This is a genomic window from Streptomyces sp. 2323.1, assembly GCF_900221035.1.
Lineage (GTDB): Bacteria > Actinomycetota > Actinomycetes > Streptomycetales > Streptomycetaceae > Streptomyces > Streptomyces sioyaensis.
This window is the reverse complement of the sequence record NZ_LT907981.1, coordinates 517,991-575,661: the sequence shown is the minus strand read 5'-3', so window position 1 is coordinate 575,661 and position 57,671 is coordinate 517,991. Positions and strand designations below refer to the sequence as shown.

Here is a 57,671-nt window from a genome sequence, read left to right as displayed (position 1 = left end):
CGGTGAGCGCCTCGCGCAGGGCGCCGGGGCGCGGCACCGGACCGGGCGCGGCCACCACGAACGCGGCCAGCCGGGCGTCGTCGGGCGAGGGGTGGTGCACGGTGACGGCCGCGTCCGCCACCTCGGGGCGCTCCCGCAGGGCGTGTTCGATCTCGCCCGGCTCGATCCGGAAGCCGCGGACCTTCACCTGGTCGTCGGTGCGCCCGTGGAAGTCGAGGGTGCCGTCCGGCCGCAGCGAGACGAGGTCGCCGGTGCGGTAGCAACGTCCCCACTCGGGCAGGTCGCGGAAGCGCTCGGCGGTCAGTTCCGGCTGCCCGGTGTAGCCCTGGGCCAGCCGGCTGCCGCCGATCCACAGCTCCCCGCGGGCACCGTCCGCGACCGGCCGCCCGGCCTCGTCGAGCACATGCACCCTCGCCCCGGCGATCGGCCGGCCGATGGGAATCTGGCCGTGGCAGTCGGCGTCGGTGACGCGGTGCGCCGTGGTGAACGTCGCCGCCTCCGTCGGGCCGTAGCCGTTGACCAGTTCCAGCCAGGGGAAGGCCCGCAGCACCTCGCCGGCGTGGTGCGCGGACAGCGCCTCGCCGCCCACGATCACCGACCGCAGCAGCGAGAAGATCCGGGAGCGCCGGCCGGCCAGCTGGTGGAACAGCGCGGTGGTGAAGAACGCAACGGTGACGCCATGGCGCTCCACGTGCCGCGCCAGGTCCTCCAGCGACGGCCGTTCGGTGGTGCACACCACCACGGCGGCGCCGTTGGCCAGCGCGCCCCACACCTCGAAGGTCGAGGCGTCGAAGGTCATCGGCGAGTGGAAGAGCACCCGGTCGCGGGCGGTGAGGGTGAGGTACGCCGGATCCAGGACCAGCTCGGCGATCGCGCGGTGCGGAACGGCCACGCCCTTGGGGCGGCCGGTGGAGCCCGAGGTGAACATGGTGAACGCCGTGGCGTCCGGGCCGAGTTCGGCCGCAGCGAGGGCGTCGCCGCCGAGCAGCGGTTCACCGGGCAGCACCAGGGTGGCACCGGCGGGCGCCGCGGACTCCAGGAGCTTGCGGTCACCGACGGTCAGGGTGGCACCCGCGTCGGCGGTCAGCGCCTCCGAACGGGCCCGCGGATGGGCCGGATCGAGCGGAACGCACCCGGCGCCCGCCCACCACAGCGCGAGCTGGGCGACCACGGTGCGGGCGGAGCGGGGCAGCAGCAGCGCCACGGTGTCACCGGGGCGCACGCCGTGCTCGTGCAGATGGGCGGCGAGCGCCCGGGCCGACGCGACCAGCTGCGCATAGGTCAGCGTGGTGTCGCCGTCCGCCACGGCCAGGGCGTGCGGGGTCCGTTCGGCGTGCCAGGCCACCAGGGCCGCCAGTCCGGCCGCGGGCGCGGGCCGGCCGGCCGCCGGGACGTGCCCGGTGCGGTCACCGGACGGGGTGCGCTCGTGCGGCAGGGTGCCTTCGGTGAGCACGGGGCCCTCCTTCGGGGCGTCGGGGGAGTACGGGGTGCGGGCGGTCATCTCAGGCTCCCGCCGCCTGCTGCCGGGCGCGGCGCTCGTCGATGAGCCGTGCCACGGCACGCAGGTCCGGCTGGCGGAGCAGCTCGGGGGCGCGCAGCCGTACCCCGCTCTCCTTCTGGATGACGGTCAGCAGCCGGGCGGCGATGATCGACGTGCCGCCGGCCTCGGTGAAGTTGTCCGTCAGCGAGGTCTCGGGGCGGGCCAGCAGATCGCGCACGGCGGTCAGCAGAAGCTGTTCGCCGGGGGTGGCGCCGGCGTCCGGTGCGGCGGCGGTGGTGCCGGCGTCCGGGCGGGCGTCGGCGTCGGCCGCCGCCTGCCGGGTCAGCTTGGCGCGGTCCACCTTGCCGTTGGCGTCCAGCGGGAAGGCGTCCACGATCCGTACGTCCGAGGGCACGGCCTGTTCGGGCAGCCAGGTCCGCAGGGCGGGCAGCAGGGACTCCGCCGTGGGGGCGGCACCGGCGGCCGGCCGGACGTACGCCACCAGCCGGGTGCGGCCGTCGGCGGTACGCGGCGCGGTGACGACGGCGCTCAGCACCGCCGGGTCCTGCTCGAACGCGGCCGCCACCTCCGCCGGTTCGATCCGGACCCCGCTGATCTTGACCTGGTCGTCCAGCCGGCCGAGGAACTCCAGCTGACCGCCGTCGACCATGCGCACCCGGTCCCCGGTGCGGTACAGCCGCTCCACTCCCGGCAGACCGAGGCTCTCGGGCACCGCGGTGAAGCGGCGCGCGGTCAGTTCGGGATCCAGATAGCCCAGTGCCAGACCGCTGCCGCCGATGCGGAGTTCGCCCTCCGTGCCCTGCGGGACCGGCCGGCCGTCGGCGTCGGTGACGACCACGGTCACGCCCGGGAGGGGGCGCCCGATCGGCGGCGCGGAATCCGTGCCCGCCCCGGGGTCGGTGCCCTGCATGGAGTACACGGTCGAGGCCACGGTGGCCTCGGCCGGCCCGTAGGCATTGTGGACGGTGGCGGTCACGTCCGCGCCGGGCCGGCGGTGCATCCGGTCCCCGCCCACCATCAGATGACGCAGTTTCAGGTCCGCGGGCCAGGGCAGCTCCAGCAGCGGCTCGGCCATCGGGGTGGCCGCGACACCCACCGTCACCCCGGCCTCGCGCCACCAGTCGGCCAGCACCGCCGGGTCCCAGCGGACCTCGTCCGGCGCGGGGACCAGCGCCGCCCCGGAGGTCAGCCCGGCCCACAGCTCCATCAGATGCGGGTCGAAGGCGACGCCGATCAGCAGGGACTGCCGGTCACCCGGGGCGAGACCGGTCGTGGTGCGGTACCAGTCCAGCATCCTGCCCAGCGCCGGCTCGCCGACCGCCACCGCCTTGGGACGGCCGGTGGAGCCGGAGGTCAGCACGGCGTAGAACGCCTCGGGGGGCGCGGAACGGGCCGGCCCGGCGGGCGGCGCGAAGGCCGCCACGACCCGGGCGGCCGCATTGGCGCCCGCATCGGGCAGCGCCAGGTCCCGCAGCTCGGCCGCCCGGTGCCGGGGCGGCAGGAAGGCGGGGTCGCCGATCAGGCAGACGACGTTCAGGTCGTCGGTGACGGCGGCGGTACGGCGCTCACCGGGGCGGGGGCCGAGCGGCAGATACACCGCACCGAGCCGGGCGAGCGCGACGGCGGTCACCACGAGGGCGGCCGAACGGTCGAGGCAGACGCCGACCAGGTCCCCGGGCCGTACCCGGTCGCGCAGCGCGGCCGCGACCTCATCGGCGGCGGCGCCGATCTGCCCGTACGTCCAGTGGTGCGGCCCGTCGACCACGGCGGGCGCCTGCGGGGTGCGCCGGGCCCACTCCTCGAAGCGGGCGAGCACCCCGATGTCGGCGCCGGTGGCGGGCGCGGCGCCGCGGGCGATGCTGAGCGGCCGGCCGTCCGGGGTGTGCGGGGCGGTGGCCGGGGCGGTCATCGGCTGGGTCATCGGGACTCCGTCACGGGGGTCGAAGCGGCGGAAGCGGGGACGGCGGCGGTGCCGACGGCGCGCAGCGCACGGGCCTGGTCGGCCAGCACCGGGTTCTGGAAGAGCAGCCGCAGCGGCGGACGCTTGCCCAGCCGCGGTTCGAGCCAGGCGGCCAGCTCCGCGGCGAGCAGCGAATGGCCGCCGGACCGGAAGAAGTCCGAGGACTCGTCGAAGCGGTGGTGGCCCAGCGCCGCGGACCAGCCCTCGGCCAGCAGTGCCGTCAACGGATCGGACGGCACCTGCGGTTGGCCGCGATCGCTCGCCACGGCGGGCGCGGCCGGCTCCAGCGCGGCGGCCCGGCGGGTGAGCGCGGTGCGGTCCGGTTTGCCGCCCGCCAGCCTCGGCATGGTGTCCAGCACGGCCCAGCGGCCCGGGACCAGGGCGCTCGGCAGCCGGCTGCTCAGCTCCGTGTGCAGCGCCTGCTCGTCCCACGGGGCACGTTCGTCGGCGCTCTCCAGGAAGCCGACCAGCCGGGGCCCGCCCGCGGCCTCGCGGTCCAGCACGACGGCGCAGGACCGGCCGCCGAGCACGGCCGAGGCGGCCGCCTCGACCTCTTCCAGCTCGATGCGGTAGCCCCGCAGCTTGATCTGGTGGTCGCGGCGGCCCAGGAAGTACAGCAGCCCGTCGCGGCCGCGGTAGCCGAGGTCGCCGGTGAGGTAGACCCGCTCGCCGCCGAGGGCCTCGACGGGGACGAACCGTGCGGCGGTGGCCTCGGGGTTGCCGACGTACCCCTCGGCCAACCCGGCGCCGGCGATGGCCAGTTCACCGACCGCGCCGTCGGGCAGCGGCCGGTGGTGGGCGTCCAGGACATGGATCCGCTCGCCGGGCAGTTCGGTGCCCAGCGGGATCTCCGCCCCGTCGGCGAGGCCCTCCCGGGTGATCTCGTGGACGGTGGAGCTGATGGCTGCTTCCGTGACGCCGTAGACGTTGAGCACGGTGCTGTCGGTGTCCGCCAGGAACGCGCGCAGCACATCCGCCGGGAGCCGTTCCCCGCCGAGCACCAGCAGCCGCGGCGCCCAGTGGCCGTCGCGGAGGGCGGGGCGCAGCTCCTCGCGGGTGGCGAGGAAGTAACTGGTCGGCAGGTTGGCCACGGTGACCCGGGCGGCGACCAGGAGGGCGGCCAGCTCGGCGCCGGTCGGCACCTCACGGTCGGGGGTGACCAGGCACGCCCCGGCGTACAGCGACGGCAGCACCTCTTCGAGGGCCACGTCGAACGACGGCTGGGCGAAGAGCAGCACCCGGTCGCCCGGCGCCAGCCCGAACCGCCCGGCCGCTCCGGTCAGATGGTTCTCCAGCGCCGCCCGGCCCACGGCCACGGGCTTGGGTATGCCGGTCGATCCGGAGGTGTGGATGATGTACGCGGCCCCGGGCACCACCTCCGCCGCATGGGCAGCAGGCAGCACCTCGGCGTCGACCGTGGCCGTCGGCAGACCGTCCGGCACCGTGACGGGAGCCTGGGCCGAGGTCAGGACCAGCGCCGGAGCCAGCCGGCTCAGCAGCAGCTCCAGCCGGGCCGGCGGGTCGGACGGCGACAGCGGGCAGTACACCGCCCGGGTCCGCAGACAGGCCAGCAGCGTCACGACGGAGTCGGCACCGCGCGGCAGCACCGCGGCCACCGGCTGACCGGCGGTCACTCCGGCCGCCCGCATCCGCTCCGCGAGCGAGGTCACCCGCTCGTCGAGATCGCCGTAGGTGAGCCGGCGGGCGCCGGTCAACAGCGCGGGCAGGGACGGGTCATGGGCGGTGGCGGGGTCCAGCGGGTCGTGCGCCGACGGCTGCGGCGCGGGTGCCGGAAGGGCCGGCGGTACGGGCGGCAGCGCCAGGTCCGCGAGGGCCGTGCCGGGCGCGTCGAGATACGCCCGCAGCAGCTCCAGGAACCGTCCGGCGAGCAGCTTCGCCACGTCCTCGCCGAACATGTCGGCGTCGTAGTCCCACACCAGCGTCATCCCCGGCGCACCGTGCCGGGGACCGACGCCGCGCCGGTCGTCCGGCAGCAGCACCACGTCCAAGTCGAACCGGGTGGTGCCGGTGTTGAAGCCCTCGAACAGGGTGATGTCCAGGCCGGGGACCTCGATCTCCGGGAGCTCGGCGTCGTGTGCGCTGAACATGACGCTGAACAGGGGGTTGTCGGCGCCCGAGGTGTGCAGGCCGAGGGCGCGGGTCAGCTCCTGGATCGGCACCTCCTGGTGCGGCAGCGCACGGAAGAGGGTGTCGGTCACCTCGTCCATGGACTCCTCGGCCGGGGCGGCCGGGTCCAGCCGGAGCGGGAGCGGGATGGTGTTGACGAACATGCCCACCGCGTCCTCGAAACCGCGCGGGCGGTTGCCGACCGCGGTGCCCACCACCATCTGGGCCCGGCCGCTGTGCCGGCGCAGCAGCTCGGCGAAGAGCCCGAGGAGCGTGGCGAACGGCGTCAGACCACGGTCCCGGGCGTGCGCCCGCAGCCGCTCGGCCAGATCCGCACCGATCGACTGCCGCAGCTGCCCGCCGTGGTGGCGGCGCCGGGAGCCGGGCCGGGTCAGACCGGGCAGCGGCATGTCATAGGACAGCTCGCGCAGTTCACCGGTCCAGAACTCCAGCCCGTCGCGCCGCTCCGCGCTCACCTCGTCGGTGGACCGGGCACGGACGTGGTCGGCGTACGAGGACGCGGGCGGCAGCTGTACCGGCTCGCCCAGGACGTGGCCCCGGTAGACGGTGAACACGTCCCGCAGCAGGATCGCGAACGAGTGCCCGTCGTGGATCAGATGGTGTTCGACGTGGATGAGCCGGTGCCGGTCGTCCCCCAGCCGGACCAGCGTCCAGCGCAGCAGCGGCGCCTCGTACGTGTCGAGCGGGGTCTCCGCCTCGGTGCGCAGCAGCTCCTGGAAGGCGGTCTCCGGGTCCGCCGCCCCGCTCAGGTCCACCGTGCGCAGCCGCGGGGCACAGCTCTCGGCGACCCGCTGACCGGGCATCGCCCCGGCGACGGCGACGAGTTCCAGCCGCAGCCCGGCGTGCCGGTCGAGTGTGGCGGCGAGACCGCGGCGCAGCGCGTCGACGTCGAGCGTGCCCCACAGATCGAGGGCGGCGGTGAAGTTGTAGGCGCGGCTGCCCGGTTGCACCTGTTCGTGCAGCCAGACGATCTCCTGCGAGGAGGAGAGCGGAAGCATGGGCGATCCCTGAGGTTGTCGGGTCGGTGTTCTCCGGCCGGGGCTCGGTCGGGCCCGGCCTGTGTGCGCGGACCGGGCCGCGGGTTGCGCGGCGGGTCCGGCGGAGTGGTGTGACGTAGAAGGGGGCGGTGCCCCGGGGCGGATCAGCCGGCCGTCGGGGCCGGGCTCCGCAGTGCATCGGCGAGTGCCGCGAAGGCCTGCTCGGCGGTGGGATCGGGGAGGATCGCCCGGTCCCACACCATGCGCAGCTGCAGCTCGGCTCCCTGGGTGACGGAGACCGCGAACGGACCGCGTACCGCCCTGCCGTCGATATGGATCTCACGGCCCGTCACCCCGGCCAGGCACAGCGGGGGATGGCGCCGGGCGTCGTCCACGGTGAGCAGGCCGTCGAGCCGGCCGCTCCAGCCGGAGCCGGCCGCCCGGGCGGCGTGCACCACGGCGTCGAAAGGGGTGGCTGCCTGGTCCAGGTCGTCCCACCAGGCATCGGCCGTCGTGCCCGCGTCGGGCTGCTGCCCGGTCGCGGTGGGGAAGACCACGGTGTTCAGGAAGCAGCCCAGCACCGGCGCGGCACCGGGCGGGCGGCCGCCCCACGGGTAGCCGACCGGCACCACATGGCCGCTTCCGTACAGTGCCGTCGCGGCCGCCCGGCAGGCGTCGAGCAGTGCGGGGAACGGCACCCCGTCGGCGGATGCGGGCAGCCGCACGGTGGCCGAGCCGCTCGGCAGCGTGCCGGCGGGCAGCGGCGCCGACTGCGGCGCCGGGGACTGTTCGCGCACCGCGCGCAGCCGTTCGCCCCAGTACGTCATCGCCTCCGGCGAGCCCGCGCGCTCCTCCGCGGCGAGCTGAAGCAGGACGGCGTCCCGGTAGGCGGTCAGTTCGGCCGCGGCCTCGGCGGGCGAGGGTCCCTCGGCACCGGTGCCCTGGTCGTAGGCGGCGCCGAGTTCTCCGGCCAGCCGGGCCAACGACTGCCCGTCGCACGCGAGATGGTCCAGGACGACGGCGAGCACCTCCTCGGTGCCTTCCGGGCCGTCCGGCACCAGGAACAGCCGCAGCGGTGCGCCCTGTGCGCTCCACCCTTCAAGGGCGCGCCGCAGCACGGTGGCCGCGTCCTCGCCGGGCGCACACGCGAGCTGGACCACGGGGATCTGCGGCTGCTCCAGTCGCAGCGCGGGGGTGCCGCGCACCACGGTGGGCAGCGACCGCAGCACGGGGTGCAGGGCGGCGAGACGGTTCGCGGCCGCCGCGAGGCGCTCCGGGTCGACCGTGCCGCGCGGGAAGGCGAAGAACATCGGCACGAGATCCGGCCGCCCGGCGGGGTCCATGGCACGCACCAGCGCAAAGCGACGCTGGGCACCTGTGACGGGCAGCAGGACCGGAGCCCCCTGCCCGGTGTCGAGTCGCCGGAAGCGGGCCAGATACTGGCTCGTGATGCTGGGCACCGTGATCCTCTGTGTCGTGGCGGACGCGCATCGCCGGAGCGCGATGCGGGTGGAACGGCCGTGCAAGGGGGGAGGGGGAGAGAGCGAGCCGGCGTCGGCGGTCAGCCGAGCGAGGCGGCTTCGGGCGCGTCCGCGGAGCCGGGACGGGCGGTGTCCTCGTCCGGGCCGGTGGCGGGCAGGTCCCGCATCCGGCGCAGCGGGGACAGCAGCAGCGGCAGCGGGACGGCCAGGAAGCCGGCCGCGCACCACGCCAGCGCCGTACGGGCGCCGAAGGCATCGGCCAGCGCACCGCCGGCCAGGGCCCCGAGCGGCAGGGTGCCCCACATCAAGAACCGCAGAGTGGCGTTCATCCGGCCGAGCAGCCGGGGCGGGCACAGGGCCTGACGGAAGCTCACCTGCGCGACGTTGTAGACCACGGCGCCGAAGAAGACCACGCCGGAGCCGATCGCGAAGAGCACGGCTCCCGCACCCCGCCCGGACAGCGGCCAGAGCACCGCGAACGGGCCGGTGACCAGCGCGGACAGCCAGATGAGCCGGGCCTGGCCGAGCCGGGCGGCGAGCCGGCCCGCGCACAGCGCGCCGGCCAGCCCGCCCAGTGCGGAGGCGGACAGCACCAGGCCGACCACCCCGGGCGCCAGCCCGAGCACCCGGACCAGGAAGACGGACTGGGTGGCCATCAGCGTCGCGGTGAAGAAGTTTCCCAGCCCGGTGGTGAACGCGATCACCCGCAGCAGGCGGTGCCCGAAGACGAACCGCAGTCCCTCGCCGATGTCCTTGCGCAGCGAGGCACCCGGTGCGGGCCGGGGGCGGTCCTCGGGCTGCCGGATGGCCCACAGGAACAGCGCGGAGAGTGCATAGCCGGCCGCGTCGGCGGCGATGGCCAGGGCGGCCCCGAGCAGCTGGACGAGACCGCCGCCGAGCCCGGGGCCCGCCACCTGTGCCGTGGAACGGATCGTCTCCAGCGCCCCGTTGCCCGAGACCAGTTGGTCCTTGGGCAGCAGCTGGGGCAGGTAGCTCTGGTGGGCCACGTCGAAGAACACCGTGGCCACGCCGGTGACCAGCGCGACGAGGTAGAGCTGCGCCATCGTCAGCACACCGGCGACACCGGCCAGCGGGATGCTGGCCATCGCCACGGCGCGCACCACATCGGCCCGGATCATCAGCGGCAGCTTGCGCATCCGGTCGACCCACGCTCCTGCCGGCAGCCCGACCAGCAGGAATGCGGCGGTCTCGGCGGCCGTGAGCAACCCCACCTGGAAGGCGGGGGCGTTGAGCTGCAGCACCGCGACGAGCGGCAGGGCGACCAGGGTGACCTGGGCGCCGAGCTGTCCGGCCGCGGCGCCGGCGAGCAGAAGACGGAAGTCGCGGATGCGCAGCGGACCGCTGGCCGCGGGTCGGGGTATGGCGGACATGCGAAGGACCATGGCTGAACGGTCGATCAGCGGTCAAAACCCGATGCACACTTTCGGTCGCTTTTCTTCACGAATTCCCTACCAAGACAGAAAATTCTTCATCAGATCCTGGCGTCGACCGGATGGCCTTTCTGAGTCGCACCCATCGTGAGGTGCGATCTTGCCGCGTACGCCGGGCGCATCGGAGGGGTCGCATACAGAGAGTGACCTGTCGAAATCAGACCGAAAACAGTCGCCGATGTCCGCTTATTGACCGAAGCAGTCGGTTCACCCGCTATGGCGTCCGACGTGGCAACCGCCTGATGTGAGGGCCCGGGGCAGGCGGCTCGGGCCGGACCGAGCCGCGCCGCGACGGGGTCGCGCGGGTCAGGCCGGCCCGAGCTCCGCCTGTACGGCGCCGCGCACCAGCTCATGGGTGCGCTCCAGCGTGGTGGTGCCGCTCAGCCAGCGCTCGCTCAACCCCTCGACCAGCGCGGAGAGCCGCTCGGCCGCCGCTTGCGGGTCGGCCCCCGGGGCGGCCGTACCGGCGGCCTGGGCCCGGCGGATCAGATCGGCGAGGTCGTCGGTCCACTCGCGGGTCGCGTCGGCCAGCAACTCCCGCAGATCCGGGTCGAAGACGGCGGTCGCCCGCAGCTCACCCCAGGCCGCGCTGTTCTCCCTGACCTGGGGGACGTCCTGGAACTCCAGCAGCAGCATCTCGGTCAGCTGGGACAGCGGGGCGTCGGAGGCGTCCAGGGCGGCGTCGGTGTAGCGGACCGCACGCCGGTTGATGAACTCCAGCGTGCGCCGCAGCAGTCCGGCGCGGCCCTTGAAGTGGTAGTAGATCAGCGCGGTCGAGACGCCGGCCTCCGCGGAAACCTCCTCGACGCGCAGCCCGCGCACACCGCGCCGGGCGATCAGCCGGGCGGCGGCTTCGAGGATCTGGGTGGGGCGGTCCGGCATCGAAGGCTCCCGGGTGCGAGAAATCCACTGTGGCTCGGGTCCGATCATGCCTTACGCTGGATTTGACTAAAATTTCAGTCAGGAGGCTCATCGTGCAGATATCACGACGTCAGACCCTGCAAACGGCGGCCGCCGCCGCGCTCGGCGGGGCACTGACCGCCTGCGGCAGCAAGGACGGCGCCCGGTCGGCGCCCCGCACGGACCACGCGGTCACCGCGGCCGCGCGGACGGCCGGCCGCCGGCGGCTGCCCGAGGAGACCCATCCGCACGCCGCGACGTACATGGCCTGGCCCACCCGGCAGATCTGGGGGCCGGCCGCGGCCGGTGTCCGCGACGACATCGCCCGTATCGCACGGGCCATCGCCGAGTTCGAGCCGGTGACCCTGCTGGCCAACGAGCGAGACGTGCAGGCGGCCCGGCGGGCGTGCGGGTTCGGGGTGGAGGTGCTCCCGACTCCGGTGGACGACCTGTGGATGCGCGACAGCGGACCGGTCTTCGTCCTCGGACCCGACGGCGTCGCCGGCGTCGACCTCAACTTCAACGGCTGGGGGAACAAGCAGGAGCACGGCCGGGACCGGCACGTCTCCCGCGCGCTCCTCGGCCACGAGGGCATCACCAGGATCAAGGCGTCGATCACCGCCGAAGGCGGAGCGCTGGAGACCGACGGCCGGGGCACCCTGCTGGCGACCGAGAGTTCCCTGGTCAACGGCAACCGCAACCGCGGCAGGTCGCGCGCGGACATCGAGCGGGCGCTCAAGGACCTGTTCGGCGTCACCAGGGTGATCTGGGTGAAGGGCGTCAAGGGCAAGGACATCACCGACTACCACATCGACGCGCTGGCCCGGTTCGCCGCACCGGGCGTCGTCGTCATGAGCACACCGGCCGCCGGTGCCCCGCGGACCGCCTTCACCGCCGCCTACGAACAGGCCCGCACGGTCATCGAGGGGTCCGTCGACGCCCGGGGGAGGCGGCTGGAGGTCGTCGAGCTGCCCGAGCCCTTGCACATCGGCCGCCACGGAGACGGGTTCCTGGCCTGCTATGTGAACTACTACGTGGCCAACGGGGCCGTCATCATGCCCTGTTACGGCGACAAGAAGGCCGACAGCAGGGCTGCGGCCACCGTCCGGGACCTCTACCCGGGGCGGAAGGTCGTCCAACTGCCGCTCGACCACCTCGGCGAGGGCGGCGGCGGAATCCACTGCGCCACCCAGCAACGCCCCGAGGCCGGCTGAAGCCACCGCGCGGGCCCCCGCGGCCCGTATGCAGTTCTCGGATCGGGTACCCCGGTCAGCTGTGCCGGTCCGGGGCGGCCCGGTCGGTCCGCCACCCCCACGCGGTGAGCATCCCGGGGGAGAGGGCGGCGCCCTCGGGCGAGGCCAGCTCGTGCCGGGCCCGCTCGATCTGTGCCTCGTCCACCCGCCCCGTCGCCAGCATGGCGTCCCGTGTCCGGTCCCAGGTGTCGGCCCAGAAGCGGCTGAGGGGACTGCCCGGCACCAGCGGGGGAGCGTGCAGCTCTGCGCCGACCCGGAACAGCCCCTCCTCCTTCAGGAGGTAGGGGTAGTCCGGCACCCAGGAGATGTCCGTGCCGATGGTCTCCCGGAGCGCCTGCCACATCGCGCGCATGACCGTCGTGTACGGAGTGGCCGGCGCGCCGGCGCTCGTCAGGTCCACGGCGTCGCTCAGCACCAGCACACCATCGGGCGCGACCAGGGAGGCCAGCGTGGCGACCATGCGGCGCCAGCAGCGCAGATGCATCAGCACGAACCGCGCATGGACCAGCTGGAAGCGGCCGGGATCGAAGTCCGGCGCGGTGATGTCGGCGGTCAGTGCCGACAGCCCCGGTGTGTCCCCGGCGGCGAGGAACCGGGTGTCGCGGTCCACCGCGAGGACCGTCTCGACGCCGGCCGACTCCAGCAGCCACCGGGCGAGGGTGCCGGTACCCGCGCCGACGTCCAGGCAGTGCCAGCCGGGGCCGGCCCCCAGCGCCGTCAACCGGGCGGCGCTCACCTCGTCATAGGCGAGCGCCCCCAGATCGATGCGGCCGGCCTCGCCGGTCGCCTCCGGGCGGAACAGGCCCTCGCCGTACCGCCCGGACTCCGTACCCGGCACGTCCCCAGTATGACGGTGCCGGTCAGGGGTTTCCTGCTGTGGTGACCAGCTCCGGCGCCGGCTCCGCGTCCGGCGGGTTGCGCCGCCGTCCCGGGGCGCGCCGCAGGATCAGCTGGAGGACGACCATCACCACGCCGGTCACCAGCGCGCTGTGCCACAGCAGCGCATCCAGCCGGCCCGCCGAGAGGTACGCTCCCGCGGCCACCGCCGCCAGCGCACACACCGCCCGGTCCACGATGCTCTCCACCGACAGCAGCGTGGCCCGCGGTGCACCCGCCGGGATCGCGTCGTTCACCAGCTTGCGCTGGAGCGGATACGCGAAGCCGGTGACCGCGGCGAACACACACAGCAGCGCGATCACGGTCCAGGGCCCGCCGAGGGTGCTGCCGGCGAGCGCCGCCGCCATCGCGAGGCTGAGCAGCGACACCCAGGCCACCGGCGACAGCCGCGAACCCAGCCACTGCGGACGGGCCGAGGCCACCGCCTCCGCGACGGTCATCGCGGCCAGCACCCCACCGTGCGAGCCCTCCGGGATGCCGTGGTCCAGCAGTATCGGCTGGAAGAGATTGACCTGGCAGATACGGGAGAGCGTGAAGACGGCGACGCCTTGCAGCATGAGCAGGCCGAGCCACGGGGTGGCCCACACACAGCGCAGCGCCTTGGTGGCATCGCGCAGGAAGGCGAGCCCGTCGCGCGGTGTCCCCTTGGCGCGCGCCCGGCCGCCCGTACGCGCCGTGGCCTGCCGCGGCAGTACCACGGCGCAGACCAGCGACCCCGCCGCGCTCGCCGCACTGAGGACGTACGGCGCGGGATGCGCCAGGGCCATCAGCGGACCGACCAGCGGCCAGCACAGCACCTTCGCCGCCAGCCCCAGGGCCCGCGCCTGCCCCTCGGCCTTCAGGTAGTGCTCCCCGGCGCCCTCGGCCGCCAGGCCGTCGTACAGATAGGCGCTGGCGGCGCCGGAGGTCAGCGAGCGGCCGGCCGCGATCGCCAGGAAGTGCACCAGGAATCCGGTGTAGCTGGGGGAGAGGACCGGGGCCAGGTTCGCCGCCGTCATCACGACCGCACCGGCCCGCAGACAGTTGCGGGCACCGATACGGTCGGCCACCATCCCGGTCGGGATCTCGAAGAGGCAGAACGCGACGTAGTAGATGCTCTGGATGCCGAAGATCTGCCCGTCGTTCAGGCCCGCCTCGCGCTGGTAGGCGTAGAAGACCGGCATCCACCACAACAGGTTGAACAGCAGTTGGAAGCCGTTGTTGAGCCCGATGATCCGGCGGGCCCGCGGGGTCAGGGACGGACGGCCGGCCCGCGGCCCACGGGCACCGCGCAGACCGGCGAAGTAGCCGGTCACAGGGCGTAGGGGCGGATCTGGACCAGGCGGAAGTCCCCCTGATCGGTCATCAGCCACTCGATGTCCAGCGGATGGTCCACATCGGCGTCGCTGAAGTGGGACTGGAGCAGCCGTCCGGCCAGGGCCAGCTGGGCCAGCCGGTCCCGGGTGCCGTCGGGCAGGTCCCGGCCGGTCGAGCCCAGCGCGACGGTACGGCCGCCGCCCTCGACCGTGTTGTACAGGTACTGCAGCGGCAGCGTCGTGCCGTCGACGACCGTCTCCGGTGAGCCGGGGGAGCAGTTGAGGTAGACGTTGCGGAAGTCCTCGCGCCGGGTCGGGTTGCAGGTCACCAGGACACCGCCGAGGTCCGCCGGCACGTACTGCTGGATGATCACGCCCATATAGGTGTCGTCGAGGGAGATGCCCGCCTGGTGGCGCAGCCGCACACTGCGCGGCGACAGCAGCGAGGCCCACACCTGCCGTACCGCGTCGAGGAGTTCCTCCGCCCCGTGGACGGTGGTGATCGAGTCGTAGACCCCGGCCGCGGAGAACCCGGGCAGGTCCTCCGCGTTGGAGGACGAGCGGATCACCAGCCGGCTGCCGGCGGCGGGACCGTCGGGCAGCGCCAGGGTGATCTGCCGGGTCACGTCCTCGGGCATGGGGGTGTTGCGGATGAGGTGCTGCAGATGCAGGCAGAGCGAGTCCAGTACGTCGACGGCGTCGAGTTCGAGGGCCATCTTGAGCTTGCCGAGGCCCTGTTGCACGGCCGGCGAGGACGTCAGAAAGCGGTGCTGGAGGGCGAAGGGGAGGGCGATCCCCTGAGGTGCCGCGATCACCTGGCTCACGAAGTCGGCCGCCGCCGCCCGCAGTTCACCGTCAACGGTCGCCCCGGGGACGCCGAGGCGGGCCGCGAGGTGGCCGTAGAGGTGGGCGCGCGGCGGCCGCGGCTGCCCGTAGAAGGCGGTGAGGTCGGCGCTGCGACTGTCGAGGACGTGATGGAGCTCGCCGAGGTTGGCGGCCTTGGTGCCGTACCGGTCGTGGTCGGCGCGGCGCAGCCGGTGCAGGGCCAGCGCGGGGACGTCCTCCAGGAGCGGCGGTTCCATCCGGATGCGCTGCTGGTGCCAGGTCGGGGCGTCCAGGGCCGGGGCGTGCGCCAGCGGGACCAGGCTGATCTCGTCGTCCTGCACCCGGTAGCGGATCCAGGCGCCGTCCAGACCGTCCTTCTCGACGAGGCGGTCCAGGTCGCGGACGATCGCGTTGGGGATGCCCCAGCCGGAGGCCAGCACATTGGTGTGCGACAGCGGGGTACCGGGCGCGGTGTTGAGGAAGCCCGCCACCCGCGGGACGTCGTCCGGCAGACAGGGCATGGCCACGATGTCGGACCAGCCGAGGTCGCCGACCACGGCCGCGTACTCCTCCGGGGTCCGGAAGTACCGCAGCCGGCCGACGGCCTCGCCGGGGTTGAGCGGCGTGCGGGTGCGGTTGCCGAAGAGCTCGTGCCCCAGGATCCGGGGCACCCGTACGTCGCTGATCGCGGCGAGTTCGTGCTCCTGCCCGTGGTTCGCCGGCTTCAGCAGCAGCGGCAGCCGGCCGTCGACCCGGTGGCGGACGAAGGTGTAGAACTCCTCCAGCAGCAGGCCGTTCATGGTGTCGGCCTCGGTCGTCTCCAGCACGAGGAACGGCCGCTCCCGGCCCTCGGCGTCCTCGTCGGTGTGCAGGGAGAGCACGCCCAGCAGGAACCGTCGCTCGGGATCCATGTAGACCGAGGCGTTGAACGCGTCCAGCCCGGAGTCCAGGTCCGCCAGGTCCATCCCGAGCACCCGGGTGGCGATGTAGTTGACGTGGAAGGGGTGGACGGCGGTGTCGAGCAGATGCCAGGTGTTCTCCGTACGGTCCACCACGACCTTGAGGTAGGGGTGGCCGGCCAGGACGCCGGAGAGGGTGCGGAACAGCGGCAGCGAGAGGTTCTCACCGATGACGGTGCGGTCGGTGACGGGCCCCGGGGCGCCCGAGGGCAGGAGAGTGGTGGTCACGACTGCGCCTCCATGATGCCGTCCGTGGGCAGGACCTTCGGCAGGGCGTCCACCAGGGTTCGGAAGTCGTGGAGCACGGTCTCCGGGTCGGTGGCGGACAGCAGACACAGCGCCGCCATCGTGTTGGCACCCGCGGCCGGGTCGTACACCGGCACCGGGGCCCCGTCCGGCAGCGAGTTCTCGGCGACCACGGACAGATGACTGCCGACGCTGAGCGGCACGGCGTCCCGCACCGTCGGGAAGTCCCAGACCCGCTGGTCCGGCCAGGCCTCACCGGCACCGTCGACGGCCAGGACCACCAGCGAGCCGGCCGCGCCGCGCGCCTCCTGCGGGGTGCGGACCTCGGCGGGCCAGGAAACGGGACGCCCCAGGAGGTGGTCGGTGAGCATCCCGATGAGGTCCAGGCCGAAGACCTCCTCGATCTGCGGCACGGTCATCGCCCCGCCGAACCGGGCCGCGGTCTCGATCACCCACATCTGCCCGTCCGCTCCGAGCTTGATCTCGGTGTGCGTACCGCAGGTGTGCAGCCCCAGCGCGTCGACGGCCTCGCGGGCCAGGTCCACGATGCGCCGCTGGGCGTCGTCCGGCAGCGCCGCGGGGGTGATCCCGGCGCGCTCGGTGAACGGCTCCACGGTCGGCATCCGCCCGCTGAGACAGACCGGGCGGAAGTCGCCGTCCACGACGACGCCTTCGACGCTGACGTAGTCGCCCCAGCCCTCCTGGTCGAACCAGTCCGCCGCGGTGCCCGGCACGATCTCCTCGACGAGGAAGTCCGCCCCGGCACCGGCGACATGGAGCTCGGCATACCCCAACTGCGCCGATTCGGCCATCACTTCCCGTGCCCGCTCCCAGGCCGCGGGCACCTCGTCGGGCGCCCGCAGGGTGCGGTGCGCGGTCGAACCGGCGCTCCAGGCGGCCTTCAGCAGCAGCGGGAAGCGCAGCGCGCCGGCCGCGTCCTGCAGATCCCGCTCCGTGGCGACGGGCCGGAACCGGGGCTGGGATATGCCCCGCTCCTCCCAGGTGCGCCGCATCATCCGCTTGTCGCGGGCCAGGGCACAGGAGGTGCCCGCCCCGGCGAGGCCGAGCTTCTCGCAGGCCTCGGCGACCGCGACGACCGCGTACTCGGAGAACGTGACGACCGCATCCGCGCCGACGGCCTGGGCCCGGGAGACGATCAGGGACACCAGATCGCGCCGCTCCGCTTCGGAGGGGCTCAGCAACGAGTCGCACAGCCGGTCCACCGACGCGGCCATGGTGGGCGGGAGCGCGCTGAGCGCCAGCAGGTGCACTGCCGACCGTGCGGCGACCCGTGACAGGGCATACCCCAAGGGCGGTCCACCCTTGGCATATACGAACAGCACCTTGCTCACTGGAATCCGACTCCTCTTCATCTGCATACGGGCAGGAACCATCGGCGACTGAAGGCGCCCGGACCACGTCGTCCGCACACCGCCTCCAAGCGAAGCAGCCGTGCGGGACCTGCTTCCCCGGATCGGGCCACAACCGCTCAGGCAAACGCCAGAGTTGCGGATATGGTCGGTTCGCCGTGAAGGTTTCGTGATGCCGTAGGGCGGCCCATGTGGCACACCGTTGCCCGGCCACCGCGAGATCGGCCGAGAACCAGGCATGCCACACAACGCTGAGGGATACGCATGGCGATGACGCGCCGTGCGAATCCGTTGAACTCTTCCTTGCAGAGGGGCCCGTCGTGGACGAGACCAGTCTGAAGTCGCTGCTCGAAAACCTGCCGGTGTCCTGGTGGGAAGCCGACCGCGAATTACGGGTGATCGACAGCGGCGGTGGGGCCTTCGATGACACCAGCACGGCCCAGCGCTTTCTCGACACCGTGCGCAAAGAGCACCCCGAGCCCGCCGCACCCCCTGGAACAAGCCATTGGCAGGCCCAGTTCGACGGCCGCCTCTTCGATGTGAACTGGCCCCTCGGCGTGCCCCGGCAGGGCCGCTCCCGCGGGCTGGCCGTGGAGGTCGGTCCGCGTACGGCCGACCCCCGCCGCTACGATGCCTTCGCCGACCTCGCGCCCGCTGCGGCCTTCATCCGGGACGCGAACGGGCGCTACCTCTGGACCAACCACGCCTACGCCCATGTGTACGGCACCACCCCGGAACACATCATCGGCAGGTCCGTCACCGACGTCGACGGCCCCGACGACGCAGCGCAGGTCCTCGCCCTGGACCGGGAGGTGCTCGCCCGCGGCAAACCCGTGCGGCACACCCTCACTTACCACCGCTTCGACGGCGGCAGCGGGCAGGCGGCGGGCCACCGCTTCCCCGTCCTGGAAGGCGGCCAGACCTGTGTCGCCGGCATCTACATCGACATCAGCGACTACACCCGGGCCCTGCACCAGCGCCGCGAGGCCGAGGAGAGCCTGCATGCGCTGCGCGACCACAGCGGACTGCCCTGCGCCCTGATATCGGCGGGCGGACGCATCCGGCAGGCCAGCGCGGCGGCCGCCGAACTGCTGCAGACCCGGCTCTCGGACCTCGTCGGCCGCCGGGCGCACACGGTGCTGGCGCCCGCCCCGGAATTAACCGGGCTGCGGCGCAGCTGGCACGACCTGATCGCGCGCCGCAGCCGGCGGATCCAGACCTCCGCCCTGTTCGTGGACGCCCGCGGCCGTCAGCGTCGCGCCCGGCTGCACCTCACGTCGGTGGGCTGGAGCGCGGACCGGGCCAGAAACGTCTGGGCGGTCGTCACCCACCAGGGCATCGCGCACGAGGCCCGCCCTCCGCTGACGGCCACTCAGGTACGCCTGCTGTCCCTGCTGGCCGCCGGCCACAGCAACGCGGAGATCGCCACCTTCCTGCACCTCTCCCGGCAGACCGTCGACTACCACCTCAGCCGGCTGCGGGACCTGCTGGACGCCCCGACCCGACCCGCTCTCGTCGCGCGCGCCTATGTCCTGGGCATCCTCGCCCCGCAGACCTGGCCACCCCGCTCGGCGACGGCCTGCCATCCGCACAGCGTCACCTGACGGGCGCACCGGGCGGCCGGAGGCGGTCTCCCGGACCCGCGCGGACAGCCGCGCGACGTGTTGGGCCACCCGGCTGATTGTGGGCGGCGGGCGTTTTGTTCCCGCGGGTTGAACGACGTTCCCAGGCGCCGACGGCAGCACGATACGTCTGGCACCGGACGGACGCGGAGGCGAGGAGCGACGTGAGAAGAATCGTGCAGGCAGGAACCATCGTCGGGGCATGCGGGCTGATGTTGTTCGGTGGCGGGGCGGCGCACGCCGCGACCATCCCGGGCGACTCACTGCTCTCGGCCCTGGCGGACGCCGATCTCGGCACCGTCACCGGCACGGTCAACGGGGTGGTCTGCAACAACCGCCTCGGCCAGATCCACTTCAGGTCGCCGGTGCTCGCCTCGCCCCACGCCTGTGTCAACGGGCCCGTAAACAGCGGCAACAGCCTGCACAGCGGCAACTTCATCAACCACGGGAACCCGAACAACAGCGGCAATCTCTCCAACACCAACGGGAACACCAACAGCGCCGACTCCGTCACCGGCGCCGCGACGGGCAGCAACAACAACGTGCAGCGGGTCATCGGAGGCCTCGGCGGTCTCTTCCACCACTGACCCGGATACGGCGCCGGCGGACCGTACCGTCCGGAGCGGCCGCACGCGCGCCCGGCGGACACCGCCGGGCGCGCATCGTTGCGACACCTGCCCCCACGAGCCCCGGAAGAACCGGAGCCCGTGGGGGCTCAGCGTGCGGTCACAGCTTCTGCTCTCCGTCGCTGCCGAGGTGCTGCTGGTTGTTGCCGCTCTTCGTCGCGGTACCGGTCGTACCGCCCGTGTCCGAGTTGGTGTTCGCGTTGGTGTTGGTGGGGCTGCCGCTGTTGCTGACCGTGCCGTAGACATGCACGTTCTGCGCCTTTCTGGGGTTCCCGCTCAGCACCGGCCCGTTGATACAGAATCTGGCCCGGTGGCCGCAGTGGAACTTGGCGTCGAAGCGGGCGACGGTGTTGCTGTTGGAGACCCCGTCTCCGCCGGACCCGGCCCAGGCCGGGGCCCCGCCGGCGGCCAGGAGCAGACCGCAGGCTCCTGCAATCACGGTGTGGACGCGTGCCGTGTTCTTCACTGTGTGCTCCTGCACCTCATGGTTGGTACCCGGGGATCTTGCTATCCCGGATGCCCCGAACCACCAGGGCCGAGCAACCTCTGCCACCGGTATTCACCCTGTCCGATGAGAATATTCACCGTGACGGCCCTTCGGGCCTGCCCGGGGACCGGAAGGGCCGGGGACCGGCGTCACCACAGCGCCGGCCCCCGGCCCCGCCCCCTCCCCGGGTACCTCCAACTGACCTGCCACCGACAAAATCTGACGATTCGTCGGATCAGCTGGAGGAGCTATGCGCGACCGGCGACCGCCGCCGCGAGGGCGAGGATCCGGCGGGCGTCCTCGACATGCAGGTTCTCGATCAGCCGGCCGTCGACGGTGACCACCCCGCGTCCCTCGCGGGTGGCCTCCTCGAACGCGTCGATGATCCGCTGCGCGCGGGTGACCTGCTCCGGCGACGGGGCGAACACCTCGTTGCACGGTGCGACCTGCGACGGGTGGATGAGCGTCTTCCCGTCGAAACCGAACTGCCGCCCCTGCACACACTCGGCCTCGAAGCCCTCGGCGTCCTTCACATCGTTGTAGACGCCGTCCAGGATCACCTTGCCGCTCTCCCGCGCCGCCAGCAGCGCCAGCGACAGCCCGGTCAGCAGCGGAGCCCGGCCGGGGACGTGCTCGGCGTGCAGCTCCTTGGCCAGGTCGTTGGTGCCCATCACCAGGACGGTGAGCCGCTCGCTCGCGGCGGCCACCGCACGGGCGTCCAGCATCGCGCGCGGCGTCTCGACCATGGCCCAGATGGCCGTACGGTCCGGAGCACCGGCGGCCTCCAGGGCACGCTCGACGGCGCGCACGGTATCGGCGGACTCCACCTTGGGCACGACCACCGCGTCCGGACCGGCCTCGGCGGCGGCCCGCAGATCGTCGTCGTGCCAGGCGGTGCCCGGTGCGTTGACCCGGATCGTCAGCTCGCGGAAGCCGTACTCCCCCGAGGCCGCGGCGGCCGCCACCCGCTTGCGGGCCTCGGCCTTCGCATCGGGGGCGACGGCGTCCTCCAGGTCGAGGATGAGCGCATCGGCGGGGAGGGACTTGGCCTTCTCCAGGGCGCGTTCATTGGCACCGGGCATGTAGAGCACGGAGCGGCGCGGTCGCAGGATCGCGTCGGACATCGGTATTACTCCTCGTTCTGCCGGGACTCGGCCGCCGCGTAGGCGTCACGCAGTTCGGGGTCGCGGGCCGCGAGGGCCTCCGCGAGCTCGACGACCACCTGGCACTGCTTGTACGTCGCGTCGTCCTGCATCTTGCCGTCGATCATCACCGCGCCGGTGCCGTCGCCCATGGCCTCGATGACCTTGCGGGCCCAGGCGACATCGGCGGGCGCGGGCGAGAAGACCTTCTTGGCGATGCCGATCTGCACCGGGTGCAGGCTCCAGGCGCCGACACAGCCGAGCAGGAAGGCGTTGCGGAACTGGTCCTCGCAGGCCGTGGTGTCCTTGATGTCACCGAACGGCCCGTAGTACGGCAGGATGCCGTGCGCCGCACAGGCGTCGACCATGCGCGCCAGGGTGTAGTGCCACAGGTCCTGCTGGAAGGTGGCCCGCGGGGCGGCGCCGTCCGCGCCGTGCGGGTCCTCGCGGACCAGATAGCCGGGGTGTCCGCCGCCGACCCGGGTGGTCTTCATCCGGCGGCTGGCGGCCAGGTCGGCGGGGCCGAGCGAAATGCCCTGCATCCGGGGGCTGGCGCCGGCGATCTCCTCGACATTGGCGACGCCGGTCGCGGTCTCCAGAATGGCGTGCACCAGGATCGGCCGCCGGACCTGTGCCTTCGCCTCCAGCTGGGCGAGCAGCCGGTCGACGTAGTGGATGTCCTCGGCGCCCTCCACCTTCGGCACCATGATGACGTCCAGCTTGTCGCCGATCTCGGTGACCAGCGTCAGCAGGTCGTCCAGCGCCCACGGCGAGTCCAGGCTGTTGATCCGGGTCCACAGCTGGGTGTCGCCGAAGTCGGTGGCCTTGGCGATCTTCACCAGGCCCGACCTGGCCGCTTCCTTGCGGTCGGCGGCGACCGCGTCCTCCAGGTTGCCCAGCAGTACGTCCACGGCGGGCGCGATGGCCGGCACCTTCGCGGCCATCTTCTCGTTGCCCGGGTCGAAGAAGTGGATCATCCGGGACGGCCGGAACGGTACCTCGCGTACCGGTGTCGGCGCCCCGACGGCCAGCGGGCGGAAGAAATCCTTCGGAGAGCGCATGCAGTCTCCCTGGTCGGCTCACAGGACGGGGCCGCCACCGGGTGCCCGGCGGCGCCATTCGGGCCTCACTCTAGGCCCGCACGGCGCCTACGCTACTGGCCAGTACGTGTGCCGTTGATCACCGTCGGCAATCGGGGCGCCGGGCGCGCCGGGGCCGATTCGGGGCGTTCCGGGGCGGGTCGGGCGCGGGCTCCTCGCGCGTCGGACCCCGCCCGCCCCGGAACGCTCAGGGCCCCACGCAGTCGACGAAGCGCACCCGGTCGCCCGAGCCGGCGATGAAGTCCTGCGGGGAGTGATTGCGCAAGCGGCACATGTCGTAGCGCGCCCGGGGACCCGCTCCGCCGGTGCCGTCCGGCTCGTAGGAGTGCCGCCCGGACAGCTGGCACGAGTCGTAGCGCACCAGCGGGCCCTGCCCGCCGATGCGGTAGCGATGGGGGCGGCTGTCCTGGGCGAACGGCTTGAAGGCGTTCGCGGTGTCGTCACAGTCGTTGAAGTGCACCGTTCCGCTGTCCCAGGCGCAGTCGATCACGACGGTGTCCGGGGTGCGTACCTCGAAGCGGATGTCCTCGGCGTGGAAGCGCTGGACGGAGTCGTGGTGCGGGCCGCGCGGGAAGCGGAAGAACGTGCTGGTGCGTCCGTAGTCGGGGGAGTGCTCCGGGCGGCTGCCGGTGACGATGTAGGAGCCGCCCCGGCAGGTGATGGAGCCGCCGTAGGGGAACTCCAGGAAGTTGCCCCAGGAGTACTCGACCTTCATGTCGTTGAACCAGTAGTTGAGGAACTGGTCCTGCTGCTTGCGGCTCAGCGAGTTCTGCGACAGCCCGGAGTACAGGAACGCCTTGCGGTACGCGCCGCCCACCCGGCAGGCGTCCCAGCGCATCTCCGAGTTGGTGTTGCTGCCGTCGAGCGCGACCCCGTAGGTCCACTCGCCGGTCCACTCGCACTCGGTGAAGCGGTAGTCCTGCGCCTGACCGGTCGAGTACGAGTAGAAGAACGAGGCGCCGGGGGTGCCGCAGGCGAAGCCGAGCTGCTCGAACATCACATTGGCCCAGCTGTCCTCGTTGCGGCACAGATAGGCGTCCTCGGCCCGTTGCGGCGCGAAGATCAGCTGGGTCATGCGCTTGCCGGCCCCGCGGAACCGTAATCCGTTCGCCTTGAGCTTTCCCCGCTGGGCGTTGAGCAGCGCGTTGGGCGCACGGATGAGGTAGGTGCCGGCCGGTATGTCGATCACCGTCCGGCCGATGTGGTCCCACACCCGGCCGGCCGCGTAGGAGTACGCACGGGCGAACGCCCGGCTGTCGTCGGTGCGTCCGTCACCCTTGGCCCCGCAGTCCGCCACCACATCGACGACGTCCCCGCCCTTCGGCTTGTGGCCGGTGACCACGGGAGGCTTGGCGTCGTCGGAGCTCTGCCGGCCGGCAGGCGACGCCGCATCGCACCCGGAGAGGGCGCCGGCCAATGCGGCGGCCGTGCCCGCCAGCAGTGTCCGGCGGGTGGCGCCACCGGTTGACGGAGAGGTCCTGCCTGCCATGATGTTGCTCCTTCGGGGGTCCATTCATCAGGTGGGGATATGAGCCAGTTCGGTTATGCGATCAGACAGCTGTCGGCGGCCCAGAAATCCGCGAAGGGGGTGTCCCTGTACTCGCGCTATGTGAACCGGCCGGCCGGCCGGATACTGGCCGCCGCGGGCTTCAGTATGAAACTGACGCCGAATCAAGTCACCATGATCAGCGGGGTTTTCACCTTCGCCGGCGTGGTCATGATTGCGGTGCTGCGTCCCTCGCCCGCCGCGGCCCTCGGCATTTTCGCGGCGTTGGTCATCGGATTCGCGCTCGATTCGGCCGATGGGCAGCTCGCCCGGCTGACCGGAACCGGAAGTGCCGCGGGGGAGTGGCTGGACCATGTGGTCGACTGCGCGAAGATGCTGGCCCTCCACATGGCCGTACTCCTCTCGTTCTACCGTTACTTCGGATTCTCCGACCCTCGGTATCTGTTCCTCCCCATCGCGTTCCAGTTCACCGCGGTGATGGTCTTCTTCGGCGGCATTCTCACCGAACAGCTCAAGCGCGCCGAACGGCTCAGGATCCCGGCGGACGGACCGGCGCCCGCGGCGCCCGCCTCCACGCTGCGGTCCGTCGCCCTGCTGCCGGTCGACTACGGCGTCTTCTGCGCGGTCTTCCTGCTGTTCGGCAGCCGGGAGGTGTTCGTGGCGCTGTACTGCGCGCTGCTCGCCGCCCATGTGCTCTTCATGGTGGCGTTCCTGGTCAAGTGGTACCGCGAATTGTCCGCCCCCGGCCGCTGACGGGCGGGGACGGACGATCCACGGGACGGACGATCCCTCGGGCGGCCGGCCTGATGCGCCGGCCCGGACGATGTGCCGGGCCGACGCGTCAGCTCACGCCGAATCCGCGAGCCCGTCAAGCACCTTGCGCAACAAGGAACTCGACGTGTGCACGGTGTAGGGGAAATAGATCACATCGACCCCGACCGTCGCGAAGTCCCGTTCGAGCTTGTCGCCCTTGGCCGTGCCCCGCCAGTCGTCGCCCTTGAAAATGACGTCGAACCGCACCTGCTGCCAGGTCTCCAATTTGTCCGGCACCGTCTCGACGAACGCCGCGTCCACGAACCGGACACTGCGAACGATCTCCAGCCGCTCGGTGAGCGGAATAACCGGTGCCTTTCCCTTGGCCTGGGCCGCCATTTCGTCCGAGACCACACCGGCCACCAGATAGTCGCACTGGCTTTTGGCGTGCCGGAGAATGTTCAGGTGCCCGACGTGGAAAAGGTCGTAGACCCCGGGCGCATAACCTACTCGGTGTGTCATTTACCCCCCACTCGGCAGACGGTCAGTTCCTGGCCGTCACATAGACCGGGCCGTTGCGTCCCGAGACATTGGTGCCGTCGGTGACCTCGATCGAATAACGGTGCTGGGACCCCGGATCCACGGTGTCCGTGTAGCTCATCTCGGGCCGGTTCCAGTACCGCGAATCCTGGCTGACCGAGGTCAGATACACACCGTCACGGTAGATCTTGTAGGTCAGGACGCCGTTGTCCCGGTCCCACGAGGCCTTCCACTTCAGCGTGATCTGCCCCCGGGACCCGCTCGCGCCGCTGAGCAGCGGCACCTGCGGCGCCCCCGTGTCCGGGCCGGCCGCGAACCGGGTCAGGCCCTGCTGCGGGGCGTCGTTGACGGTGGTGAACTCGCCGCCCGCCCACAGGATGCCGTCCGCCATGGTCATCGTCCGCGGGCCGATCTGCTCGCCGATCCCGTCGTTGGTGTCCGGGAACCACGGCAGGATCGTCTTGTCCGAGATCGACTGCGCCAGGAAGTGCTGGCGGTTGTTGATGTCGGTGAATCCGCCCGGGGTGTTGGAGCAGTCGTGCGCATGCGAGCCGCTGTAGAGGACGCCCTTGTACGGCAGCACGGTCTGGGTGGCACCCAGGCAGGTGTCCTTCCAGATCTGCGCGCCGTCCGACAGCCGGCCGGCGATCCGGCCGTCGAAGACCCCGCCGCCGGTGCCCTCGGCACCCACATAGAAGTTGGTGCCGTCGTTGGCGAGCGCCTTGACCGCCGAGCGGTTGGGGATCCAGCCGGTGAAGGGGTCGACGACCCTGCCGGTGGTGGCATCGAGCCCGGCCAGCGCGTGCACGCCGAACAGGCTGCCGTTCACCGAGGTGAACCGGCCACCGATGATGACCTTGTTGAGCTTGGGCACGACCGTGAGGGCGTTGACCGCCGGCGTCGGGTCGTTGGAGACCGACGAACCGCGGATCGTCGCCTTGAACGGCAGCAGCGTGCCGTTCGGCCGCAGCGCGGCGACCCGCTCGCGGGTCTGCCCCTGGACCGTGCCGAACCCGCCGCCGATGTACACCGAGTCGGGAGTCACGTCGATGGCGCGTACGGTCGAGCTGACCGTCGGTTTCCAGTCCGCACCGATGGAGCAGTCGGCCGTGTTGAGGGTGGCCGTGTTGGACCGGCCCACCCCACCGGCCTTCCCGAACGAGCCCCCGATGTAGATCATCGAGCCGTCGGGCGAGGCCTTCATGGCCCGGACCGTGCCCGTCCCGCCGGTGAACGCCGGGGCGCACGGCAGCGGGTCACCCGTCTTGGCGTCGAACGCCGCGAAGTTGGTACGGGCGAGATCATGGGTTCCGGGGACGGCGCCCGGTGGCCGAATGTGGCTGAAGGTGCCGCCCACGTAGACGATCCCCTTGGCATAGGCCATGGACCACACGATGCCGTCGGTCTGCCAGGTGCTCAGCGGATCGGCGGTCAAGGTGGTCTCGCCGGTGGCCTGAGCGGGCCCGGCGGCAAGCGCGGCCGACGCGGTGCCCAGCACCGCGGCGGCGAGCAAGAGATGGGCTGATTTGTTTCTTGGGCGCACAGGTCCCCCCTGGAAGCATGGCGCGATTGGAATTGTCAGGATAGGGAGCGGGAACCAGACGCGTTCTGTGCGGAAATGGTCCCAGTGTTCATCGCGAGTTTTCCGAACCGCGCTTGCGTAGCGCGCCGAAGAACTCTCCTACCCCCAGCGGCAAACGATAGCGCCAGACGGCCGCGCCGAAAGCCCCAATGGCTAAAACAATTCCCAAGAGGGCACCGGGAACGCGGTCCCCGCAAAACGTCCGCAGGGCGAACACCGGAAGCGCCATCGCCACGACGGTGATCACCGCGGCGCACACATACCCCCGGTCGACGGTGCGAAAGCCCAGCCGGTAGCGGGCCAGCAGCGCCGAGGCACCGTTGTCCACCACGATCGCCAGCCCCCAGGAAACCGCCGCCCCCAGCACCCCGTACCGCGGCACCAGCCATACCCCGCTGCCCAGTTGGACCACGAACGCGGCGCCGGCGACCACCAGATTCCAGACACTTCGTCCGGCCATCAGGATGACCGTCTGCGCATTGCCGACACCCACGTTGACCAGGCAGGCCACCGCCAGCGCCAGCAGTCCCGGCGCGCCGCCGGCGAAGCCCGGCCCGAACAGCGACAGCACGGTCCCCGGGAACGCCGCCAGGATCACGAACACCGGCCAGGAAAAGAGCGCGATCCAGCGGGTCGACAACCGGTGCAGCCGATGCGCCCCGTCCTCGTCGCCGCCCGCGAGCAGCCGGCTGATCTGGGGCGCCACCGCCAGCCGGATCGCCAGCTGGAGCAGCGTGCCGGCGGTGATCAGACGCCCGATCGCCGTATAGATGCCGGCCTCGGTGCCGGTGCCCAGCACCGACAGCAGGATCACGCCGATCCACACCGCAGTGATGTCGAAGACCGAGGACACCGCCCGTGGCCCGGCGAAGGACCAGAACTCCCGCGTCTGTGGAGGTGGTTGGCCGGTGCCAGGATGCGTACGGCGGGAACGGCGCAGCGACACCCAGGCCGCCACCGCACCCAGCACCCCGGGCGCGAGCCAGGCCACGGACAGCCCCGCCACGCTCGGTGCGAGCAGGACCAGCGGCACCGCGAGCAGGACCCGCAGCGCCGGTTTGCCGATCTGCTCCACGCCCACGAACGGCACCACCGAGCCGTACCCCCGGGTGGCCCCGAGCAGCACCAGCGCCACCGTCGTCACCGGCAGGAAGACCGCGAACAGCCGCAGCAGCGCGGCGGCTTGACCCGGATCCAGATCGGGCAGCAGCCAGCCGGCCAGGCCGGGGGAGCACAGCAGCACCGCCGCCCCCGCGCTGCTGGCCAGCAGCGTCGGCCAGACCGCAGTCCGCAACAGGGCCGGCACGCCGGCGCCCCCGCTGAGTTCCAGGTCCCGCGAGACGAAGCGGACCAGCGCCGTATCGGCCCCCAGCTTCAGCGCGTTGCTGAGGATGGTGAAGGCGGCGACACCCGTGAAGACGGCGCCGGCGCCGCGGGCCCCGAGCCCATGGGTGACGACGGCGACGAGAACGAACCCGAACAGGGCATTCGCGGCCGAGCCCGCCAGGCCGAACAGGCTGCCGCGGGCCGTGGTGGCGACACCCCGTCCGGCGGCCGCGGTCGGTCCGGGGGCCGGTGGCGCGGGCGGGCCGACGGCCGTCACCGGTGGAGCGAGGTGGTGTCGGCGTCGGTGGGCGCCCCGGCGCCCGGCGCCGAGCCGGTGCGGGGCGGGGGCCCGGGCAGCGACGGCGGGGGCACCACGCCGGTCCGCGGACGGCTCCGGCCGCGTTTGCGGTGGGTCGGCCCGCCGTCCGAGAGGCGGCGCAGCGACGGCCCGTGGCTGCCCTTGTCCAGGACGGCACCCAGGATGTGGCCGCCGGCCCCGGTGATCAGCTCCCACACCCGGTCCAGATCGTCCCGGCGGACCTCGTTGAGATCGCAGACCACCACCACGCCGGCCGCCTGCTTGGCGACCGCCAGCCCGTCCGCATGCGCGAGCAGCGGACCGGTGACGACCACGACGTTCTCATTCGGGCCGGACGGTGCATTCAGCAGCCGGGCGAACTCCGGAGCGGACAGCGCCCGGGCCGGGTTGGGCACCTCCCGGCCGGGCAGCAGGTCGAAGCGCCCGTCGACGCCCGCGTCCACCGCGAGCCGCTCGCCGTCCGCCCAGCTGCCCGGCACCGGCCGGCCGTGGCCCGGGTGCACCGGCAGCCGCCGGGCGAGGTCGGGGGTGCGCAGGTCGGCCTCGACCAGCAGGATGTCGTTGCCGATCTCGGCGAACGCACCGGCCAGGTTGACCGCGACCGACACCGCATCGGCGTTCTCCCGGGGAGCGACGATCAGCAGGCTGCCCCGCCCGGCGAAGCGCTGGTCGTGCACCAGCCGGAAGGCGATGGTGCGGTAGGCCTCCGCGCGGTTGCCCCGGCCGGCCCGGCCGACCTCCAGTACGTCGGCGCCACCCTGCCGGCGCGGCAGGATGCCCAGCACCGGTGCCCGCAGGTTGTCCTGCACATCGGCCACCGACCGGACCCGCGGCTCCAGCACCGACCGCACCCAGGCCGCCAGGATGCCCAGCACCAGACCGACCACCGCTCCGGTCAGCAGCATCATGGCCAGACCGGGACTCGACGGGAAGGCCGGCGGATCGCCCTTGCGGACGATGTCGCCGGGCGTGGTGTCCAGGGACTTCAGACTGGAGATCCGCCCCTGCAGATCCGCTATCTCCGACACCAGATTGCTGCGCTCGGACTCGTCGGTGGCCCGCCCCGCCCCGGCACCGGCGTTCGCGATCCGCCGGTCCAGCACCTTGCGCTGGTCCTGAAGGGGCTTCAGCTCGTCGCCGAGCTTGCTGACGGTCTTGTCTATCCGCTGGGACGCGGCGTCCTGCCGGTAGTCGAGGTACGCCTGTACAAAGGCGTTGACGAATGCGGAGGCCCGGTCCGCGGAGTCCGCGTTGTACTCGAACATCAGGGTCTGTGTCTCGGGCGGATTGCTCACCCGCAGATCACGCTGGAGCGCCGCCGGATCGGAATGGATCCCCAGTGTCTTCGCCGCCTTGGCCGCGACCGAGGCGCTCTGCGCGATCTGCCGCTCGGTGCCCATGCTGATCTGCTTGTCCGCCGAGACCCCGCCCGCCTCGAAGGGCGCCGTACTGATCGCATGCACCACGACCTCGCCGGTCGCCGTGTACGTCGAGCCGCCGAGCACGGACACGGCGGCCCCGCCGAGCATGCCCAGCACCAGTCCGAGCACCAGCAAAGCGCGATACCGGAAGAGCTGGCGCAACTGGTCACGGATCTGGTCCGGCTCCTCCGCGGGCTCGTCGAAGACGCTCACGTACGTGCTCCTCCTGTGCTGAGGGACAAGGCGTCGCGCTGCGCCCGGGGCGCGGGTGCGCTCGCGGACGGTGCCGCGGACGGCGGCAGGGCCCGCCGTCCCGCCTTACGGGTGATCAGAATCGGGATGCACACCAGCAGCGCCAGCGGCCCCACGATGGCCATCAGACTGCCGCGCAGCAACACCAGCTGGTAGAAGCCGAACGCCGGGACCAGCAGCGCCGCGAGGGTGCCGCGGCGGCGTCGCAGCCGGTGCCGGAGGTCGTCGATGCGCCGTCCCACCGCGCCGATCAGACCGAAGACGGCAATGACCGACGGGAACCCCGCCCACATGTACGTCTCGATCCACAGCGGCGCGGAGAGGTTCTGGAAGGTGTAGCCCGCGTGCCGGGCGAGCAGGATGCCCGCGTCGTCGGGCTTGCCGGGCCACGCGGCGCGCGGCACGAAGAACAGCGGGGGCCCCAGCGCCGCCGTCGGGGTGAAGCCGTGCGTACGGACGTAGTCCACCCCTGTTTCGACCTGCTGGAAGGCGTCGTAGTCGCCGTTGGAGGTGAACTGCTCGGCGAGCGAGACCACTTTGACCGGCTCCCGCTTGTCGTAGCGGAAGTAGTCGCTGTACGGGAAGACCACCAGCACCACGGCCGCCACGGCCGCCGCGCCGAGGCGGAAGGCCCGCGGCCCGCGCAGCCAGGACGCGCTGAAGACCAGCGCCAGCAGCACCGTTCCGGCCCAGAAACGCGGCTGGCTGATGGGGTTGTTGACGGTGGCGTTCAACGCGATCAGCAGGGGCAGCAGCAGCCACCGTAACCCGCGCAGCGTCCGGTCGCCCGCGGTGAACCGCGGGACGTGCACCAGCGCCACCAGCGCCCAGAACGCCGGCACCGACAGCGCCCAGGCCGCCATCGCGCGGTCCGCCGTCCCGGTCGGTTCCGCGGCTGCCGCCGCCTCGTTGGCGGCCTGCCGGCTGAGGAAGAACGCCGACAGCCCGCCCTGACCGGGGATCAGCACGACGGCCAGCAGCAGCGCCAGACCGCACAGCAGCAGCACCCGCGCCGGCGACAGCCGCCGGGCGAGGAGCGGTTCGAGCACCGTGGAGCTGCGCGACGACCGCCACGACGCCACCGCGGAACCGGCGCTGTAGGCGAGCAGCCCCGACTCCACCACGAGCGTGGTCACGAACGCGGACTGCGCATCGACCATGAACCCCCGCGGATACGCGTCCGTCGCGAGCATGGCCAACGGCGCCAGCCCCAGCCACACATACGCGAAGAGCCAGAAGCCGAAGCCGATCACCCGGGCCCGGACATCCGTCAGGACCCTGGCCAGCGCCGCACCCGTGTGCACCACCACCACGCACTGCACCGCGAGCGCGGCGCCGAACCGGGCGTCCAGCGACTGCAGGATCAGCACCGGAAGCAGCACCACCAACAGCAGCGCCCAGCAGCCGAGCGCGGCGATGCCACGGACCGGCCGTGCAGTACCCCGCTTCCCGGGCATCATCGGCCCACCTCCCCCCAACTCCCCACCAGCGACCACAATCTAAGCGACTTCGGGAAGCAAGGTCGTCTTCGGGACACAATCGCAATCCAATTCACAGCCCGCGGCCCCCGGCGGGCTCCTACGATGACGGCACATTCAGAGGGGGGCCAGTCGTGGAAGACTCGTTCGCAGGCCGGTGTGTGCTCGTGGTCTCGACCAACTACGCACCCGAACACACCGGCATAGGGCCGTACTCGACGCAGATAGCCGAGCATCTGGCCGCGTCCGGAGCCGACACCCATGTCCTCGCGGGCATGCCGCACTACCCGGCCTGGCGGGTGGCGGAGGGGTATCGCGGACGGTGGCGGATGCAGGAACGCCGTATCGGGGTGACGGTGCACCGCCGCAGACATACCGTGCCGCCACGTCAGACCGCCCTGCGGCGGGCGGTGTTCGAGGCAAGCATTCTGGCGCACGGCCTCGTGGCGCCGCCGCGTGGCGTCCGGCCCGATGTGGTGCTCAGTCAGATGCCCAGCCTGGCCGGGGGAGTGCTGGGCGGCCGCCTGGCACGGCGGGCCGGGGTGCCCCATGTCGTGGTCGTCCAGGACCTGATGGGGGCAGCCGCCGCGCAGAGCGGCATCCAGGGCGGGGGGCGGGCCGCCGCCGTGGCCGGGGCGCTGGAGGCCCGGATCCTGCGCGGCGCCGATGTCGTAGGCGTGGTGCACGAGTCGTTCGTGGACCGGGTCACGGCGATGGGCGTGCCGCGCGCACGGGTGCATGTGGTGCCCAACTGGACGCATGTGAAGGGCCCCAGAGGCGACCGGGCGGAAACCCGGGCCCGGCTGGGGTGGCAGGCGGACGAGACCGTGGTGCTGCACGCCGGCAACATGGGCCTCAAGCAGGGCCTGGAGGTCCTGGTCGAGGCCGCCCGGCTCGCGGACCAGGAGGCGGCACCGGTCCGGTTCGTGCTCATGGGTGACGGCAATCAGCGCGCCCACCTGCAACAGCTCGCCGCGGGCAGCTCCGCGCTGACCTTCCTGCCGCCGGCCGACGCCGAGGAGTTCCCCGAGGTGCTCGCCGCCGCGGATGTGCTCGCGGTGACCCAGAAGGCCTCCGTGCTCGACATGAGTCTGCCGTCCAAACTGACCTCGTACTTCATGACCGGCCGGCCGGTGATCGCCTCCGTGGCCGCCGAAGGGGGCACCGCCCAGGAGGTGCTGCGCTCGCGGGCCGGCACGGTGATCGCACCGGAGGACCCCAAGGCGCTGCTGGCGGAGGTCCGTGCGCTCGCCGCCGACCCGGAGGGGGCGTCCCGGCTGGGCGCCCGCGGTCCGCAGTACGTCGAGCAGCGGCTCAGCAGCCGGGCCGGCCTGGAACGGATCACCGCGCTGCTGCGGCAGGCGACGGCCGGCCGGTAGCCACGGGCGGCGGGGGTCCGGCCCCCGCCGCCCGCCGTCATCCGGCTCCGGGCCGGGCGAGCAGCGGGTACCACTCCTCCAGCCGGTCGGCGACCGCCGCGAGCGAGAACTCCTCCGCCACGGCAGTCCGGCCCGCGTGGGCGACGCGCTCCCGCAGCGGCCCGTCCTCCAGCAGCCGCAGCACCGCATCCGCCAGCTCCTCCGGCGAACCGTCGGTCACCAGCGCGGCCCCGCGCCGCTGCAGCACGTCGGCGATCCCGCAGCTGTCCGTGCAGACCACCGGGGTGCCCACCGCCAGCGACTCCAGCACGCTCATCGGGAACGGCTCGTCGACGCTGGGCAGGACGTACACGGTGGCCCGTGCGGTGCGCCGCACCGCGGCGTCGTGATCGAGGGCACCGCCGTACGTCACCGCCTCACCGAGCTCCTCCTCGGCGATCAGCCGGCGGACCTCCGTGAGCCGGCCCTCGTCCGAACCGTGCAGGGTGAAGGACACCTCGGGCCGCTTGCGGTGCACCAGCGCCGCCATCCGGACGAAGGCCTCCGGCCGTTTACGAGCCTGCAACCGTGCCAGGAACAGCACATCCGCCCCGTCGCGCTCGTCGTCCGCCGGTCGGGTACGCACCCCGTTGGGGAGCCGCACCAGCCGCGGGCCGCGCGGCCCCATCACCTGCCGCAGCCCGGCCTCCTCCTCGTCGGTGAGCACCAGCGCCGCCAGGGCCCGGCGCAGCAGCGGGACATACACCCGGTCGAAGAGCCGGGCCACCGCCGAGCGCCGGGGCTGGACCATGCCGTGCGTCTGCACCACGAACGACCGGCGGCGCAGCACGGCCACCGCGAGCGCGGCCAGGGAGACCAGATCGCGCCCGGCATGCAGATGGAGGGCGTCGGCCCGGCCCACCCGGCGCCAGAGCACCGGCAGCAGCCCCGGGTGGAACAGGCCCAGGAACCCCTGCCCCGGCACCAGGGTGCGGGCGGGCCGGGCGCGGAGCGGGACCCCGTCCACGGCGCGCGGCGGCGCGCCCCGGCCCCGCCACAGGGACACCAGCTCCACCTCATGCCCCCGGGAGGCGAGTTCGCCCAGCTGCCCGGTGGCCACGCTCACCGGACCGCCGTACGCCCCGTCGTCGCTCACCAGCGTCACGACATGGGTGATCCTCATCCGGCGCCCCCGGTGGTGTACACCGCGCCGGGCGGCACATCGCGATGGGCGACCACGCCGGCACCGACCACCGCGCCCTTCCCTACCGTGACGCCGCGCAGCACCACGGCACGGGCGGCCACCCAGGCGCCCTCCTCCACACTGATCGGCGCATTGTCGAACTCGAAGGTGGGCGAACGGCGTTGATGGCTTCCCGTGCACAGCACGGCGCCCTGCGACACACAGACATCGGCCGCGATGCTGATCGGTTCCAGATTGATCAGCCAGGCGTCCTCGCCCACCCAGACGTCATCGCCGATCGACAGCTTCCACGGCCACTGCACCCGTACCCGGTGCCGGATCAGGACCCGCTGACCCACATGGGCGCCGAACGCCCGCAGCAGCGGGGGCCGCAGCCGCGGCGGGAACCACCACTTCATGAACACCAGGTTGAGCACGGCGAACCAGGCGGCCTGGGTCAGCACCCCCCGGCCCTTGTGGTAGCCCGCGCCGCTGAAGCCGCGCAGCCGGCGGGCGGTGGCGGAAGTGGTCATCGGTCCACCCGCACCCGGTGGCCGGAGAGCTCGTCCTCCAGCTGGCGTACGTCCGACTCGACCATGATCCGGGCGAGTTCGTCGTACTGCACCTTCGCCGACCAGTCCAGCAGGCTCTTCGCCTTGGACGGGTCACCGATGAGCGCATCCACTTCGGAGGGCCGCTCGTACTTCGGGTCGAAGCGCACACTGCGCTCCCAGTCCAGCCCCACCGTCTCGAATGCGGCCTGCAGGAAGTCCCGTACGGTCGCGGCCACACCGGTCGCGACCACGTAGTCGTCGGGCTCGTCACGCTGGAGCATCAGCCACATGGCCTCGACGTACTCCGGGGCATAGCCCCAGTCGCGGACCGCATCGAGGTTGCCCAGATAGAGATGCTTCTGCAGACCGGCCTGTATGCGGGCCACCGCGCGAGTGATCTTGCGGGTGACGAAGGTCTCGCCCCGTCGTGGGCTCTCGTGGTTGAAGAGAATGCCGTTGACGCCGAACAGGCCATACGCCTCACGGTAGTTGACGGTCGACCAGTACGCCATGACCTTGGCGCAGCCGTACGGACTGCGCGGGTGGAAGGGCGTCGCCTCGTTCTGCGGCGGCGGTGTGGCGCCGAACATCTCCGAGGACGAGGCCTGGTACAGCCGGGTCCGGACCCCGCTGGCACGGATGGCCTCCAGCAGCCGCAGGGCGCCCAGACCGGTCACATCACCGGTGTACAGCGGGGCGTCGAAGGAGACCCGGACATGGGACTGGGCCCCGAGGTTGTAGACCTCGTCGGGCTGCACATCGCGCAGCAGATTCACCAGCGCCACCCCGTCCGACAGGTCGACGTGGTGCAGCAGCAGCCGGCGGTCCGGGGTGTGCGGGTCCTGGTAGATGTGGTCGATGCGCTCGGTGTTGAAGCTCGATGAGCGTCTCATCAGCCCGTGCACTTCATAGCCCTTGCTCAGCAGCAATTCGGCCAGATATGAACCGTCTTGACCGGTGATTCCGGTGATGACCGCGGTTTTCGGCATGGCTTCCCCCCACGAGAAGTGACTGTCCACGAGAAGTGGCTGTGCATCGGGATCGAACGATGGATGTGCCCACGTGCCGGACGGCGGACCGCGGGCGGTGGACGCTACCTGCGCCGTGGCCGGTGGTCGAGCACAAGAAGCGCCAGATATTTCCTGAAATGGTCGGTGGGCGTATCGAATTGACTGCGACAATCCGCCCCATGGATGACTTGCTGCCCACACCTGCTCGTGTTTTCGTCGCCGGCCACCGAGGCCTGGTGGGATCCGCCGTGGCCCGGCGGATGGCCGCCCAGGGCTACGAGGTGCTGACCCGTACCCGTGCGGAGCTCGACCTGCGCGACGCCGAGGCCACGGCGGCCTGGCTGCGCGCGGCCCGGCCCGACGCCGTCGTGCTGGCGGCCGCCAAGGTCGGCGGAATCATGGCCAACAGCACCCAGCCCGTACAGTTCCTGGAGGACAATCTCAGCATCCAGCTCAGCGTCATCGCCGGTGCCCATCAGGCCGGGGTGCGCCGCCTGCTGTTCCTCGGATCGAGCTGTATCTACCCCAAGCACGCCGCCCAGCCCATCACCGAAGACGCCCTGCTGAGCGGGCCGTTGGAGCCCACCAACGAGGCGTATGCGATCGCCAAGATCGCCGGCCTGGTGCAGATCCGGTCCTACCGCCGCCAATACGGTGCCTCTTTCATCTCCGCCATGCCGACGAACCTCTATGGACCCGGCGACAATTTCGACCTCGAAACCTCGCATGTGCTGCCGGCGCTCATCCGCCGCTTCCACGAGGCGAAGCAGCAGGGCCGGCCCGAACTCACCCTCTGGGGCACCGGAACGCCCCTGCGCGAGTTCCTGCACGTAGACGACCTGGCCGCCGCCTGCGAGGTACTGCTGCGCCGCTACGACGGTGACGACACGGTCAACGTCGGCTGCGGCGAGGACCTGACCATCGCCGAGCTCGCCTCCCACGTCGCCGCCGCGGTGGGCTACGAGGGACGGATCGCCTTCGACCCGTCCCGCCCCGACGGCACCCCGCGCAAGCTGCTCGACATCAGCAGGATGCGTGCCCTGGGCTGGGCACCCACCATCCCGCTCGCCGAGGGCATCGCCCGGACCTACGAGGCGTGGCAGGCCCAGCCGGCACCGGCGTAAGCCGGACCGGCCCGCGGTGTGCGGCCGGCGCCCGCCCCTCGGCGAGACACCGGCCGCACACCGCGACCCACGGCGACGAGGCGTCGCGGGCCCGGCGGGACGTTGTGGACACTTCCTAGTACGCACCGCGCCCGTCCACGACGGCCCGCACGGTACGCATCAGCACCCCTATGTCGCGGGAGTAGGACCAGTTGTCCACATAGCTCAGATCCAGTGCGACGGTCTCGTCCCAGGAGAGGTCCGACCGCCCGCTGACCTGCCACAGACCGGTCAGGCCCGGCTTGACCGACAGCCGCCGGATCTCGGTCCCGTCGTACCGCTCGACCTCCTCGGGCAGCGGCGGCCGGGGACCGACCAAGGACATATGGCCGGTCAGGACGTTGAAGAGCTGCGGCAGTTCGTCCAGCGAGAAGCGGCGCAGCAGCCGGCCCACCCGCGTCACCCGGGGATCCCGCCGCATTTTGAACATCGCCCCGTCGTGCTCGTTGGCCGACTCCAGCGCGGCCCGCATCCGGTCGGCGGTGACCACCATGGTGCGGAACTTCCACATCCGGAACGGCCGCAGATCCCGGCCGACCCGGATCTGCCAGTAGAACACCGGGCCCGCGGTACTGAGCCTTATGGCCGCGGCCACCATGGCGAAGACGGGGGAGAGCAGCACCAGCAGCAGTAACGCCCCCAGCCGGTCGGTCGCCTGTTTCAGCAGTACCGGCAGCCCCCGTCGCGCCGCCGGGTCTATGTGCATCACCGTCAGCCCCGCCGCCTTGGCGAGCCGGACCCGGTGCTGTGAGACGTCGATCAGGCCCGGGAGTATGGCCAGATTCCGGCCCCCGTCGTGCAGCGCCCAGGCCAGCCGCCGCACCCGTGCCGCTGGCATCTGCCGGCCCGGCGCCACGAAGACGAGATCGGCGCCGAGTTCGGCGGCGCACGCCAGGACCCGCTCCCCGTCCAGTGCCCCCTCGGGTCCGTCACCGTCGGACGAGAGCCGGTCGCAGACCGGCAGCGCCGAATCGGTCGCTTCGTCCCCGACCAGACAGCTGCCGACGACGACATACTCGTGGTCGGTGCGGTGCCCCAGCTCCGCGAGCACCACATCGACCGCGCCCGCCTCCCCGACGATCAGTACCCGCCGCAGCGCCCGCGCACGGCGCCGGATGGCCAGCAGATACCGGTGTGCGAGCTTGCGCCGGGCCACGCCCAGTGCGAGACACGGCAGCAGCGCCGGTACACAGGCTTCGAGGGAGAAATCGACCCGCGTTCCGACGCAGGCGACGGCCAGTACCCCCAGCATGGTCAGCCAGTCCCGGAAGACGGGCAGCAGCGCACCGGCGTCCAGTGCGTCTCCGGCGTAACGATTCTTCGATGCCCCAACGGCCAGCCACGATGCACCGGCCAGCGTTGCGGTGAGCAGCGGATGGGGCTGCCCCGTGAGCGCACCCAGCGCGGCGACCGGCAGCATGGCACCGATTGCGTCAACGGCCAACGCCACCGGTAAGAGCCGTCGTTCGGCTGGTGTGTGCCTTCCTCCCCTGTAGTGTTCCGGCGCTCGATCCAATTTGGCTGTTCCGGCGGGTGATTCCATCACCCGTGATCCGGCAGCTTCGAACAACCCCATGGCCCCCCACTTGGTCGTCCCCTCACGTTCCGGCGCAGCCGTCGCCCCCTGGCACTGACAACCACCCCGTGTCGGACGTGACGCTAGAGCACGTTGCGCCTGACGGCTGTGGTTTACCTATTTTGAGTGTTCTTGTGTCCGATTGTTTACAAGCCAGGGAAGGCATGATCCGGTTTCAGCCGTCATGTCGTGGGGCCGGGAATCCGGACCGGACGCAGCGGCTCCGGTGCCTGGCGAGGGACTTCCCGCGTACCCGGCCACGGCCCGCTCTAGCATTCCTGTCATGAACAGTGATCTTTTTGCCGCCGAGAACATGGCGACGCAGGCCGGCGCGCCCGGCATGGTGCAGCAGAACGCCAAGTCGCTCAAGTACGCGCTGGACGGGGAGTGCTATGCGCGGCAGGGCGCGATGATCGCCTACCGCGGTGAGCTGCAATTCGAGAAGCAGGGGCAGGGGGTCGGGAAGTTCCTCAAGCGCGCGGTCACCGGCGAGGGGCTGGCGCTGATGGCCGTACGGGGCCGCGGCGAGGTGTGGTTCGCGCACGAGGCCGCCAACTGCTTCATCATCGACCTCGCCGCCGACGACGGTCTCACCGTCAACGGCCGCAATGTGCTGTGCTTCGACCCGTCCCTCTCCTATGAGATCAAGGTGGTCAAGGGCGCGGGCATGGTCGGCGGCGGACTCTTCAACTCCGTCTTCAGCGGCCAGGGCAAGCTGGGCGTGATGTGCGAGGGCAACCCCATCGTCATACCCGTCTCCCCGCAGTCCCCGGTCTTCGTCGACACCGATGCCGTGGTCGGCTGGAGCAGCGGTCTGCACACGGGGCTGCACCGTTCGCAGAGCCTCGGTTCGATGCTCCGCGGCGGCTCCGGCGAGGCCGTCCAACTCCGCCTCGAAGGCGAGGGGTTCGTCATCGTGCGGCCCAGCGAGCTCCGCCCGGAGAAGTCGGCCGGGAACTGACCTTGCGGGATCGGGGCCGAGGTACCTTGTCATGTCCGCTTCCGTGGTGCCCCGGTCCCGCCCCGTCGTCGGCGCGCAGTGGCTGGTGCGGGGACCGGACGCGTCCGGAGGCGGCTTCGCCCCGTAGGACCGCCGCCTGGCATGATCGCGCTCATGGCTGAACGCGTGAGTGCCGCATGTGACGGCGCGTCGAAAGGAAACCCCGGGCCCGCGGGCTGGGCCTGGGTCATCGCCGATGGTGCGGACACCGTCGTACGGTGGGAGGCCGGGCCGCTGGGCACCGCGACCAACAATGTCGCCGAGCTCACGGCCCTGGAACGCCTGCTGACCGCCACCGATCCGGCCGTACCGCTGGAGATCCGGATGGATTCCCAGTACGCGATGAAGGCCGTCACGACCTGGCTGCCCGGCTGGAAGCGCAAGGGGTGGAAGACATCCTCGGGCAAACCGGTCGCCAATCAGGAACTGGTCGTCAGCATCGACGCACTGCTCACGGGCCGCTCCGTGGAGTTCCGGTACGTGCCCGCGCACCAGGTCGACGGGGACCCGCTGAACGACTTCGCCGACCGGGCCGCAAGTCAGGCTGCGACCGAGCAGGAGGCCGCCGGCAGCGAGCTCGGCTCCCCGCAGCCGCCGGCCGCCCCGGCTGCTGCGCGGTCCGCCGGCGCCCGTCGAGGCACCTCCGGCGCCACGGCGCGGACGGCCTCCGCACCGCAGCGGCGCGGCGCGGGCAAGGCGGTGCGCACGCTCAAGGCCAAGTTCCCCGGGCGCTGCCGCTGCGGGCGCTCCTATGCGGCGGGTGAGCCGATCTCCAAGAACGACGAGGGCTGGGGGCACCCGGCGTGCCGAGCCGGCGCGGGCGGTACGGACTGAACTTGAGGAGCAGCGGCTCAGCGTGCGGCCGGCGGGGTCAGGTCGCCTTGCCGCCGCTGCGGCCGGCCACCGGCACGTCGAGGGGACGGGCGATACCCACCACTCCCTCGTCGAGGCGCTGGAGATGCCGCAGCACGCGGAAGGTGACCGTGCCCGTCCGCAGCGCGCCGGAGCCGGCGGTTTCCAGCATCGAGGCGATGCTGGCGCCGGACTGGACCTCGCCCTCGGTGCTCTCCTCCAGCACCCGCGCGACGATCAGATCGATGTTGTACGCGATCCGCCGGCCGGCCCGCTCCAGGCGCGGGTCGGCCGCGATGGTCTTGCTGTACGGGACGAGTTCCGCGGTCGCCGCCAGGGAACGGGCGTGATAGGCGGAGGTCTCCAGGAGGGCCACCAGATAGCGGGCGGTCCGCCGCCGTACCCGTAGGGGTGTGATCGGGTGGGTCAGCGGCTGGATGGAGGCGCGCAGCTCGTCCAGCGCCTCGTCCAGTTCGCGCGCCTTGCCCAGCAGGTCGACGGCGGGCCCGCCGCTGAGCTGCTCCACCGCGGCGGACACCACGTCCCGCAGCCGGACCAGCACCGTGCCCAGCAGCTCGTCCGTACGGCGGTCGGTGTGCACCGGCAGCACCAGCACCGCGCCGATGATCCCGCAGGCGGCACCCAGCGCGGTCTCCTCGATGCGCAGCACCAGCACATCGAGGCTGTAGGTGTTGAGCAGGGTGTAGAGCAGTCCGAGCATCGCGGTGACGAAGAACGACACCAGCGCGTAGGACAGCGGCGCGGTGAAGAACATCCCGAAGATGCAGAGCAGGACCAGCGCGAACGCGGTCCAGGTGTGGTTGCCGACCAGCCCGGCGAGCGCGACACCGGCGACCACGCCGAGGACCGTGCCCACCAGCCGGCGGTAGCCCTTGACCAGGATCTCGCCCGTGGAGGCGGTGTTGAGGAAGACCACCCAGCAGGTCAGCACCGCCCAGTACCAGCGCTGGCTGGACAGGAACTCGCCCCCGATCATGGCCAGCGTCGAGCCCACCGCGACCTGGAACGCGGCCCGGGTGGTGGGCCGTTGCAGCCCGGTGCGGTCGTCGGCCGGCTCCTCGGTCTCCTCGGCGACGACGATGGCGACGTCCTCGGCGTCGAACTCCTCGCGCGAACGCGTGGTGGCCGGGGAGTCGTCCGACTCGTCCTGCGGTCCGTCCAGCGCCAGCCGCAGACCCAGCACGGAACGCGCGGCCTCACCGAGCCCGCGGAAGACGTCCTGGACGGCGGGGGAGGCGAGCGGCAGGTTGTCCTCGTCCCGGTAGCCGAGCAGCCGGTTCCGTACGTGGGCGAGTGCGGTGCCGCGGCCGCCGGGCGCGGGCCGGGCGATCAGCAGGAGGAGGGCGTTCAGATCGCGGCGCAAGGTGCGGATCGCGTCGTCCTCGGTCCGTATGCGGGTGCCCGTGGCCGGCACAGGCGCATGCGGCAGATGCATGGTGAGGGTGTCCGCACGCCCGGCGCTGCGGGCGTTGAGCAGCAGCATGCCCAGCCGCTCGGCGGCGACCTCGGCCTCCGCGACGCGGCGCTGCACCAGGCCGGCCGCGGCCTCGTCCCGCGTGCCCTCCTCCAGGAGGCCCTGGATCATCAGCGCCGCCTCGTGCAGCCGGGCGGTGTGCCGCCGCAGGTCGTCCAGGACCTTGTCGAGCTCCTCGGGGTCCACGTCCAACAGCTCGTTCTGGGTCGCCAGCAGTTGGGCGAGGCGGGCCCGGAAGGCCTCGCGCAGCCGGCCCAGGGTGCGCTGGGGAGTCTGTGGCACGACGGCGAACCGGACGAGGGCGCTGGACCCGATGGCGACGGCCAGCGTCAGATACAGCACGGGCAGGGTGGGGACGCCGGCCTGCACGAACAGCGAGATGAAGTAGACCTGAAACCCGATCAGGCCGAGTGCGGTGCCGCGGTCACCGAACCGCCGGGAGTAGACGGCACCGAAGATCAGCAGCACGAAGAACACATCGCCGGCGATGACCAGGGTGTGCAGCACCGCGCCCAGCGACATGGCGGCGAGCGCGACGGGCAGGCCGAGAGCCAGCGTGATCGCCTGGCCGCGTACCTCCTTCTCCCTGATCGCGAAGGTGGACACCATGGCGACCATGGAGCCCGCGACCATCAAGGGGACGCCGGTGCCGAGCAGTGCGAGGACGAGGAGGGTGAGCACGATGGCCCCGACCGTCCGCAGTCCCGCCATCAGCCGCAGCAGCCCCGGATCGGATGCCGCGAAGCGGTCCCAGACGTTCGTCCCAGCCCGCCGTATCGCTGCCACCACGCTGCCGTACGCTCCCACTTCTTGCCATGATCCCCGGTGCTCCAGCATCGCACGTCTGCTCGGACCGGCTTCAGCCGCCTCGTCCCCGGCCCGGCCGCACCACGCCCGGCACCGGCTGCCGGCCCCGCACCCCGCACCCTTCTCCCACTCCCTGACCTCCCCGGCTTTTTTGCCGTATTTCCGGTGTTAGTGAGGCGTTAGTGGATCATCAGCGGGGGCGCCCAGGGTGGGTGGTGCACAAAAAATGCAGAACCCACCGCCCGGACCGACGGTCCGGCGCTGTCGTCCGGGGGCGCCCTGCCCGGTGCCCTTCACGGACGGAGCGACGGAAGCGCCCAACCGGGCGGTGGGGAGGGCACCGCTATTTCTCCGGATGCCGGAGAAGAGGGAGTTGATGACTGATGACCATCCGTGGTCTGCGTACTGCTGTCACCGTCACCGCCGCCGTCGTGCTGGCTGCGGGGGCGAGTGCAGGAATCGCCGCCGCGGCGGGTCCGGCCGGATCCGGCGCGGCGGCTGCCGGCTCGTGCGGACCGGGGGCGCTGAAGGTCACCACCACCAGCGCGGGTTCGGACCAGGCCGGGATGAACCACGAGGGCACCTACCTGCGGGTGACCAACACCGGCAAGAGCACCTGCGCGATATCCGGGTACCCGGGGCTGGCGCTGGAGGGCGCCGGTCACTCGGCCATGAAGACCACCGTGCACCGCGGTGACACCTACTTCGCCCAGGACCCGGGCGCCCACCAGGTCACGCTCAAGCCGGGCAAGAGCGCCTACGCCGACCTCGTCTGGACGCACGCCGGCCCGTCCGCGAAGGCCAAGTACCTCCAGGTCTCCCCGTCGGGCGGCAACGCGCACAGCATCCTGGCGTTCGACAAGGACGTCGACGGTGCGGCCCTGTCGGTGACCGCCTGGTCGGCGACGCCGCCCGGCGCCTCCTGACCGCTGGCGGAGCTGCCGGGGGCCGACGCACTGCGCGTCGGCCCCCGGTGTGCGTGGGTTGGCCCGCTCGGCGGGTTCTGGCTGATGAGCAGGCCGCGGCGTACGGGCCCGTTCCTGGCGAGCCCCTGGCGATCCGCTACCTGGACGCCGCCGTGGTCGAGCTGTGTGCCGTGTCCGCCGGGAGCTGAGCGAGCTGGTTGGCGCGTAGCGCGGTGAGCATGCCGAGGGCCGAGACAGCAGCGAAGCCGAGCAGGAGGTAGCGCGCGGAGGTCACCAGTGACGGGCCACCCAGGTTGACCAGAAGGCCGGCGACCGCCGCACCGAACGCCGTCGACATCGTGAGCACGGTCGCGATCGCCGCGGCGGCCTTTTCGCCTTCCTTCTTGTCGGGCGTGCTGGCCATCGCAGCAACGGACAGGTGGGGCATGGCCAGACCGATCCCCGTGCCGGCGAGAAGAAGAAGCGGCAGCCAGGCGAGGACCAGCGGCAGTGACGCGTGGCGGTGCTGCAACAGCGCGAGTATGGCGAGCCCAGCCGTAAGGAGGCCGGGACCGGCAACCCGGAGCCGTCGAACGGTCCGTTGTCGACGTGCTGAGGAGCTGACGACTTGGCTTGCCGACCAGCCGAGCGACAAGGCGGCTCCGAAGAACCCGGCAGCGACCGGCGGCAGTGCGCCCAGGCGCTGACCGAACAACGGCAGGAACGTCTCCACGGCGACGCCGGCGGCGAGGAACGCGATGGTCAGGTAGACCCACCGCAAAGCCGAGCCGGTCTGGTAGGTCGGGCGCGGCAGGACTCGGACCTGGCTCCCTTTCTCCGTCACCGCAAAGGCCATGACCAAGGCCAGAGCCAGCGCGATGAGGACCGCCCTCATGGCCTCGTTCGAGAGGATCCCAGCGACGCTCACGGCAGCTGTGGCTCCGATGACCAGGAGCAACGAGCCCAGCGGTACCTGGACCGCCTCCGCCGAGGTCCTGCGGCTTGTGGGAAGTACCCGGGGGACGAACGCCGCCATCACTCCCGAGACGACCGCTAACACGACGAACGCCGGCCGCCAGGCTCCGAACTGGGCGAAGAGGCCGCCGAGAGTCGGGCCGACGAAGTTGCCGAGGCCGAACATGGCGGAGATCAACGCGCTGCCCCGTACCCACAGACGCGCCGGCAGCGCCGAATAGATGAGGGCGAACCCCAGACCGGTCAACAAGCCTGCCCCAAGTCCCTGCGCGCCACGGCCGACCAGCAGCACCGGCATGGTCGGACTGGCCGCGCAGACAACCGACCCAACGGCGAAGACGCCAAAGCCCACCAGGTAGGAGCCGATGTCGCCATGCCGAGAAAGAGTTCGGCTCACGAGCATGGTGGAGACAACTTGGGCGATCAGGAAAACGGTCATGTTCCATGCGTAGAGGCGTTCACCGCCGATCTCCGCAACCGCCGTGGGCAGCAGGCTCGCGGCCATGTAGATGTTGACGGCACCGACGAGGACGCCCCCGGCCAGCACCACGGCGGTGCCGAAATATCTCCCGAGTTCCCGCCACGACCCGACCCTCTGACTGTCGTCCACCTGCGACTCCGTCCCTGAGTTGCTCCGTTTCGGTCATGATGGCGGGGCGCGGGAACCCGGTAATCCGGCAAAACGGACGTAATCTGCGTCACATTTTTGGAGTGGGCCGGCTTGGTGGACGCACCTAGGAGCCGCGCACGCCCTCGCCTACGGCGTCAAAGAGGATGCCCCCCGACCAGGAGGGCATCCTCACCGTCCGCCGACGTCCAGGCGGTCATTGCCCAGCTCGACCGCTGCCCCTGAGGCGGGGTCAGTTCCGTGCGCCGGCCACCAGCGTGCGGTACCAGTCGAGTGTGGCGTCGAGGGTCGCCTCCAGCGGCGTCGGGCGGAGGCCGAAGGTGCGCTCGAACGCCGAGGAGTCCACGGTCTGCGGCTCGGTGTGCTGGTAGAACATCTCCGCGTACTCGTCCATGAAGGTCGCGTCGAACGGCCCGAAGGGGCGGGCCTCGGTGAGCACCACCCGCCGCAGGGGGCTGCCCACCCGCTCCTCGATCATCGAGTGGATCTCGCGGGTGGTACGGGCGGGCGCGGTGGGCAGGTGCCACACCCGGCCGTCGCCTGCCGGGTCTTCGCCGAGGGCGGCCAGCCCCCTCGCCACGTCCTGGATGGCCGTGTAGCTGTGCGGGAGGTCGATGTCGCCCAGCGCGAGGGCCTCACCGCCGGTCAGTGCGGCCGGGAAGACCGCGCCGCCGAGCGTCGAGTTGAGCACGCCGGGACCGACGAAGTCGGCCGACCGGCCGAGGGCGACCCGGGCCCGCCCCGCACGGTGGGCGGCGAGGTACGCCTCGTCCAACTGCGCCCGCATCATGCCCTTGCGGCTCGTCGCCCGCCAGGGAGTCTCCTCCGTCATCACCTCGCCCTGCGTCTGCCCGTACGGATACAGCGTGTCCAGCACGACCAGCCGGGCGCCGGTGGCCTCGACGGCGGCCAGCACCGCCTGCTGGACCCGGGGCATGACCTCGGTCTGCAGGTGATAGGCGACGTTCACGCAGTGGTACACGACATCGGCGCCCTCGACGGCGGCCAGCGCCTCCACGGGCGTGCTCACATCGGCGGCGCAGCCCTGCACGCCGTCGGGGGTGCCGTCCGGCGCCGAGCGGCTGACCAGCCGTACGGCGTGACCCCGGCGGGCGAGCTCGGCGGCGAGCGTGGTGCCGGCCGGGCCGGCACCCAGGACGGCATGGAGACGGCGGGCTGCAACAGACATGGCGATTCCTTCTCTGCGGGCGGCGGGCTGGATCGGATCAACGGCAGGTGAGGGCGGTGCAGGCTTTCGCCGCACACCCTCACTTCTGTTAGAGACCATAACTTCAGGGAAGGTGCATTGCAACTGAAGTGATGGCTACGATGAGCGAGGACCGCTCACCCATGGCCGTCCGCCGCCCCGCAACGCAGGAGGAGAACATGGCCGCCGAGGTACGAAGCCCCCGGGCGCGCTACCGCGAACAGAACCGTGCGGAGATCAAGACGGCCGCGCTGCAGCAGCTCGCCGAGGGCGGCATCCAGGCCGTGGCGCTCACCCGGATCGCCAAGGACATGGGCCTGTCCGGGCCGGCCCTCTACCGCTACTTCGCCGGCCGGGACGATCTGCTGAGCGAGCTGATCCGGGACGCCTACGACGACGTGGCGCAGGCCATCGGGCAGACCGACGGGGCAGCGGCCGGGGACGCGCGGGCCACCCTGCACGCCCTCGCCGGCGCCTACCGGAGCTGGGCCGTCGCGCAGCCGCACCGCTATCTTCTGATCCAGGGCACGCCGCTCCCCGGTTACGCGGCTCCGCCCGACACGCTGCAACGCGCGCGGGCCGTCCTGGGGCCGTTCCTCAAGGTGTTCGCCGCTGGCGAGCCCGCCGAGGCGCTACGGCCGGTCGTCGCCGAGATGACGGCGTGGGTGCGCAAGGACGACGGCGTCGCCGACTGGGTGGCCCAGCACACCGGACTGCCGCCGCACGACAAGGCGGCGGGCACCGCCCTCGCCGGCACGGTGCTGGCCTGGTCGCAACTGCACGGCACGGTCGGCCTGGAAGTGCTGGGCCAGTACGCCGGGATGGGGCATCGCGCGCCGACACTGCTCACCGCGCAGATCGACACGTTGGCGGACTCCTTCCGGCTCTAGGGGCGGATCCGTCGGACAGGCCCTGGGTGCGGAGCCTCCCGTGCACCCGGACCGGCCGGGCCGGACGTGCGAAGGGTGCCGCGCGCCACGGCACGCGGCACCCGGCCCGTCGGGCAGCGGCTCACTTCGTCACGTGCTGCGGCATCCAGTGGTGGACCGTGTAGTCCCCCTTCTGCAGGGTCTCGATGGGGGCCGAGCTCAGGCACTTGCCGACGCTGTTCTTCGGCAGGCGGTCCACGGCCCAGCTGTAACCCAGCCGGTCCTTCTTGCCGTTGTCCAGCACGGTGAAGCCGAACCGCTTGCCCTTGAGGTCCCCGATGTGCGGCAGGCCCGGTGCGTCCTTGAAGTGCGACTCGGTGACGATGCCGGTGGCGACGGCCACCGGGCCCCCGGTCACCAGGCAGTCGATCCGGCCCTTGAAGTGGCCGCCCCAGACCTTGCCGAAGTGATGGCTGACGTAGAACGTGCCGTGCGCCTTGTCCGCGAACCCGTGGGCGTCAATGCGGAAGTGGACGTTGTCGCCCGGCTTCCGCTGGAGCTTGGCGGAGCCGGTCAGGGACGGTTCGTCGGCGGTGTGCCGGGTGGCCTGTGGCGCGGTTCCGGCGGCCGCGGCCGGGCCGGTCGTGCCCAGGGTCAGTGCGGTCGCGGTGCAGACGGCGAGGGCGGTGGCGGCCGTGACGAACGGGCGGCGCATTCCAGGCATGGCATCCTCCTGCGGATGAGGTCGGCGCACACAACGGGTGTGCGGCGGGGAGCCGGTCCCCGCGGCACACCACACTTCCGTCCGCCGCGGCGCCGTACCTCGCTCTCCGGGAGGGTTCCGCTCCGCCGCGCGGTGGAACGGGACCGGTACCGGAGGACGATGCCGGGCTCCGATGCCGGTACCTGAGTCCGCCGCACCCGTCCCTGCGCGCTCCCGCCGCCGCGCCCCGCCGCCCGTCCGCTCAGTATCCGGCCGGACGGATCAGCCCCGTCTCATAGGCGAAGACGGTGGCCTGTGTCCGGTCGCGCAGGCCCAACTTGACCAGGATGCGGCCCACATGGCTCTTCACGGTCTGTTCCGCCACCACCAGACGCTCCGCGATCTCCCCGTTCGACAGGCCCTGGGCGATCAGTGACAGGACCTCGGTCTCCCGTTCCGTCAGATCGCCGACCCGGTCCTTGAGCGGGGCGCGCGGGGCGCTGGTCACCCGGGAGAACTCGGCGATCAGGCGCTTGGTGATGTTCGGGGCGAGCAGGGCGTCGCCGGCCGCCACCACCCGTACCGCCTGCGCGAGTTCGGCCGCCGAGGCGTCCTTGAGCAGAAAACCGGAGGCGCCCGCGCGCAGCGCCTCGTACACGTACTCATCGAGGTCGAAGGTGGTCAATACGAGGACCTTGACGGTGGCGCCGGCCGGTTCGGTGAGGCGGCGGGTGGCCTCGATGCCGCCGAGCCGGGGCATCCGGACGTCCATCAGGACGACGTCCGGGGCGAGTTCGGCGGTCTTGGCGACGGCGTCGATGCCGTCCACGGCCTGGCCGACGACCTCGATGCCCGGTTCGGCGTTGAGCAGCACGGTGAATCCCTGGCGGACCATCATCTGGTCGTCGGCGATCAGCACACGGATGGTCGTCATGGGGTGTCCTCGCCGGCGTCGGCCGGTGTTCTCGCAGGGGCGGGCAGCAGGGCGGTCACTTCGTAGCCGCCGTCCGGGGTCCGGCCGGCGGCCAGTTCGCCGCCGAGCATGGCCGTGCGTTCGCGCATGCCCAGCAGTCCGTGGCCGGAGCCGGGGGAGGGCGGGGCCGGGCCGTCCGGCGCGGTGTTGGTGACCCGGAGGGTGAGACCGGCGGACCCGTATCCGAGCTGCACCTGCACCGTAGCGCCGGGCGCGTGCCGCATCGCGTTGCTCAGCGCCTCCTGGACGATGCGGAACGCGGACAGCTCGGCCCCCGGCGACAGCGCATGCGGCTCGCCGGTGGTTTCGGTGGTGACGGTGAGGCCGGCCGCCGTCACATTGGCGATCAGCTCATCCAGCCGGCCGAGGGTGGGCTGCGGGGCGTGCCGTACGCCTTCCCCCGAGGGGTCCTCGGAGCGCAAGACGCCAAGCACCCGCCGGAGTTCGGTCAGCGCGTCGACGGCATTCGCGCGGATGCCCGCGAGGTTCTCCTTCAGCTCGTCGGTGGGGTCCGTGACGAGATGCGGCGCGACCTGTGCCTGGATGGAGATCACGGACATGTGGTGGGCGACCACGTCGTGCAGCTCCCGGGCGATCCGGTTGCGCTCCTCCAGCAGGGTGCGCCGGGCCCGCTCCTCGGCGGTGAGCTCCTCCTGCGCGACGAGCTGGCTACGGGCCACCCGGCGGCCGCGCAGTGCGGCGCCCAGGACCGTCGCGATGACCAGGAGCGAAACCGCCTGCGTCAGATTTTCGTGCTGCCCCTGGCCGAGGAACATCAGGCAGCCCAGCCCGGCCAGGACGTTGATCCCCAGCGCCTCGGCCGCGACCCGGGGGCGTACCCGCAGCGCCAGCAGGAACGCCGTCGCGGCCTGCGCGAGGATGCCGGGTTCGGTCCAGGGGAAGCCCGCCTCCCAGGGGAGATCGCTCCGAGCGGCGACGGCCCCGACGGCCATCGCGGCCGTCGACATCCACCAGGCCGGTATCGGACGGAACATGGCCGCGAGCAGCGCGGCCGACTGGCACAGCGCGAGCAGCAGCGCCAGGCCCGGCACCAGCCCGTAGACATGGGTGAGGAAGTCCGTGGTGAGGACGCCTGTCGCATAGGCGAGCACACCGATCACGGCATGCGGCAGCCGAGCCAGCAGGCGGGGCCTGCTCAACTTCGGCAGCGGATCGGCCGCCGCCGTCCACAGATCGTCGCGCAGCGTACGGGGCACCGCCAACAGCGCCGTCCGCCACCGCGGTTCCCCGCCCTTCACGCCCCCCGTGATCATGTGAACCACCCTAGACACGCCTCCCCGCCGCCGACAGAGCGGGGCGCCGCTCCGGTACGGCCCGGGCGCGGCCGCGCCGCCCCGCCCGGCCCTGCTCGTACCCGCGGAACGCGGCTCCGCACACCAGCAGCGCCACCCCGAACACCGGCAGCCAGGCCAGCCGGGCCAGCACCCACGAGACACCGTCGGGGGCGGTGTGCAGGCCGGGGAGGGGCCGGCCCGCGAGCAGGCCGAGCGCGGTGACCGCCATCATCGCGGTCTGGTGCCACAGGAAGACCGTCATCGCCGACAGGTTCAGCAGCGCCACCGGCGCCCAGACCAGGGGGCGTTGGAGGACCCGCCGCAGCGGACCGAGCAGCAGCAGGGCCGCCCCGCACTGGGCCAGGCCGAAGGTGACGGCCGCGAGGGTGGGCGGGTTGAGATTGGATATCCCGGCGCCGGGCACCCCGACCATGGCGGCCGGATACCCGGCCCAGCCGACGAGTCCGGCGGTGGCGGCGCCGCCACCGAGCAGCAGCATCCAGCCGGTCGTCCGGCCGCCCAGCCGGCCGCGGGCCCAGGCCGCGCCCAGGCAGTACGGAACCAGCCAGCCCGCCGGCACATTGAGCCAGCCGAGCCACTCCGGACCGCCCAAGCCGAAGCGGAGCAGGTCGATGTGGAGGACGACGGCCAGCGGCCACAGCGGGTGCAGCCCGGCGACCAGCGGGGTCGCCGCCGTCAGCGCGATGAAGACCAGCAGGAACCAGAGGGGGGACCACGCCAGTGTGCCCAGGGTGCGAACGGTCTCCAGGCCGGCCCCGGAGGCGAGCAGGGCGACCAGCACCACGCACCAGAGCAGCACGACGGCCGCCACCGGCCGGAACAGCCGGGCCGTCCGGGCGCCGAGCCACCGCCCGTAACTCTCGCCCCGGGCGCGGGCCGCGGCATGACTCGTCGCCGCCATCCGGCCACCGACGAGAAAGAAGACCGCCAGCGTCTGGAAGACCCAGGAGACGGGGGTGAGTTGCGGCAGGGAGTGCAGCGGGCTGGCGCCGTGCACGGCGCCGCTGTCGGTGACCAGGGCGGTCACCAGCCAGTGCCCGAGCACCACACCCAGGATGGCGAGCGCCCGCAGGGCGTCGACGCCACGGTCCCGGCCGTCTGGCGTAGCGGCGGCGATCCGCCGGGCGAGCTCACGCATCACGACGCTCCCCGGACGGAGCCCGGCCGGAGACGATCCGGGCGATGTTCCGCAGGGCGACGGAGCCGGGCGCGAGATAGTCGCTGTGGCCGCCGGCGCCCGCTGCGAAGACCCGGGCCCCGAAGGCGTCCGAGACCGGATCGGCGCCCAGCCCGAGCGTGGTGAACGGGAGGTCCAGCTGACCGTGCGGCACCTCGGCGATCCAGTCGCCCTCCCCCCGGCCGGCCCATACGGTCGCCCAGGTGTGCAGGGCCGAAGCGCTGTCGACCCCGGCGCCGGGGCTGCCGTACAGCACGAGGTTGGCCACCTTCAGCCCCGGCGCGGCGCGGCCGCAGACCACCGAACCGTAGGAGTGACACAGCACGGAGATCCGGGCCGAGGGCCGCAGCGCCACCATCTCGCCGAGGAACGAACGTAGTTGCGGGGCGGCCGATGCCGCGCGGCCGGGCGTGACCACCTCGGGGCTCACCGTGCCCGGCGTCTCGTACCCGAGCCAGGCGACCACGGCGGACCGGTCGTCCAGCGTCCGCCGGAGCGCCGTCGCGCCGGCCTGGAACCGTGCATAGGTGTCGAGGTTGGTGTCCGAGCCCGGCACGAGGACGGCGATCCGCTCGGCCCGCGCCAGATCGCCGAAGACCTCGGCGGTACGGCCCCCGCCCCGCCCGTCGAAGGAGAGGAACTGCCGCGCCGGGCCGGCCATCCGGCGCAGTGCACGGGCCCGTGCCCGGTCACCGTGGCCGTCGGCCATCCGGGCCGCCGCGCGGATGCCGGCACGGTTGACGGCATACCGCTCGGCGAGCGCGCCGGGCCCGGCGGCCCGCAACGGGGCGAGGGCCACCGGCGCGGGCGCCGGGACGGCCGCGGGGCGGGCCGCGCCGGACACGGGCACGGCCACCGAGGCGGCCACGAGGGCGGCGAGCAGGGTGCGCAGCAGTCGGCCGCTGCGCGGGCGGGACGCCATGAGGATCGGTCCTTCCGTCACGGAAGCCGGTCGTGGCTTCCGGGAGGAAGCTACGAAGCGCACCGGTTGGTCCACGTCCCGCCGTGGAGCGCACTTCCGGCCTAGCTCTGAAGTACTAGGGGGTGTCTCTCCGATCTCCGTGGGCCTGCGACGCTCCCCCAGCTAACGCTGGGAGGTGCCCCCAGGCACCGCACTCCCCCAGCTAACGCTGGGGGTGCCCCCACGCTGCGTTGTCACATCACCCACGGACACCCAGTCCGCGGGAGATGCTCCGCCTCGCGATGCACGGCACCAGACGCCGCAGGCTGATCCACGGAGATCGAAGAGACACCCCCTAGGGGTAGGGGGCGGCGGCCGCTGAACGGACGGCGCACGGCGGCCCGGTGCGAGGTGCCCCGCGCGCCTGGACCGGGGCCCGCTGACGGCGGGCGGCTGCCGCCGTTGGTGTCAGACGGGGCCGGCGCCTTGCGTGGTGTGTGGAGTGAGCGGGCGGGGGAGGGCAGGGTCGGCGTGGGCACCGGTCCGGGGCCACGGGCCCGTCGGCCGGCGGGCGGGGTGCCCGGCAGCACGGCCGCGCGCGGCTCCGCCGGGGCGGCCGGCGGCGCGGGGCCGGAGCGGCCCACCGGTGGAGCGCGAGGCGAAGGGCGTGAGTCATGGGTGTCGGTTTCACACAGGAGTCGACGTCGGTGCCGGCCGCGGCGACGGCGGTGCCGGAACGCGTCGTGCTGGCCGCCCGTCCGCAGGCCGCGCTGCGTCTGTACGCCGTACCGCCCGCCGGCGCCGGCCCGGACTGCTATCTGCGCTGGGCGCCCCTGCTGCCGCCCTGGATCGAGCTGTGTTCCGTGGCGCTGCCCGGCCGGGGCACCCGCGCCGGGGAACCGTCGCTGACCGATCCCGCGTATCTGAGCGCCCGGCTCGCCGCCGTGCTCGACGACTGGACCGACCCCCGGCCGTTCGCGGTCTTCGGCCACAGCGCGGGCGCGCTACTGGCCTACGAGGCAACCCGCCATCTGCGGCGCACCCACGGCCGCCCGCCCGCGCTGCTGGCGGTGTCCTCGCTGTCGGCGCCGCATCTCGACGCCTACACCGCGGACCTCCCGCCGCGCCTGACGGCCGGTCTGGCGGGCCTTCGTGAACTCGTCGGCCCGATCCCCGAGCAACTGCTCGCCGATGCCCGCCTGATGGCCGCGGCCTGCACCCCGCTACTGGCCGACCTGCTGCTGCTCCTGCACTACCGGCACCATCCGGAACCGCCGCTCCCGGTGCCCCTGGCCCTCTACGGCGGCGAGCACGACCCCGTCACCGGTCTGCGGCAGCTCCAGGCCTGGAACGACCTGGTCACCACCCCCGCCTCCGCACAGCTCTTCCCCGGCGGGCACAGCTATCTGCACACGGCGACAAAGGAACTGGTCGGCCACCTCACCGACGTCCTCGGCACCGTCATCAACCGCCCCGTGGCGACGGCATGACGACCACTGGGCCGGCCGGGCCCGCCCGGCGTGCGGGGGCGGCCGCCGTGGTGTGCCTCGGCCTGTTCATGCTCGGCCTGGATCTGACCGTCCTCAATGTCGCCGTCCCCGACCTCCAGGGCGACCTCGACACCTCCACCGCGCAGGTGCAGTGGATCGTGGACGGTTACGCCCTGGTCCTGGGCGGTACGGTGCTGGCCGTGGGCGCCTTCACCGACGCCTGGGGCCGGCGGCGCTCCTTCGTCTGCGGAGTGACGGTGTGCGCGGGCGCCTCGCTGGGCGGCGCGCTGGCCGGACACCCGTGGCAGGTGATCGCCGCGCGCTGCGTCATGGGGGCCGGGGCCGCGCTGCTGATGCCGGCCACCCTGGCGGTCCTCCACCACCTGTTTCCCGAACCCCGGCTGCGCAGCCGGGCGATCGCCGCATGGGCCGCGGTCGGCGGGATGGGGGGACTGTGCGGTCCGGTCATCGGCGGCTGGCTGGTGGAGCACTACTCCTGGCGCGCCGCCTTCTGGATCAACCTGCCCCTGGCCGGCGTCATCGTCGTCCTCGCCCTGGCGCTGGTGCCCGAGTCCCGTACGGTGCAGCGCGCCGGCTTCGACGTGCCCGGTGCCGCGCTGTCCGCCGCGGGGCTGCTGGCGCTGGTGTGGGCCATCACCGAGAGCCCGCACCGCGGCTGGACCAGCCCGGCGGCGCTGACCGGATTCGCCGCCGCCGCCCTGCTGCTGGCCGCCTTCGTCGCCCGGCAGCTGCGTACGCCCGCCCCGATGCTGCCGCTGTACCTGCTGCGGGTGCCGGGCATCGGAGTGGCGGCAGCGGCCCTGGCGTTGATGTCCTTCGCCATGTTCGGGGCGCTGTTCGTGCTGACCCTCTATCTCCAGGGGGTGCTGGGCTTCAGCCCCTGGCAGGCCGGTCTGCGGACGCTGCCGCTGCCGGGCGGACTGGCCCTCGGCGCGGTGTGCGCCGTGCCGCTGCGGACCCGGCTGGGCGGCCGGATCCCCGTCGTCGCCGGGCTGACCCTCGTCACGGCCGGCTTCGCCGTCCTGGCGACCACCACCCCCGACTCCGGCTACCCGCACTGCGCGGTCTTCCAGCTGGTCGCCGGCGTCGGCGCGGGACTGGTCGCGGCAGCGGCCACCGAGTCGGTGATGGGGTCGGTCGCCACCGAACGGGCCGGACTCGGATCGGCCATCAACGACGCCACCCGCCAGGTCGGCTCCGCCCTCGGCGTGGCGGTCCAGGGCTCCCTGCTCGCGGCCGTCTTCACCTCCCGGCTCAGTACGTCCCTGACCGGTCTGCACGCCCCCACGCTGGTGACCGCGGCGGCCGAACACAGCATGCTGTCCGTCCCCGAACAGGCGCGGCGCCTTCCCGCACCGCTGCGCGCCGGCGTGCTGTCCGCCGCCCGCAGCGCCTTCACCGACGCGATGACCCTCACCGCCGTCGTCGCCGGAGCCGTCACCCTGCTCACCGCCGCGGCGGCCGCCCGCTGGCTCGGCCGGCCGCCCCGCCCCCATGACGCCCGCCGCGCCACCCCGCCGGCTCCGCGCGCCCTGGCCGCGGACCAGGGACGAACCCCCGGCGCCCCGGAGCGATAAGCCACTCGTTCGGAGGTGCCTTCATGCCAGGTGCCGAAGGACACGGTCGGCGACAGTGGAAGGCGCGCGACCGACTGCGCACCGCCCCCGGTGCCGCCCGCCTGTCTGGAGCCGCGATGCCGCACCCCCGTCCGCACCCGCACGGCCCGGCGCGCCCCCGCGCCCGCGCACGGACGCGCGAGGGCTGTTCCCAACGGCGTCCCGCGCCCGGACGACACCGCGCCCGGAGCCCGCGGCCGGCACCACCCCCTCCACCGAAGGAGTCCTCCGTGCCCACCAGTACCGAGCTGATCACCACCACCCTCACCGAAACCTTCGACCTCGACCCGGCCGACGTCACCCCCGAGCGCACCTTCGAGGAACTGGGCCTGGATTCCCTCGCCCTGGTCGAGATGGGCCTGATGCTCCAGGAACGGACCGGCATCTCCCTGGACGACGTACCCCTCCAGACGACCATCGCCGGGCTGGCGGAGCTCATGGACCGGAACGAGGCCGACCAGGCCCTGACGGCCGCACCGAACAGCACCAGCTGATGCCCGGGCCCTGCCGCGAGGTCGCCGTCACCGGCCTGGGCGTCGTCAGCCCGGCCGGTATCGGCGCCCGGGCCACCTGGGAGGGGCTGCTCACCGGCCGGTCCACCGCCGCCCGGGACCCGGGGCTGGCGGGACTGCCGGTGGACATCTCCTGCCAGGTGCCGGACTTCGACACCGCGCGCCTGGTCGGCCGGAAAGCCGCCTGGCGGCTGGACCGCTTCGTCGCCATGGCCCTCCTCGCCGCCCGGCACGCCGTCGCCGACGCCGGCCTCGCCCCCGCCGACTGGGACGCCGCCCGCGTCGGCGTGGTCATCGGGACGGGAACGGCCAGCATGGAGCGCTATGTCGGCGAGTTCGCGAAGCTCGCGGCCGGCCGCCCGCTGGACATCTCGCCGCTCGCCGTCACCCGCAGCGTGCCCAACATGGCCGCCGCCGAAATCGCCCTCGACCTGACGGCCACCGGCCCCAACTTCGCGGTCTCCACCGCCTGTGCCTCGGGCAGCAGCGCCCTCGGCGTCGCCCGCGATCTGCTGCGCGCCGGGACCTGCGACATCGTCCTGGCCGGTGGCGCGGAGTCCGCCCGCCACCCCATCCCCGCCGCCTGCTTCCACCGCATGGGCGCCCTCTCCCCACGGGTGGCCGACCCCGCGGGCGCCTGCCGCCCGTTCGACGCCGGCCGCGACGGCTTCGTCCTCTCCGAAGGCGCCGCCGTCCTGGTGCTGGAACGCCCCGACCACGCCCGGGCCCGCGGTGCCCGCCCGCGCGCACAGCTGGCCGGCTACGGCGCGACCTGCGACGCCTACCACTACGCCGCCCCCGACCCGGAAGGCCGGGGCGCCGCGGCGGCCCTCACCGCGGCCCTGGCGGACGCCGGCCTGACGCCCGGAGACATCGACCATGTCAATGCGCACGGCACCGGAACCCGCCTGAACGACCTGGCCGAGGCCAGGGCCCTGCACGCCGTCTTCCCCGCGCCCCCGGCCGTCACCTCCCTCAAGGGCGCCCTCGGCCACGCCATCGGAGCGGCCGGCGCCATCGAAGCGGCGGTCACCGTCATGAGCCTGCAGGAGTCCACCATCCCGCCCACCGCCAACCACGAGGACCGCGACCTCGACATCGATCTGGACATCGTGGCCAAGGCCCCGCGCAGCACGCCGCTGTCCGCCGCCGCCAGTACGTCCTTCGGCTTCGGCGGCCAGAACGCCGCACTCGTCTTCCGGTCCGTCTGACCGCCGTACCGAAAGGAACCAGGCATGAGAGCCGTTCCGGGCCGCACCGACCACGTGGTGGTGGTCGGTGCCGGGCTCTCCGGGCTGTCCGCCGCGCTGCATCTGCTCGGCGCCGGGCGTCGGGTGACGGTCGTGGAGTGCGAGGAGCGGCCCGGTGGCCGGGCCGGGCGGATCGAGCGCAACGGCTACCACCTCGACACCGGACCGACCGTGCTGACCATGCCGGACCTCCTCGACGAGGCGTTCGCCGCGGTCGGCGAACGCCTCACCGACCGGCTGGAACTGCGGGCACTGCACCCGGCCTACCGCGCCCGGTTCGCCGACGGCAGCGAACTGGCGGTGCACACGGACCCCGGGGCCATGGAGGCCGAGATCGAACGGTTCGCCGGCGCCGGGGCGGCGCACGGCTACCGCCGGCTGCGCCGCTGGCTCCAGCAGATGTACGCCCTCCAGCGGCACCGCTTCATCGACGCCAACTTCGACTCGCCGCTCCAGCTGCTGCACCCGGACCTGGTACGGCTCGCCGCCCTCGGGGGGTTCGGCCGCCTCGACGCCCGGATCGGCCGCTTTCTGCCCGACCCGCGGCTGCGCCGGGTCTTCTCCTTCCAGGCGCTGTACGCCGGTGTGCCGCCCGCGCGCGCCCTGGCCGCCTACGCCGTCATCGCGTACATGGACACCGTCGCCGGGGTCTACTTCCCGCGCGGCGGGATGCACGCCCTGCCGCAGGCCATGGCCGATGCCGCCGCCGACG

General features: G+C 72.4%; 46 protein-coding genes (2 of these 46 running past the window's edge). 15 read left to right on the top strand and 31 right to left on the bottom strand.

Annotated elements, in window-relative coordinates:
* The 6 genes from CPH93_RS01960 to CPH93_RS01935 form a co-directional block, all read right to left on the bottom strand.
* On the bottom strand, nucleotides 1–1,501 hold the 5' portion of the coding sequence (locus tag CPH93_RS01960; protein ID WP_096211733.1) for a non-ribosomal peptide synthetase. It extends 416 nt beyond the left edge of the window; 1,501 of the gene's 1,917 nt are visible here — the first part of the coding sequence; it begins with the start codon at nucleotides 1,499–1,501; its stop codon lies off the left edge, out of view.
* Between the two features lies 1 nt (nucleotide 1,502).
* Nucleotides 1,503–3,422: a non-ribosomal peptide synthetase gene (locus tag CPH93_RS01955; protein ID WP_096211732.1), complete on the bottom strand. Its 1,920-nt coding sequence runs from the start codon at nucleotides 3,420–3,422 to the stop codon at nucleotides 1,503–1,505.
* Nucleotides 3,419–6,607 carry a non-ribosomal peptide synthetase gene (locus tag CPH93_RS01950; protein WP_096211731.1) on the bottom strand — a complete coding sequence of 1,063 codons (3,189 nt, stop codon included), beginning with the start codon at nucleotides 6,605–6,607 and terminating at the stop codon, nucleotides 3,419–3,421. Before CPH93_RS01950 ends, CPH93_RS01955 begins: the two co-directional genes overlap by 4 nt.
* 143 nt (nucleotides 6,608–6,750) lie before the next feature.
* On the bottom strand, nucleotides 6,751–8,046 hold the full coding sequence (locus CPH93_RS01945; RefSeq protein WP_096211730.1) for a non-ribosomal peptide synthetase: 1,296 nt from the start codon (nucleotides 8,044–8,046) through the stop codon (nucleotides 6,751–6,753).
* 101 nt (nucleotides 8,047–8,147) lie between these two features.
* On the bottom strand, nucleotides 8,148–9,458 hold the full coding sequence (locus CPH93_RS01940; protein ID WP_231977146.1) for an MFS transporter: 1,311 nt from the start codon (nucleotides 9,456–9,458) through the stop codon (nucleotides 8,148–8,150).
* Between the two features lie 366 nt (nucleotides 9,459–9,824).
* A complete protein-coding gene (locus CPH93_RS01935) occupies nucleotides 9,825–10,400 on the bottom strand; it encodes a TetR/AcrR family transcriptional regulator (protein WP_096211728.1) in 576 nt (191 codons plus the stop codon).
* A 92-nt stretch (nucleotides 10,401–10,492) separates the two neighbouring features.
* Between CPH93_RS01935 and CPH93_RS01930 the strand changes: the two genes are divergently transcribed.
* Nucleotides 10,493–11,632, top strand: a complete 1,140-nt coding sequence (locus CPH93_RS01930; protein WP_096211727.1) for an agmatine deiminase family protein — start codon at nucleotides 10,493–10,495, stop codon at nucleotides 11,630–11,632.
* A gap of 55 nt (nucleotides 11,633–11,687) precedes the next feature.
* Here CPH93_RS01930 and CPH93_RS01925 read toward each other — a convergent pair whose 3' ends face one another.
* Genes CPH93_RS01925 through CPH93_RS01910 form a run of 4 tightly spaced genes read right to left on the bottom strand, consistent with a single transcriptional unit; the run spans nucleotide 11,688 to nucleotide 17,245 of the window.
* Nucleotides 11,688–12,509, bottom strand: a complete 822-nt coding sequence (locus CPH93_RS01925; RefSeq protein ID WP_096211726.1) for a class I SAM-dependent methyltransferase — start codon at nucleotides 12,507–12,509, stop codon at nucleotides 11,688–11,690.
* Between the two features lie 22 nt (nucleotides 12,510–12,531).
* Nucleotides 12,532–13,863 carry an MFS transporter gene (locus CPH93_RS01920; RefSeq protein ID WP_096211725.1) on the bottom strand — a complete coding sequence of 444 codons (1,332 nt, stop codon included), beginning with the start codon at nucleotides 13,861–13,863 and terminating at the stop codon, nucleotides 12,532–12,534.
* Nucleotides 13,860–15,875, bottom strand: a complete 2,016-nt coding sequence (locus CPH93_RS01915) for a PEP/pyruvate-binding domain-containing protein (protein ID WP_096211724.1) — start codon at nucleotides 15,873–15,875, stop codon at nucleotides 13,860–13,862. Before CPH93_RS01915 ends, CPH93_RS01920 begins: the two co-directional genes overlap by 4 nt.
* On the bottom strand, nucleotides 15,872–17,245 hold the full coding sequence (locus tag CPH93_RS01910) for an ATP-grasp domain-containing protein (protein ID WP_096211723.1): 1,374 nt from the start codon (nucleotides 17,243–17,245) through the stop codon (nucleotides 15,872–15,874). Before CPH93_RS01910 ends, CPH93_RS01915 begins: the two co-directional genes overlap by 4 nt.
* A 338-nt stretch (nucleotides 17,246–17,583) precedes the next feature.
* On the opposite strand from CPH93_RS01910, the gene CPH93_RS01905 reads away from it, so the two are divergent.
* Together CPH93_RS01905 and CPH93_RS01900 are read left to right on the top strand one after the other, a co-directional pair.
* Nucleotides 17,584–18,867, top strand: coding sequence for a helix-turn-helix domain-containing protein (locus CPH93_RS01905; RefSeq protein WP_096211722.1), 1,284 nt, complete (start codon nucleotides 17,584–17,586; stop codon nucleotides 18,865–18,867).
* A 194-nt stretch (nucleotides 18,868–19,061) separates the two neighbouring features.
* Nucleotides 19,062–19,472, top strand: a complete 411-nt coding sequence (locus tag CPH93_RS01900) for a hypothetical protein (protein ID WP_093487821.1) — start codon at nucleotides 19,062–19,064, stop codon at nucleotides 19,470–19,472.
* A gap of 139 nt (nucleotides 19,473–19,611) precedes the next feature.
* Here CPH93_RS01900 and CPH93_RS01895 read toward each other — a convergent pair whose 3' ends face one another.
* The 4 genes from CPH93_RS01895 to CPH93_RS01880 form a co-directional block, all read right to left on the bottom strand.
* Nucleotides 19,612–19,977, bottom strand: a complete 366-nt coding sequence (locus CPH93_RS01895; RefSeq protein ID WP_096211721.1) for a hypothetical protein — start codon at nucleotides 19,975–19,977, stop codon at nucleotides 19,612–19,614.
* Nucleotides 19,978–20,246: 269 nt separating this feature from the next.
* Nucleotides 20,247–21,122: an HpcH/HpaI aldolase/citrate lyase family protein gene (locus tag CPH93_RS01890; RefSeq protein ID WP_093487825.1), complete on the bottom strand. Its 876-nt coding sequence runs from the start codon at nucleotides 21,120–21,122 to the stop codon at nucleotides 20,247–20,249.
* Nucleotides 21,123–21,127: 5 nt separating this feature from the next.
* Nucleotides 21,128–22,201 (bottom strand): HpcH/HpaI aldolase/citrate lyase family protein, encoded by a 1,074-nt coding sequence (locus CPH93_RS01885; RefSeq protein WP_096211720.1) that lies wholly within the window; start codon nucleotides 22,199–22,201, stop codon nucleotides 21,128–21,130.
* A gap of 226 nt (nucleotides 22,202–22,427) precedes the next feature.
* Nucleotides 22,428–23,729 carry a glycoside hydrolase family 55 protein gene (locus CPH93_RS01880; protein ID WP_231977145.1) on the bottom strand — a complete coding sequence of 434 codons (1,302 nt, stop codon included), beginning with the start codon at nucleotides 23,727–23,729 and terminating at the stop codon, nucleotides 22,428–22,430.
* 39 nt (nucleotides 23,730–23,768) lie between these two features.
* On the opposite strand from CPH93_RS01880, the gene CPH93_RS01875 reads away from it, so the two are divergent.
* Nucleotides 23,769–24,500, top strand: coding sequence for a CDP-alcohol phosphatidyltransferase family protein (locus tag CPH93_RS01875; RefSeq protein ID WP_096211719.1), 732 nt, complete (start codon nucleotides 23,769–23,771; stop codon nucleotides 24,498–24,500).
* A gap of 93 nt (nucleotides 24,501–24,593) precedes the next feature.
* On the opposite strand, the gene CPH93_RS01870 is transcribed toward CPH93_RS01875, so the two are convergent.
* The 5 genes from CPH93_RS01870 to CPH93_RS01850 form a co-directional block, all read right to left on the bottom strand.
* Nucleotides 24,594–25,022, bottom strand: coding sequence for an adenylyltransferase/cytidyltransferase family protein (locus CPH93_RS01870; protein WP_040901940.1), 429 nt, complete (start codon nucleotides 25,020–25,022; stop codon nucleotides 24,594–24,596).
* Between the two features lie 22 nt (nucleotides 25,023–25,044).
* Nucleotides 25,045–26,583, bottom strand: coding sequence for a fibronectin type III domain-containing protein (locus CPH93_RS01865; protein ID WP_231977144.1), 1,539 nt, complete (start codon nucleotides 26,581–26,583; stop codon nucleotides 25,045–25,047).
* A gap of 88 nt (nucleotides 26,584–26,671) precedes the next feature.
* Nucleotides 26,672–28,225, bottom strand: coding sequence for an oligosaccharide flippase family protein (locus CPH93_RS01860; RefSeq protein WP_096211718.1), 1,554 nt, complete (start codon nucleotides 28,223–28,225; stop codon nucleotides 26,672–26,674).
* The gene (locus CPH93_RS01855; RefSeq protein WP_096211717.1) at nucleotides 28,222–29,901 is read right to left on the bottom strand and encodes a polysaccharide biosynthesis tyrosine autokinase; all 1,680 of its coding nucleotides are present in this window, start codon (nucleotides 29,899–29,901) and stop codon (nucleotides 28,222–28,224) included. The genes CPH93_RS01860 and CPH93_RS01855 overlap by 4 nt, the downstream gene beginning before the upstream one ends.
* Nucleotides 29,898–31,400: a hypothetical protein gene (locus CPH93_RS01850; RefSeq protein ID WP_096211716.1), complete on the bottom strand. Its 1,503-nt coding sequence runs from the start codon at nucleotides 31,398–31,400 to the stop codon at nucleotides 29,898–29,900. The genes CPH93_RS01855 and CPH93_RS01850 overlap by 4 nt, the downstream gene beginning before the upstream one ends.
* Before the next feature lie 185 nt (nucleotides 31,401–31,585).
* On the opposite strand from CPH93_RS01850, the gene CPH93_RS01845 reads away from it, so the two are divergent.
* Nucleotides 31,586–32,797: a glycosyltransferase gene (locus CPH93_RS01845; protein ID WP_096215258.1), complete on the top strand. Its 1,212-nt coding sequence runs from the start codon at nucleotides 31,586–31,588 to the stop codon at nucleotides 32,795–32,797.
* 37 nt (nucleotides 32,798–32,834) lie between these two features.
* Here the strand turns inward: CPH93_RS01845 and CPH93_RS01840 are convergent, their stop codons facing one another.
* The 3 genes from CPH93_RS01840 to gmd are packed head-to-tail and all read right to left on the bottom strand — an operon-like array spanning nucleotide 32,835 to nucleotide 35,502.
* On the bottom strand, nucleotides 32,835–33,959 hold the full coding sequence (locus tag CPH93_RS01840; protein WP_231977143.1) for a glycosyltransferase: 1,125 nt from the start codon (nucleotides 33,957–33,959) through the stop codon (nucleotides 32,835–32,837).
* The gene (locus CPH93_RS01835) at nucleotides 33,956–34,492 is read right to left on the bottom strand and encodes a DapH/DapD/GlmU-related protein (RefSeq protein WP_096211714.1); all 537 of its coding nucleotides are present in this window, start codon (nucleotides 34,490–34,492) and stop codon (nucleotides 33,956–33,958) included. Before CPH93_RS01835 ends, CPH93_RS01840 begins: the two co-directional genes overlap by 4 nt.
* A complete protein-coding gene (gene gmd, locus CPH93_RS01830) occupies nucleotides 34,489–35,502 on the bottom strand; it encodes a GDP-mannose 4,6-dehydratase (protein WP_096211713.1) in 1,014 nt (337 codons plus the stop codon). The genes CPH93_RS01835 and gmd overlap by 4 nt, the downstream gene beginning before the upstream one ends.
* A 200-nt stretch (nucleotides 35,503–35,702) precedes the next feature.
* On the opposite strand from gmd, the gene CPH93_RS01825 reads away from it, so the two are divergent.
* Nucleotides 35,703–36,647 (top strand): GDP-L-fucose synthase family protein, encoded by a 945-nt coding sequence (locus CPH93_RS01825; RefSeq protein WP_096211712.1) that lies wholly within the window; start codon nucleotides 35,703–35,705, stop codon nucleotides 36,645–36,647.
* Between the two features lie 115 nt (nucleotides 36,648–36,762).
* On the opposite strand, the gene CPH93_RS01820 is transcribed toward CPH93_RS01825, so the two are convergent.
* Nucleotides 36,763–38,106: a sugar transferase gene (locus CPH93_RS01820; RefSeq protein WP_096215257.1), complete on the bottom strand. Its 1,344-nt coding sequence runs from the start codon at nucleotides 38,104–38,106 to the stop codon at nucleotides 36,763–36,765.
* Between the two features lie 439 nt (nucleotides 38,107–38,545).
* On the opposite strand from CPH93_RS01820, the gene CPH93_RS01815 reads away from it, so the two are divergent.
* Together CPH93_RS01815 and CPH93_RS01810 are read left to right on the top strand one after the other, a co-directional pair.
* Nucleotides 38,546–39,223, top strand: a complete 678-nt coding sequence (locus CPH93_RS01815; protein ID WP_096211711.1) for an AIM24 family protein — start codon at nucleotides 38,546–38,548, stop codon at nucleotides 39,221–39,223.
* Nucleotides 39,224–39,364: 141 nt separating this feature from the next.
* Nucleotides 39,365–40,096 (top strand): ribonuclease H family protein, encoded by a 732-nt coding sequence (locus tag CPH93_RS01810; RefSeq protein ID WP_093487847.1) that lies wholly within the window; start codon nucleotides 39,365–39,367, stop codon nucleotides 40,094–40,096.
* A 37-nt stretch (nucleotides 40,097–40,133) separates the two neighbouring features.
* Here CPH93_RS01810 and CPH93_RS01805 read toward each other — a convergent pair whose 3' ends face one another.
* The gene (locus CPH93_RS01805; protein ID WP_096215256.1) at nucleotides 40,134–42,320 is read right to left on the bottom strand and encodes an FUSC family protein; all 2,187 of its coding nucleotides are present in this window, start codon (nucleotides 42,318–42,320) and stop codon (nucleotides 40,134–40,136) included.
* 479 nt (nucleotides 42,321–42,799) lie between these two features.
* Here CPH93_RS01805 and CPH93_RS01800 point away from each other — a divergent pair, with 479 nt between their 5' ends.
* Nucleotides 42,800–43,342 carry a DUF4232 domain-containing protein gene (locus tag CPH93_RS01800; protein WP_006607892.1) on the top strand — a complete coding sequence of 181 codons (543 nt, stop codon included), beginning with the start codon at nucleotides 42,800–42,802 and terminating at the stop codon, nucleotides 43,340–43,342.
* A gap of 136 nt (nucleotides 43,343–43,478) precedes the next feature.
* Here CPH93_RS01800 and CPH93_RS01795 read toward each other — a convergent pair whose 3' ends face one another.
* On the bottom strand, nucleotides 43,479–44,906 hold the full coding sequence (locus CPH93_RS01795) for an MFS transporter (protein WP_176969523.1): 1,428 nt from the start codon (nucleotides 44,904–44,906) through the stop codon (nucleotides 43,479–43,481).
* A gap of 250 nt (nucleotides 44,907–45,156) precedes the next feature.
* Nucleotides 45,157–46,113: an NAD-dependent epimerase/dehydratase family protein gene (locus tag CPH93_RS01790; protein ID WP_096211710.1), complete on the bottom strand. Its 957-nt coding sequence runs from the start codon at nucleotides 46,111–46,113 to the stop codon at nucleotides 45,157–45,159.
* Between the two features lie 197 nt (nucleotides 46,114–46,310).
* Between CPH93_RS01790 and CPH93_RS01785 the strand changes: the two genes are divergently transcribed.
* Nucleotides 46,311–47,021, top strand: a complete 711-nt coding sequence (locus CPH93_RS01785; RefSeq protein ID WP_093489561.1) for a TetR/AcrR family transcriptional regulator — start codon at nucleotides 46,311–46,313, stop codon at nucleotides 47,019–47,021.
* A 121-nt stretch (nucleotides 47,022–47,142) separates the two neighbouring features.
* Here CPH93_RS01785 and CPH93_RS01780 read toward each other — a convergent pair whose 3' ends face one another.
* The 5 genes from CPH93_RS01780 to CPH93_RS01760 all read right to left on the bottom strand — a co-directional run bounded on the left by CPH93_RS01780 (nucleotide 47,143) and on the right by CPH93_RS01760 (nucleotide 52,091).
* Nucleotides 47,143–47,724 (bottom strand): hypothetical protein, encoded by a 582-nt coding sequence (locus CPH93_RS01780; protein ID WP_173909694.1) that lies wholly within the window; start codon nucleotides 47,722–47,724, stop codon nucleotides 47,143–47,145.
* A 241-nt stretch (nucleotides 47,725–47,965) separates the two neighbouring features.
* A complete protein-coding gene (locus tag CPH93_RS01775) occupies nucleotides 47,966–48,637 on the bottom strand; it encodes a response regulator (protein ID WP_093487853.1) in 672 nt (223 codons plus the stop codon).
* Nucleotides 48,634–49,950, bottom strand: a complete 1,317-nt coding sequence (locus CPH93_RS01770) for a sensor histidine kinase (RefSeq protein WP_096211708.1) — start codon at nucleotides 49,948–49,950, stop codon at nucleotides 48,634–48,636. The genes CPH93_RS01775 and CPH93_RS01770 overlap by 4 nt, the downstream gene beginning before the upstream one ends.
* Nucleotides 49,951–49,960: 10 nt before the next feature.
* Nucleotides 49,961–51,130 carry an acyltransferase family protein gene (locus CPH93_RS01765; protein WP_096211707.1) on the bottom strand — a complete coding sequence of 390 codons (1,170 nt, stop codon included), beginning with the start codon at nucleotides 51,128–51,130 and terminating at the stop codon, nucleotides 49,961–49,963.
* Nucleotides 51,123–52,091, bottom strand: coding sequence for an alpha/beta hydrolase (locus CPH93_RS01760; RefSeq protein WP_096211706.1), 969 nt, complete (start codon nucleotides 52,089–52,091; stop codon nucleotides 51,123–51,125). Before CPH93_RS01760 ends, CPH93_RS01765 begins: the two co-directional genes overlap by 8 nt.
* Before the next feature lie 653 nt (nucleotides 52,092–52,744).
* On the opposite strand from CPH93_RS01760, the gene CPH93_RS01755 reads away from it, so the two are divergent.
* From CPH93_RS01755 to crtI, 5 genes are all read left to right on the top strand, one after another.
* Nucleotides 52,745–53,560 carry a thioesterase II family protein gene (locus CPH93_RS01755; protein WP_093487859.1) on the top strand — a complete coding sequence of 272 codons (816 nt, stop codon included), beginning with the start codon at nucleotides 52,745–52,747 and terminating at the stop codon, nucleotides 53,558–53,560.
* Complete coding sequence (locus tag CPH93_RS01750; RefSeq protein WP_231977142.1) at nucleotides 53,557–55,158, top strand: MFS transporter; 1,602 nt, start codon at nucleotides 53,557–53,559, stop codon at nucleotides 55,156–55,158. The genes CPH93_RS01755 and CPH93_RS01750 overlap by 4 nt, the downstream gene beginning before the upstream one ends.
* A gap of 269 nt (nucleotides 55,159–55,427) precedes the next feature.
* The gene (locus CPH93_RS01745) at nucleotides 55,428–55,691 is read left to right on the top strand and encodes an acyl carrier protein (protein WP_096211705.1); all 264 of its coding nucleotides are present in this window, start codon (nucleotides 55,428–55,430) and stop codon (nucleotides 55,689–55,691) included.
* Nucleotides 55,691–56,920, top strand: coding sequence for a beta-ketoacyl-[acyl-carrier-protein] synthase family protein (locus tag CPH93_RS01740; protein WP_096211704.1), 1,230 nt, complete (start codon nucleotides 55,691–55,693; stop codon nucleotides 56,918–56,920). The genes CPH93_RS01745 and CPH93_RS01740 overlap by 1 nt, the downstream gene beginning before the upstream one ends.
* A 24-nt stretch (nucleotides 56,921–56,944) precedes the next feature.
* Nucleotides 56,945–57,671, top strand: partial view of a phytoene desaturase family protein gene (gene crtI, locus CPH93_RS01735; RefSeq protein WP_096211703.1) — the start only. The gene runs 809 nt beyond the window's last position; the window shows 727 of its 1,536 coding nt (coding positions 1–727); it begins with the start codon at nucleotides 56,945–56,947; its stop codon lies off the right edge, out of view.

Bases quoted from the DNA above. Each gene is read 5' to 3' on its own strand.
- CPH93_RS01815 (WP_096211711.1), top strand. From the start codon at position 38,546: ATGAACAGTGATCTTTTTGCCGCCGAGAACATGGCGACGCAGGCCGGC.
- CPH93_RS01740 (WP_096211704.1), top strand. From the start codon at position 55,691: ATGCCCGGGCCCTGCCGCGAGGTCGCCGTCACCGGCCTGGGCGTCGTC.
- CPH93_RS01940 (WP_231977146.1), bottom strand. From the start codon at position 9,458: ATGTCCGCCATACCCCGACCCGCGGCCAGCGGTCCGCTGCGCATCCGC.
- CPH93_RS01780 (WP_173909694.1), bottom strand. From the start codon at position 47,724: ATGCCTGGAATGCGCCGCCCGTTCGTCACGGCCGCCACCGCCCTCGCC.
- CPH93_RS01825 (WP_096211712.1), top strand. From the start codon at position 35,703: ATGGATGACTTGCTGCCCACACCTGCTCGTGTTTTCGTCGCCGGCCAC.
- CPH93_RS01810 (WP_093487847.1), top strand. From the start codon at position 39,365: ATGATCGCGCTCATGGCTGAACGCGTGAGTGCCGCATGTGACGGCGCG.
- CPH93_RS01840 (WP_231977143.1), bottom strand. From the start codon at position 33,959: ATGAGGATCACCCATGTCGTGACGCTGGTGAGCGACGACGGGGCGTAC.
- CPH93_RS01755 (WP_093487859.1), top strand. From the start codon at position 52,745: ATGGGTGTCGGTTTCACACAGGAGTCGACGTCGGTGCCGGCCGCGGCG.
- CPH93_RS01880 (WP_231977145.1), bottom strand. From the start codon at position 23,729: ATGGCAGGCAGGACCTCTCCGTCAACCGGTGGCGCCACCCGCCGGACA.
- CPH93_RS01870 (WP_040901940.1), bottom strand. From the start codon at position 25,022: ATGACACACCGAGTAGGTTATGCGCCCGGGGTCTACGACCTTTTCCAC.
- CPH93_RS01820 (WP_096215257.1), bottom strand. From the start codon at position 38,106: ATGCTGCCGGTCGCCGCGCTGGGTGCGCTCACGGGGCAGCCCCATCCG.
- CPH93_RS01765 (WP_096211707.1), bottom strand. From the start codon at position 51,130: ATGCGTGAGCTCGCCCGGCGGATCGCCGCCGCTACGCCAGACGGCCGG.
- CPH93_RS01885 (WP_096211720.1), bottom strand. From the start codon at position 22,201: ATGCGCTCTCCGAAGGATTTCTTCCGCCCGCTGGCCGTCGGGGCGCCG.
- CPH93_RS01890 (WP_093487825.1), bottom strand. From the start codon at position 21,122: ATGTCCGACGCGATCCTGCGACCGCGCCGCTCCGTGCTCTACATGCCC.
- CPH93_RS01785 (WP_093489561.1), top strand. From the start codon at position 46,311: ATGGCCGCCGAGGTACGAAGCCCCCGGGCGCGCTACCGCGAACAGAAC.
- CPH93_RS01955 (WP_096211732.1), bottom strand. From the start codon at position 3,422: ATGACCCAGCCGATGACCGCCCCGGCCACCGCCCCGCACACCCCGGAC.
- gmd (WP_096211713.1), bottom strand. From the start codon at position 35,502: ATGCCGAAAACCGCGGTCATCACCGGAATCACCGGTCAAGACGGTTCA.
- CPH93_RS01850 (WP_096211716.1), bottom strand. From the start codon at position 31,400: ATGATGCCCGGGAAGCGGGGTACTGCACGGCCGGTCCGTGGCATCGCC.
- CPH93_RS01800 (WP_006607892.1), top strand. From the start codon at position 42,800: ATGACCATCCGTGGTCTGCGTACTGCTGTCACCGTCACCGCCGCCGTC.
- CPH93_RS01790 (WP_096211710.1), bottom strand. From the start codon at position 46,113: ATGTCTGTTGCAGCCCGCCGTCTCCATGCCGTCCTGGGTGCCGGCCCG.
- CPH93_RS01875 (WP_096211719.1), top strand. From the start codon at position 23,769: ATGAGCCAGTTCGGTTATGCGATCAGACAGCTGTCGGCGGCCCAGAAA.
- CPH93_RS01835 (WP_096211714.1), bottom strand. From the start codon at position 34,492: ATGACCACTTCCGCCACCGCCCGCCGGCTGCGCGGCTTCAGCGGCGCG.
- CPH93_RS01750 (WP_231977142.1), top strand. From the start codon at position 53,557: ATGACGACCACTGGGCCGGCCGGGCCCGCCCGGCGTGCGGGGGCGGCC.
- CPH93_RS01935 (WP_096211728.1), bottom strand. From the start codon at position 10,400: ATGCCGGACCGCCCCACCCAGATCCTCGAAGCCGCCGCCCGGCTGATC.
- CPH93_RS01805 (WP_096215256.1), bottom strand. From the start codon at position 42,320: ATGGCGGGACTGCGGACGGTCGGGGCCATCGTGCTCACCCTCCTCGTC.
- CPH93_RS01950 (WP_096211731.1), bottom strand. From the start codon at position 6,607: ATGCTTCCGCTCTCCTCCTCGCAGGAGATCGTCTGGCTGCACGAACAG.
- CPH93_RS01770 (WP_096211708.1), bottom strand. From the start codon at position 49,950: ATGATCACGGGGGGCGTGAAGGGCGGGGAACCGCGGTGGCGGACGGCG.
- CPH93_RS01760 (WP_096211706.1), bottom strand. From the start codon at position 52,091: ATGGCGTCCCGCCCGCGCAGCGGCCGACTGCTGCGCACCCTGCTCGCC.
- CPH93_RS01775 (WP_093487853.1), bottom strand. From the start codon at position 48,637: ATGACGACCATCCGTGTGCTGATCGCCGACGACCAGATGATGGTCCGC.